The sequence below is a fragment of the Maribacter sp. PR1 genome (assembly GCF_028464145.1).
GTDB lineage: Bacteria > Bacteroidota > Bacteroidia > Flavobacteriales > Flavobacteriaceae > Maribacter.
In genome coordinates this window covers 173,014-230,684 of sequence record NZ_JAQPCG010000007.1, presented here as the reverse complement: position 1 = coordinate 230,684, position 57,671 = coordinate 173,014, and the positions used below count along the sequence as shown (strand labels likewise).

Below are 57,671 nucleotides of genomic sequence, written 5' to 3'. Positions count from 1 at the left end.
CTAAACACATCAATTTCATTTGTGACATCCATGTTTTTATCAATATCCAGTTCTTCAGTGGAACCATCCGGAAATTCCTTGTTTATTTTTTCATCCTTAACTTTTATAGAGGCTATAGGGTTACAGCAGATATAGGAAAAGCTATTGTCGTTTGCGTGATAATCACTACTCTCCAATAAAATACTATTGGGGTATTTGTCCCTGATTTTTAAATAGACACTGACAGGAGTAATGGTGTCTGCCAATATTTTTTTGGAGTATGTCTTAAGTGTATATGACATGATTGATGCTATAAATTAAAAAAGGCCTGTCGTGATGACAAGCCTCTATATTTTAAAAATGGAGAACCGGCTCACGAAGATTGTCGCAAGTTATTCCACCACCAGTTTTTTATGTTTGTTTTCATTGCCGTAAATATAAAAAGGAAATTTTAACCCGCAAATTTAATTTTTAAAAAAAATCCTCTTGAATAGATTTCAAGAGGACCTTAAACACACCAACCATTTTTGGTTGTTACTATTGCTTTTAGATAGCTAAATCTACTACCAAGTCAAATTCATCGTAGATAGTCTTGTCACCAAGATTGTCAAAGAAACTACCTGAACCATATCTTACATCATAGTTAGCCCGGTCAATTTTCAAAGTGGCAGTAGCCTTGTTTTCATAAATGGATACGACAAAAGTTATAGGGTTTGTTTTTCCCTTAATTGTCAAATCTCCTTTAACGGAATATGAATTTTTGTTCATGGACTCTGCTGATGTTATTTCCAATTTGGCAGTTGGATACGTATCTACACCAAAAAAATCATCTGATTTAAGGTGACCTTCCAACTTTTCTTTGCCTTCACCGGAGGCCATGTCCAAATTATTTATAGAGGTCATGTCAACAACAAATTCACCACCAGTCAATTTGTTACCGTCCATCATCAAATGTCCAGATTTTAGGGCAATGGTTCCTTCATGTGAGCCCGTTACTTTGTAACCTTTCCAAGTTACTTTACTTTCACTTACGTTTACTTCTTTTTTCTCATCATCAATAGGAGAATTAGCCGTTGCGGAAAATCCGAAAACTACTGCCAATGCAATACTTAAAACTGTCTTTTTCATGTTTTTAATTTAAATTTTTGAATAAATGTTAATGGTTTATAAATGGGTAAATAATTTTTCTTTTGAATGCCTTACTTTAGGTAAGTGCTGTGTTTCATCTGATCTTGAGCGGTAACCTACAGCCAAAACTACAGTTGTGCTGAGGTTTTGGTTTTCCAAACCAAGAATTTCATCATACTTTTCAGCTTCAAATCCTTCCATGGCACAAGTATCTATTTTTAAGGAAGCAGCCACGGTCATCAAATTACCAAGGGCGATATAGGTTTGCTTGGAAGTCCAATTACTTTTATCATCATCAGATAGGCCCATTAGCTTTGACTTCATGAATTCTGAATACCCTTTAATTGCATCTGAGGAAAGACCTCTGGTCTCCATCACATTTTCCAAATAATTGTCAACAAGTTCTTCTCCAAAAGAATTCCTATTCGAAAATATGATAAGGTGGGAGGCGTCCGTGATTTGTGATTGGTTCCAAGAATGTGGTTTCAACCTTTCACGTAATGAACTGTTTTCTACAACAAATATGTGATATGGTTGTAATCCGTAAGAGGAGGCACTAAGTCTTGTAGCCTCGAGGAGCGTGTCCAGGTCTTCTTGGCTTACCTTTTTAGTACTATCAAATTTTTTGGTAGCATAACGCCAATTTAAATCCTTGATTATTTCTTTCATGTTCTTTTTAAAATTTATCCAATAATTCGTTTAGCTTTATTAATTCTTGATTTGTAAAGTTTTGAATTATTTTCTTTTCCGTTTCAATTTTTATGCCATCAATATCCTCAAGAATCTTCAGGCCATTTTCGGTAATCTTAATTTCAACTTTTCTTCTGTTGTGAGGGCATATGTTTCGTTCTACATATCCTTTTGCCATCAATTTATCAACTAAACGTGTGGTGTTACTCATTTTAGTCACCATTCTATCGTTGATAGTAGATAGGTTAGCTGGTTTCTTACCTTGCCCTCTCAAAATACGCAATACATTAAACTGTTGAATTGATAAGCCAAAGGGTTTTAAAGTGCAAGTCATTATTTCAGACACTTTGTTATTAACCAAAGCCAAATGAATAATCGTCCTAGTTTCAATAGGAATATCCTTATTCGTCTTAATTATTTCCTCAACATTCATGTACAAACAATATTTGTATATACAAATGTAATTTTATTTTTACAGTTTTTGTTGTTTATAATCCGTAAAATTTTGTTAAAACTATTTTTTAGTGTTTTGAGTTAAATCTGTTATTTTTGAAAAAAAGTATTATGGCAGATTTAGCACAGGAGGAATGGTCCTCTCAATTAGAGAGCGATGAAAATGCATTTATTCTTGATGTTCGTACAGAGGACGAGGTCGATGAGGGGTATATTCCCAATTCCACGAACATTGATATTTATAAAGGTCAGGAATTTATTGACGAATTAGAGAAATTGGATAAAACTAAAAATTATTATGTGTATTGCAGGTCCGGTAATAGATCAGGACAGGCTTGTGCTATAATGAATAGTCTAGGATTTGAGAATGCCTACAATTTAGAAGGTGGATTTATGAATTGGGAAGGTGAAGTTGCAGAGTGAAATTAATTTAATTACTTAAATTGTAGACCCGCCTTGTGCGGGTCTTTTAATTCAAAGGCATGCGAGAAGATTTACTTCACTATATCTGGATGTATAAGAAATTCCCCAAGCTTGATCTCACGACCTCAAACGGGGAAAGCGTGTCAATTTTGCATTCAGGAAGTCACAATAAATTAAGCGGTCCAGATTTTTTTAATGCCCAGATTAGAATTGACGGTCAATTTTGGGCCGGTAATGTTGAAATCCATATTAATTCCTCAGATTGGTTTGCCCATAACCACCAAGAGGATAGAAACTATGACAATGTCATTCTTCATGTAGTATGGAATGATGATGTATCCGTCTATAGACCAGATGGAACCAACATACCTGCTTTAGAGCTAAAAAATTATGTAGACTCTAATTTGTTAGGTAACTATCGAAACTTAATGCTTACAAGGGATGTTGGATTTATTAATTGCAGCAAGGATATTGATGTAGTTTCAAATTTTGACTTTAACAACTGGCTAGAGCGATTATTTATAGAGCGACTAGAAGATAAGTCCAAAATAATCTTTAGTCTCTTAAAAGAATTTAATAATGATTGGGAAAAAGTACTCTTTGTATTATTGTTAAAGAATTTTGGTTCAAAAATCAATGGGGAAGCTTTCTTTCATATCGGTAAGAACTTCGACTTTTCAATCGTTCGCCATTTAATTGAAAAGCCCATGGAGCTGGAGAGTCTATTATTTGGTATGGGCGGTCTTTTACAATTCGATAATATTACAGATTCATATTACCAGGAACTTAAAAAGTCATTTGAATATTTGAGTCATAAGTATAATCTTGATAACACGATTGCATCCAGTATTTCTTTTTTTAAACTAAGACCTAATAACTTTCCTACAATTCGGTTGTCCCAGTTTGCCACTCTATATGCTGGTACTAATAACTTGTTTAATTCTGTTATGTATTGTAGTGACGATGAATTATACAATTTGTTCAAAATTAGGGCCAGTACATATTGGGATTCCCATTATACTTTCGGTAAGGTTTCAAAAGTGTCATCCAAATTGCTTTCTACAAAATTTGTAGAACTTTTGATAATTAATACAATAATTCCATTGAGGTTTTGTCATCAAAAACGTAAGGGCAATCCTATGAACGAGTCCCTTTTTTCTATGATTCATGGGATTAAGGAAGAAAGCAATAACATAATAGATAACTATAAAAACATTGGAATTTCAGTAAATTCTGCAAGGGATAGCCAGTCTTTGTTACAACTATATAATAACTATTGTACAAAGAATAAATGCTTACAGTGTGCAGTTGGAGCAGATTTATTGAATTTAAAGCCCTAATTTTAGCCTTAGGTAATGAGCCATAATCAATCTTTGTTACAATAGCGATATTTAATGGTAAGTTACACCTAAATTTAAGAAGGAATAAAAGTTGAACGGATGAAAGTTTTTTACAATTTGTTGCATTATCTTCAGAAAAGAGGGTTTGAGGTATGTAGACGAATTGCGGACCGGCTTGGGATTAGGGCAAGGGTCGTTAGAACCTCATTCATCTATCTTACTTTTGTCACATTGGGATTTGGATTTGCCTTATACCTGTTTTTGGCTTTTTGGTTAAAAATAAAGGATTTGGTCTATACCAAAAGAACTTCCGTTTTTGATTTGTAAGATATGATGAAATTATTTCGGTCTAAAATCTACTTGGCGTTGACCCTAATGCTAACGGTGTTGTTCTTTGGTGTTTTGGGATACCGTTTTATCTCCGATTATTCTTGGATAGATGCATTTTACATGACCATTATTACGGTGACCACCGTGGGATTTTCGGAGGTACGCCCCATGGGACCAGAGGGAAAAATTTTCACCGTTATACTAATAGTTACCAGCGTTTTTATCGTTGGTTTTGCCATATCCGTAATTACGGAATATATCCTAAGCAGAAATAGTCCACAATTATTAAAGTTGAAGAAAGTGAAAAATACCATTGAAAAATTATCAAATCACGTGGTCGTCTGTGGTTTTGGGCGAAACGGAATGCAGGCCGCGGAAAGGCTAAAGGCTTATAAAAAACCTTTTGTAGTTATAGAAAAGGACAAGGAACTATTGGAAAGGTATGAAGATGAAATCCTGTTTATGGAGGGTGATGCCAGTGAGGACGAAGTTTTGATGGCGGCTGGCCTAGACAGGGCCCAGTATTTAATCGTGACTCTTCCAGATGATGCTGCCAATTTGTTCGTGGTGCTGACGGCCAGGCAATTAAATTCGAAATTATTTATTATTAGTAGGGCATCACAGGTAACCTCCCAAAGAAAATTACAATTGGCAGGAGCGAATAAGGTTATTATGCCAGATAAGATTGGAGGAGACCATATGGCTTCATTGGTAGTAATGCCAGACCTTATAACCTTTATGGATAAACTATCGATAGAAGGGGAACATACCACGAATTTGGAGGAGGTGGCCATTGAGGATTTTTCGGACCAGCTAGATTGTAATTCCTTGAGGGATTTAGATCTAAGGAAAAAAACGGGTTGTACTATAATCGGTTACATAGCACCTGATGGTGAATATATTATCAACCCTGAAGCTGACCTTCAATTACAACCCAAAAGTAAAGTAATTGTATTGGGACGGCCGGAGCAAATTAAAAAATTGAACGAAATGTTTCATATCGAGTTGAGTTAATTCAACGTTATAATTTGATTGGGTTCATATTTTTTATGATATTGCTGAACTAACTAACTAAGAAATCTAAAATAAAAGTATGAAGTATAAACTTCTAAGTTTTTGTTCGCTCATGTTACCATTTTTATCAATGGCCCAAGAGGCCGGGGAAATGGGGATAGATGAAAAAATTGATAAAGTCTTCGGAGATCTAACAGGTTGGTTCGTAGACTTTATTTTTTATCAGATACCTTTTTCTGAGAATATTAAAATCTATTGGGTTTTATTCCCTTTAATTTTAGGAGCTGGATTCTTCACTATTTACTTCCGTTTTATCAACTTTACTGGGGTTTGGACCGCTATTAAGGTGGTAATGGGGAAGTATGAGGATATTGAAAAATATGGAGCCAAACAGTTATATGGTGAAGATGGTATTGCTGCGGGTGTGGATATGAACAAGGTAGAAAGCCTTGATAAACACCTAGCTGATAATAGGGATGAAATTGTAGTTGATGGTGATATTGTTGATACAATAAGGGACGAGAGTTCCAATGGTGAGGTATCTCACTTCCAGGCTTTAACTGCAGCCCTGTCGGCAACCGTGGGATTAGGAAATATAGCTGGTGTAGCCGTAGCGGTTTCTATTGGTGGTGCAGGCGCCACTTTTTGGATGATTGTTGCTGGCCTTTTGGGAATGGCGTCAAAATTTGTGGAGTGTACCCTAGGTGTTAAATATAGGGATGTTGGTAAAGATGGTACGATTTTCGGTGGACCTATGTATTACTTAAATAAGGGTCTGAAAAACAAAACTTTAGGTAAAGTTTTAGCTGGTGCCTTTGCAGTAATGTGTATTGGTGGTTCCTTTGGAGGTGGTAATATGTTTCAGGTTAACCAAGCGGTTCAGCTTTTTGAAAGTATGACGGGAGGTACCGAATCCTTTCTTTTTGGATATAGATGGGCGTTTGGTGTGGTAATGGCAATACTTGTTGGTATTGTAATTATTGGAGGAATAAAATCTATTGCAAAGGTAACGGACAAGATTGTTCCAATTATGGTAGTTATCTACGTGGGAGCCTCTTTATTTGTTTTGATTGCCAGGATTGATATGATTGGATGGGCATTCAATGAAATAATTCAAGGTGCTTTCGCTCCAATTGGTATTGTTGGTGGTGCCGTGGGAGTAATGATTCAGGGATTCAGAAGAGCAGCATTTTCTAATGAAGCCGGTGTAGGGTCCGCATCAATTGCGCATTCTGCCGTAAGAACAAAATATCCTGCCTCTGAGGGCCTTGTTGCTTTATTGGAGCCCTTTATTGATACGGTATTGGTTTGTACCATGACCGCATTGGTTTTAATTATAACTGGTAATGTTGATCCAGGTAATGCAGGTCTAAATGATGCAGATGCAATCCTGTTGACTTCTGGTGCTTTCGGTTCAGTGATAAGTTGGTTCCCTTATGTGCTTACTGTTGCTGTAGTCTTGTTCGCCTTTAGTACTCAAATCTCTTGGTCTTATTATGGATACCAGGCATGGGCCTATCTTTTTGGGAGAACTAAGAAAACGGAGTATACCTATAAAATTATTTTCTGTCTTTTCGTTATTGTTGGAGCCTCTGCAAGTATGAGTTCCGTAATAGGTTTTTCGGATGCCATGATTTTTGGTATGATGGTTCCCAATATGGTGGGAATTGTAATATTGGCACCTAAAGTAAAAGGTGAGTTAAAGAAATATATGGATGCAATTAAATTAAAAGTAAAAGCTGTAAATGATTAATTTTTAATCAAATGGTTTTTAAAAAATCCCACTTTCGGTTCACTAAACAAGAACGAAGTGGGATTTTCTTTTTGCTGCTGTTGATTGTTCTCGGGCAAACTTTTTTTTGGCTATATAAGTATACTTCAGTCTCACACGAAAACCCTTTGAATCTGGATGATGATTTACAGGCAAAAATAGACACTTTAAAATCGCAAAATCAATATAAGGATTCATTAAAGATATTTCCGTTCAACCCAAATTATATTTCTGATTTCAAAGGGTATTCCTTGGGACTATCAATCGATGAAATCGATAGGCTCCATGACTATAGGAGCAATGGCTTGTTCGTTAATTCGAAAGAGGAATTCCAAGAAGTTACAGAAGTTTCGGATTCTTTATTATACGTGATATCCCCTTATTTTAAGTTTCCTGATTGGACCAGGGCTAGTAGGGCGAATTCAAAAAAACATATATCGGGAATTAAAACAATAGACAATTTAGAAGCGAAAAATTTTAAAGACTTGAATCGTGTTACCGCCCAAGAGCTAAAGTCCATTAATGGCATAGGGGACAAGTTATCCGAAAGGATAATTAAATTTAGAGACCGTCTTGGTGGTTTTTTGATAGACGATCAATTGAACGATGTTTATGGTTTAAAACCAGAAGTTGTACAGCGTGTATTTCAAAAGTTTAAGGTGCTAAATGCTCCTGAAATAAAAAAGGTAAGTCTCAATACTTCCACGGCAAAGGAACTTGCCCAATTGGTTTATTTACAAAAGAAGGTTGCGGAGCGAATAGTGGAATATCGGGAATTAAATGGAGAAATACATTCCTTTGATGAATTGATGCAAATCGACGGTTTTCCTACAAATAGGATTGATAGAATTCCCCTATATTTGTCCCTAAAAAAATAAAGCTATGCACAATATTTACTTCACTGAGGAACATCTCTTATTTAGGCAAAGTCTAAAGGACTTTTTGCAGAAAGAGGTTGTTCCCCATGTAGAAGAATGGGAAAAAACAGGAACCATAGATAAGTTTATTTGGGAGAAGTTCGGGGAGATGGGCTATTTCGGTTTGGCCACTCCGGAAGAGTTTGGAGGTTTGGGATTGGATATTTTTTATACCGTAATACTTTTAGAGGAATTACAGAAAATTAACTCTGGAGGATTTGCAGCTGCCATCTGGGCGCATGCGTATTTAGCGATGACACACCTTAATAAAGAAGCAAACGATGATATTAAGGAAAGGTATTTAAAACCGAGTGTTGAGGGAACAAAAATAGGTTGTCTTTGTATTTCGGAACCTTTTGGCGGAAGTGATGTCGCTGGCATGAGAACAACAGCGAACAAGAAAGGGGATAAATATATTTTAAACGGATCTAAAACTTTTATAACCAATGGTGTCTATGCAGATTACATGATTGTTGCCGCCAAAACAAATGCTAAATTAGGTAACAAAGGGATAAGCATATTTGTTGTCGACCGAAATAGTAAAGGGGTTACGGCAAACAAATTGAACAAGCTGGGTTGGAGGGCATCTGATACTGCGGAGTTGGCTTTTGATAATGTTGAAGTACCTGCATTTAATTTAATGGGTGTGGAAAACCTAGGCTTTTCCTATATCATGGAACACTTTAGTTTAGAACGATTGATTATGGGGGTAAATGCGCATGCAAGAGCCGAATATGCCTTGGATTACGCATTGCAATATATGTCGGAAAGGGAGGCTTTTGGAAAAACAATTAATCAATTTCAAGCTTTGAGGCATCGTGTAGTAGATTTACATGCAGATATAGAAATGTGCAAACAATATAATTATCATGTTGCCAGTAGATTGGACAAGGGCGATTATGTGGTAAAGGAAGCAACTATTTCAAAATTGAAATCAACCAAAATGGCCGATGAGGTTGCCTATGAATGTCTACAATTCCTTGGAGGATATGGTTATATAGAAGATTATCCTATGGCTCGATTATTAAGAGATAGTCGTTTAGGTCCCATTGGAGGAGGTACTTCGGAAATACTTAGGGAAATTATAGCAAAGATTATTATCGATAAAAAAGAATATAGACCTGCGACGAATTAAAGGCCATATCATTTTTAATCTACGTTTTATAGTTGTGTATTTTAAATTAGTTTTTATATTTGCCTCCTTAATCACTAAAGAAAGGAGGTTGTAGCCCATGTTAATTATACCAGTAAAAGAAGGAGAAAACATAGACAGAGCTTTAAAACGTTTCAAGAGAAAGTTTGATAAGACAGGTACAATGAGACAGTTGAGAAAACGTCAACAGTTTACAAAGCCTTCTGTAGAGCGTAGAGCTCAAATACAAAAAGCACAGTATATTCAAGGTCTAAGAGATCAAGAGGAAATCTAGACTTTGATTATGTACAATTTAAAAATCCCGCAATTGCGGGATTTTTTGTTTTTAGTGTTTTCTGTAAATACATTGCCTAACTTTGAAATATGTTTTTGCATCAGTTTACAGATTATCTATCCTTAGAAAAGAAATACTCTAAACATACGGTCACTGCATATAATTCCGATATTTTGGAATTCCATGAATACTGCAAGTTAAGTTTTGATGTAACCGATATCAACTTGCTATCCTATAGTATTATTAGAAGTTGGATAGTTTCCATGTCTGACAATAAAATATCCAATCGAACTATAAATAGAAAGATTGCCTCGCTTAAGGCGTACTATAAGTTTCTGCAAAAGATTGGCGAAATAGAGGTAAACCCATTAACAAAACACAGAGCTTTAAAAACCCCTAAAAAATTGGAAACCCCATTTTCTGAAATTGAAATGGAAAATGTACTTCGGGAGATAACCTATCCCGATGATTTTGATGGTAAAAGAGATCGATTGATTATTCATGTACTTTATACCACGGGTATAAGAAGGGCTGAACTTATAAATCTAAAAATGAAAAATTTAGACCTTGAGGGGAAATCGCTTAAGGTCTTGGGCAAAAGAAACAAGGAGCGTATTATACCCCTACTGCAGGAAACGATAATTTTTTTTAAGGAATATTTTGTTGCGCGGGAATCACTTCCTTCGACCTCTAACTTTGATTTTGTATTCCTAACCAAAACGGGCAATAAAGTATATGAAACCCTTGTTTATAGAATTATAAATAAGTATTTTAGAAAGGTATCCGCTAAGGTTAAAAAGAGCCCGCATATATTGAGACATACCTTTGCTACACATCTGTTGAACAAAGGGGCCGATTTAAATTCCGTAAAGGAATTGTTAGGACATGCCAGCTTGGCGTCAACACAGGTGTATACGCATAATAGTATTGCGGAGCTAAAGAAAATACATGCCTCTTCCCACCCTAGAGGGAAGAAATAAATAGATTGTCTAATTCCATCCCTAAAATCATGGGGTATCTAAATTTTAGCTTATGAAAGTAAATGCACAATCCGTTAATTTTAACGCAGATGTTGAATTGATTAATTTCTTGCAGAACAGGTTAGATAAGTTGGAAACTTTTTATGATAAGGTAATAAGTTCCGATGTATACTTAAAAGTAGAGAACACTAGTTCTAAAGAGAACAAGATTGTGGAAATAAAGTTGAATGTTCCAAAGAATAAATTTATGGTCAAAAAACAGTGTAAATCTTTTGAAGAGGCTGTGGATACTGCCTGTAGTTCATTGGAAAGAAAATTGATAAAGAGGAAAGAAAAATTAAGACTTCATACTTGAAGAAAATTTTTGAAAATTTGTTTTGAAAAAACAAATAAATCTATACATTTGCAGTCCGTTAGAAATAGCGGACTTTTTTGTGCTTAAAAAAGCGTAAAAAGTGCCGATGTAGCTCAGCTGGCTAGAGCAGCTGATTTGTAATCAGCAGGTCGTGGGTTCGAGTCCCTCCATCGGCTCCTAAGTTCTTAGAATACTGATAAAGCGGGGAGATACTCAAGCGGCCAACGAGGGCAGACTGTAAATCTGCTGACTACGTCTTCGCAGGTTCGAATCCTGCTCTCCCCACTTAGCTTTTAGCATCAGTATTCAAATGAAATTATGAAAATTTATAAGCGGGAGTAGCTCAGTTGGTAGAGCGTCAGCCTTCCAAGCTGAATGTCGCCGGTTCGAACCCGGTCTCCCGCTCTATTTATTTTGACTTTATAGTCATTCCTGCGAAGGCAGGAATCTGTTTTGGCAGATTCAACACTTTACGCCGGTGTAGCTCAGGGGTAGAGCGTTTCCTTGGTAAGGAAGAGGTCACGAGTTCAAATCTCGTCATTGGCTCAATTAAGGTATAAATTTGTACACTAATATAAACTAAGATTAAAATTTAATAAACATGGCAAAGGAAACTTTTGATCGTTCCAAACCGCACTTAAATATTGGTACTATTGGACACGTGGATCACGGTAAAACTACATTGACTGCTGCTATAACGACTGTTTTGGCAAATGCAGGTTTGTCTGAGCTAAGAAGCTTCGACTCAATTGATAATGCTCCGGAAGAAAAAGAAAGAGGTATTACAATTAATACGTCACACGTTGAGTACCAAACTGCTAACCGTCACTACGCTCACGTTGACTGTCCTGGTCACGCGGATTACGTAAAGAACATGGTTACCGGTGCCGCTCAAATGGACGGTGCTATATTGGTTGTTGCCGCTACGGATGGTCCTATGCCACAAACTCGTGAGCACATTTTGTTAGGTCGTCAGGTAGGTATTCCAAGAATCGTCGTTTTCTTGAACAAAGTAGACATGGTCGATGATGAGGAGTTGTTGGAGCTTGTTGAAATGGAAGTAAGGGAATTACTTTCTTTCTATGAGTACGATGGTGATAACGGACCTGTTATTTCTGGTTCTGCTTTGGGTGCATTGAACGGTGAGCAAAAATGGGTGGATACGGTTATGGAGTTGATGGAAGCTGTTGATAACTGGATCGAGTTGCCGCAAAGAGATGTTGATAAGGATTTCTTAATGCCTGTTGAAGATGTGTTTACGATTACAGGTCGTGGTACTGTTGCAACTGGTAGAATCGAGACGGGTATCGCCAACACAGGTGATGCTGTTGATATCATCGGAATGGGTGCTGAGAAATTGAGCTCTACAATTACTGGTGTTGAAATGTTCCGTAAAATATTGGATAGAGGTGAAGCTGGTGATAATGTAGGTATCTTGTTAAGAGGTATTGAAAAATCTCAAATTAGCCGTGGAATGGTAATTTGTAAACCTGGTTCCGTTACTCCTCATGCTAAATTTGAGGCTGAGGTTTATATCTTGAAAAAAGAAGAAGGTGGTCGTCACACTCCATTCCATAACAATTACCGTCCTCAGTTCTATGTTAGAACAACTGATGTTACTGGTAACATAGCCCTTCCTTCTGGAGTAGAAATGGTAATGCCGGGAGATAACCTAACAATTACTGTGGAGTTGATTCAGCCAATTGCACTTAGTGTAGGTCTTCGTTTTGCTATCCGTGAAGGTGGTAGAACTGTAGGTGCTGGTCAGGTGACTAAGATTTTGGATTAATCCATTATTTAATGTAATACATATACTAAGGGTGTCCGTCTTTATTGACGGATACCTTTAAGTGTAAATATAAATGTGTGTTTCTATGGAATTGGAAATACACAAATACGGGTGTAGCTCAGTTGGTAGAGCACTGGTCTCCAAAACCAGGTGTCGGGAGTTCGAGTCTCTCCTCCCGTGCCAAAAGTTGGGTAATCGGGATTATTTAATCCTGTTTGTATAAATTAATACAGTAGAAATGCTAACATATATTAAGGAATCCGTTGAAGAATTAAGGAATAATGTTACCCTGCCTTCTCGAGCGGAATCGTCAAATTTGATGGTTGTGGTTGCGGTTTTTTCAATCCTATTTGCCTTGGCGACTTGGGGGGTGGATACGGTATTCAGTAAAGTGGTTCAGTTGTATTTCGATTACGTATTAAACTAATTTGAGCTCTATGTCAGAAGTATTGGAAAAGAAATGGTATGTGGTAAGGGCTGTTAGTGGTCAGGAAAATAAAATCAAAGGCTACATTGAAAGTGAAGTGGAGCGTCATGGTTTTGCTGATTATTTGGATGAGGTTCTTGTTCCGACCGAGAAAGTAATTCAAATTAGAAACGGAAAAAAAATTAATAAGGAAAGAGTTTATTTTCCTGGCTATATCATGGTTAAAGCTAATTTGGGTGGAGAAATGGTACATATCATTCGTTCTATTACCAATGTAATTGGCTTTTTGGGCGAAACCAAAGGAGGAGATCCTGTTCCTTTGAGAAAATCTGAGGTAAATAGGATGCTTGGTAAAGTTGATGAATTAGCTGTGAATACAGATAGCGTTGCTATACCATTTGTTTTTGGTGAAACGGTTAAGGTGATCGATGGTCCTTTTAATGGATTTAATGGTACTGTTGAGAAAATAAACGAAGAAAAGCGTAAGCTAGAAGTTATGGTGAAAATTTTCGGAAGAAAAACACCATTGGAACTCAGCTATATGCAGGTAGAAAAGATTTAAGATAATTGTTACATATATAAAAGTTGTGTTGCTTCCATTAACACGCTTTCAATTTAAATTTAAACAATGGCAAAAGAAGTAGGTAAAGTAGTTAAACTACAAGTTAGGGGAGGTGCAGCGAATCCATCGCCACCGGTTGGACCCGCCTTAGGTGCTGCCGGTGTTAACATCATGGAGTTCTGTAAGCAGTTCAATGCTCGTACACAGGACAAACCAGGTAAGGTTTTACCTGTTGTTATCACCGTTTATAAGGACAAGTCTTTCGACTTTGTCGTTAAAACACCACCAGCGGCAGTTCAGCTATTGGAAGCGGCTAAGATTAAAAAAGGATCTGGCGAACCTAACAGGGTAAAATTGGGTAGTGTAACCTGGGACCAAATCAAGGCTATAGCCGAAGATAAAATGGTCGACCTTAATGCATTTACGGTTGAATCGGCTATGAGTATGATTGCCGGTACAGCACGTTCTATGGGCATGAAGGTAGCAGGTAAGAGACCTTTTTAAAATCTTTAAAAGCAATTAAATGGCAAAGTTGACAAAAAAGCAAAAGGAAGCACATTCTAAAATAGAGAAGGATAAACTTTATTCCGTAGATGAGGCTTCTGCTTTAATAAAAGAAATAACGAATGCAAAATTTGACGCATCTGTTGATTTGGCTGTACGTTTGGGTGTAGATCCACGTAAAGCGAATCAAATGGTACGTGGGGTTGTAACACTTCCGCATGGAACAGGTAAGGATGTCAAAGTTTTGGCTTTGGTTACACCGGATAAAGAGGCCGAAGCTCAAGAAGCAGGTGCTGACTACGTTGGATTAGACGAGTATTTGGAAAAAATAAAAGGAGGTTGGACAGATGTGGATGTAATCATCACGATGCCAAGCGTTATGGGTAAACTAGGACCTTTAGGTCGTGTTTTAGGACCAAGAGGCTTAATGCCGAATCCTAAGACGGGTACTGTAACTATGGACATAGCAAAAGCCGTCTCTGAGGTTAAAGCGGGTAAAATAGATTTCAAAGTTGATAAAACAGGTATTGTGCATGCTGCTATTGGAAAAGTTTCCTTTTCCTCAGATAAAATAGCGGGCAATGCCAAAGAGCTGTTGGAGACTTTGAATAAAATGAAGCCGACTGCAGCAAAAGGTGTTTACATGAAAAGTGTTTTTATGTCCAGCACCATGAGTCCAAGTGTTCAATTAGACCCAAAGTCAGTTTAAGCACTGCTAGTTAAAAATATCAATTATGACAAGAGAAGAAAAAGCAACGGTTATACAGGATTTAACTACGCAGTTGGGCGAAAATTCCATTATTTATTTAGCAGATATTTCTGGAATGGACGCAGGGACAACATCTGATTTAAGAAGAGCTTGTTTTAAAGCTAATATTAAATTGGCTGTAGTTAAGAACACATTGCTTGCAAAGGCAATGGATGCCTCTGATAGGGAATTTGGTGAACTTCCGGAAGTGTTGAAAGGTAATACTTCCCTTATGTTTTCTGAGGTAGGTAATGCTCCGGCAAAGCTTATAAAGAACTTCAGGAAAAAATCCAATAAGCCTTTATTGAAAGGAGCCTTTGTTGAGGAGGCAGTATATATAGGTGATGAGAATTTGGATGCTCTAGTGAGCATTAAGTCCAAAGAAGAAATGATTGGTGAGATTATCGGATTGTTACAATCTCCAGCCAAAAATGTTATTTCTGGACTTAAATCTGGCGGTGGTAAACTTGCTGGAATCCTTAAAACATTATCTGAAAAATAAGTACGCACTAAAAACTAAGTATATTTTAAAATTTTATTAAACGATAGAAAATGGCAGATTTAAAAGATTTCGCAGAACAATTGGTTAACCTTACGGTTAAAGAAGTAAATGAGTTAGCTGATATATTAAAAGAAGAATACGGTATTGAGCCTGCTGCTGCTGCAGTAGCTGTTGCCGCTGGGGGTGGAGCCGCTGAAGGTGGTGAGGCCGCAGAAGAAAAATCAGAATTCGATGTAATTTTGAAAGCAGCCGGTGGTTCTAAATTAGCTGTAGTTAAATTGGTTAAGGAATTAACCGGTTTAGGCTTGAAAGATGCTAAGGATATTGTTGATAGCGCACCAAAAGCTGTTAAAGAAGGTATCGCTAAAGACGAAGCAGAAGGTATCAAAAAATCATTGGAAGAAGCAGGAGCAGAAGTTGAGCTTAAATAATAGCTGCAACCATATCACTTTTGGTTTAGGTCTTTTCGCTTTTTGCGGCTAGACCTAAGCCTTTTTATAGAATTAGGTATATTAAGAGGTATACTACCCAAATAGTACTCACGATCAAAACACTGTCCGTAGATGTTCACAAATCAGACTGAAAGAATAAATTTTGCATCCGCTAAGAATACTCCGGAGTATCCGGATTTCTTGGATATTCAGATTAAATCTTTTCAAGACTTTTTTCAACTTGAAACTAAATCTGATCAAAGAGGTGATGAGGGATTGTACAACACCTTCATGGAAAACTTTCCAATAACTGATACTAGAAATCAGTTCGTACTGGAATTTTTAGATTATTTTATCGATCCGCCGCGATATTCCATTCAGGAATGTATAGAGCGTGGTCTTACTTATAGTGTACCATTAAAAGCAAGGTTAAAATTATATTGTACCGACCCGGAACACGAAGATTTTGAAACTATTGTACAGGATGTGTATTTAGGGACTATACCGTACATGACTCCAAGTGGTACTTTTGTCATTAATGGAGCCGAAAGGGTTGTGGTTTCTCAATTACACCGTTCTCCAGGTGTTTTCTTTGGCCAATCTTTCCACGCTAACGGAACTAAGTTATATTCAGCTAGGGTTATTCCATTTAAGGGGTCTTGGATAGAATTTGCTACCGATATTAACGGTGTAATGTATGCCTACATTGATAGAAAGAAAAAATTACCCGTAACAACCTTATTCAGAGCGATAGGGTTCGAAAGGGATAAAGATATTTTGGAAATTTTTGACCTTTCAGAAGAGGTAAAGGTTTCCAATGCCGGACTTAAAAAGGTATTAGGTCGCAAACTTGCCGCTAGAGTATTGAATACTTGGCATGAAGATTTTGTAGATGAAGATACCGGTGAGGTTGTTTCCATTGAAAGAAACGAAATCGTACTAGATCGGGATACAGTTCTGGAAAAAGAGCATATAGCTGAAATTTTAGAGGCAGACGTTAAGACAATTCTTTTACATAAAGAGAATAATGCCCAATCCGATTATGCTATAATTCATAATACACTTCAAAAAGATCCAACAAACTCCGAAAAGGAAGCTGTTGAGCATATTTATAGGCAATTACGTAATGCCGAACCGCCCGATGAAGAAACGGCAAGAGGTATTATCGATAAATTATTCTTCTCGGATCAACGATACAACTTAGGTGAAGTTGGACGGTATAGAATGAACAAGAAATTACAGTTGGATATTGGAATGGATAAGCAAGTCTTAACCAAAGAAGATATTATAACTATTATTAAATACTTAATTGAGTTAATAAACTCAAAAGCGGAGATTGATGATATAGACCACTTGTCTAATCGTCGTGTTAGAACGGTAGGGGAACAATTATCTTCCCAGTTCGGTGTTGGTCTTGCCCGTATGGCAAGAACCATTCGGGAGCGTATGAACGTTCGGGATAACGAAGTGTTTACACCGATAGATTTGATTAATGCAAAGACATTGTCTTCCGTAATCAACTCTTTCTTTGGAACCAATCAATTATCTCAGTTTATGGACCAAACAAATCCATTGGCCGAGATTACGCACAAAAGGAGACTATCAGCACTTGGGCCTGGAGGTCTTTCAAGAGAGAGGGCAGGTTTTGAGGTACGGGATGTTCACTATACACATTACGGCCGTCTTTGTCCTATAGAAACACCTGAAGGACCTAATATTGGATTAATTTCTTCACTTTCTGTATTTGCCAAAGTGAATCCAATGGGCTTTTTGGAAACTCCTTATAGAAAAGTGGAGAACTCTAAAGTTGATTTGGAGAATTATACATATTTAAGTGCAGAGGAGGAGGAAGGAATGAAGATTGCCCAGGCAAATATTCCTTTGAAAGAAAATGGAAAAATTGATACCGACAAGGTTATTGCAAGGGAAGAAGGTGATTTCCCTGTAGTAGACCCTGCCGAGATTCATTATACCGACGTTGCACCTAACCAAATTGCATCTATTTCGGCATCTTTGATTCCGTTTTTGGAGCATGATGATGCAAACCGTGCTTTGATGGGGTCTAACATGATGCGTCAAGCAGTACCATTGTTAAAACCACAGTCACCTATTGTTGGTACTGGATTGGAAAGACAAGTAGCTTCAGATTCTAGAGTTTTGATAAACGCTGAGGGAGATGGAGTTATCGAATACGTAGATTCTCAAAAGATTATCATCAAATACGATAGAACCGATGAAGAAAGGTTAATAAGCTTTGATGAAGATGAAAAGACATACTATCTGGTTAAGTTTAGAAAAACGAACCAAGGTACCAGCATCAATTTGAAACCCATCGTCAAAAAGGGTGACAAGGTTAAAAAAGGTCAAGTTCTTTGTGAAGGCTATGCAACTGAAAAAGGAGAATTGGCATTGGGTAGAAACCTTACCGTGGCCTTTATGCCTTGGAAAGGATACAACTTTGAGGATGCTATCGTTATTTCTGAAAAAGTAGTTAGAGAAGATATTTTTACCTCCATTCACGTGGACGAGTATTCTCTTGAAGTTCGTGATACCAAATTGGGAGCGGAAGAACTTACACATGACATTCCGAACGTTTCCGAGGAGGCAACGAAGGATTTGGATGAAAATGGTATGATTCGCATCGGTGCTGAAGTTAAGCCTGGTGATATCCTTATCGGTAAGATTACTCCAAAAGGAGAATCGGACCCAACTCCGGAGGAGAAATTGTTACGTGCAATCTTTGGTGATAAGGCCGGCGATGTTAAGGATGCTTCATTGAAAGCTTCACCTTCTTTGAGAGGTGTTGTAATTGATAAGAAGTTATTTTCGAGGTCTGTTAAGGATAAGAGAAAACGTTCCGAAGATAAAGAGGAACTATCTAAATTGGAATTGGAGTATGAAGTAAAATTCCAAGAGTTAAAAGATGTTTTAGTTGAGAAGTTGTTTACGTTAGTAAACGGTAAGACCTCACAAGGTGTATTGAACGATTTAGGTGAAGAAGTATTACCTAAAGGGAAAAAGTACACGATGAAGATGTTGAACTCAGTGGATGACTTTGCTCACTTGGTGGGTGGAAGCTGGACAACGGATGCCGATACCAATAATTCTGTGGCGGACTTGCTTCACAACTATAAAATTAAATTGAACGACCTTCAAGGAAACTTGAGGCGAGATAAGTTTACCATTTCTGTTGGTGATGAATTACCGGCAGGAATCATGAAATTGGCTAAAGTATACATTGCCAAGAAACGTAAACTTAAAGTTGGTGATAAAATGGCGGGTCGTCACGGTAACAAAGGTATTGTTTCCAGAATTGTACGTCAGGAGGATATGCCTTTCTTAGAGGATGGTACTCCGGTAGATATCGTATTGAATCCATTAGGTGTACCATCTCGTATGAATATTGGTCAGATTTACGAAACTGTGCTAGGTTGGGCCGGACTCAAATTAGGTAGAAAATATGCCACTCCAATTTTTGATGGAGCTTCTTTGGACGAAATCAATGCATACACGGATGAAGCAGGTATTCCAAGATTTGGTCATACTTACCTTTATGATGGGGGAACAGGTCAGCGTTTTGATCAACCCGCAACTGTAGGAGTTATCTATATGCTGAAATTAGGCCACATGGTAGATGATAAAATGCATGCTAGATCAATAGGTCCATATTCATTGATTACACAACAACCATTAGGTGGTAAGGCACAGTTTGGTGGTCAACGTTTTGGAGAAATGGAAGTATGGGCATTAGAGGCTTATGGAGCATCCGCTACCTTACGAGAAATATTGACCGTTAAATCGGATGATGTTATCGGTAGAGCCAAGACGTATGAGTCTATCGTAAAAGGGGAGACTATGCCAGAACCTGGATTACCAGAATCTTTCAACGTATTGATGCACGAACTTAAGGGATTAGGTTTGGATATCAGATTGGAAGAATAAGTAATGGTCTTTAAAGGCTATTTTAAACACAAATAAAATCATTATCATTACGCTATTATGGCTAGAATAAAAGATAATAACCAAGTAAAAAGGTTTGATAAAATTTCCATCGGATTAGCTTCTCCAGAAGCAATTTTGGCAGAGTCAAGAGGTGAGGTTTTAAAGCCGGAAACAATAAATTATAGAACGCACAAACCAGAACGTGACGGATTGTTCTGTGAGCGTATTTTTGGACCTGTAAAGGATTATGAATGTGCATGTGGAAAGTATAAAAGAATCCGTTACCGCGGAATCGTTTGTGACCGTTGTGGTGTAGAGGTTACCGAGAAAAAGGTTCGTCGAGACAGAGTAGGTCATATTAACCTAGTGGTACCTGTAGCTCACATTTGGTATTTTCGTTCTTTACCGAATAAAATTGGATACCTGCTTGGGCTTCCTTCCAAGAAATTGGATATGATCATTTACTATGAGAGATATGTAGTGATTCAACCTGGTATAGCAAAAGGTCCTGAAGGTGAGGAAATTCAAAAAATGGATTTCTTGACGGAAGAAGAGTATTTGAACATTTTGGAATCGATTCCTCAGGAGAATCAGTATTTAGAGGATTCCGACCCAAATAAGTTCATCGCTAAAATGGGTGCAGAGTGCTTGATCGACCTTCTCGGAAGAATTAACTTAAAAGAACTTTCTTTTGAATTAAGGCACAAGGCAAATACAGAAACTTCTAAACAAAGAAAAACAGAGGCCTTAAAAAGACTTCAGGTGGTAGAAGCTTTAAGAGAGTCTCAGGATAACCGTGAAAATCTTCCTGAATGGATGATTATGAAGGTGATTCCAGTGATTCCGACTGAATTACGTCCATTGGTTCCTTTGGATGGTGGTCGTTTCGCTACTTCGGATTTGAACGACTTATACCGTAGGGTAATCATACGAAATAACCGTCTTAAACGATTAGTCGAGATTAAGGCACCTGAAGTAATTCTTAGAAATGAGAAACGTATGCTTCAGGAAGCGGTTGATTCCCTTTTCGATAATACGAGAAAGGCATCCGCAGTAAAAACGGAGTCGAACAGACCTTTAAAATCCCTTTCGGATTCCTTGAAAGGAAAACAAGGACGTTTCCGTCAGAATTTACTAGGTAAACGTGTCGATTATTCTGCGCGTTCGGTTATTGTCGTTGGACCTGAAATGAAATTGTTCGAATGTGGTTTGCCAAAAGACATGGCGGCTGAATTGTACAAACCTTTTGTAATTAGAAAACTAATTGAAAGAGGTATTGTAAAAACTGTGAAGTCCGCTAAAAAAATAATAGACAAGAAGGAACCCGTTGTTTGGGACATTCTTGAAAATGTACTAAAAGGACATCCAGTTTTACTTAACCGTGCTCCAACTTTGCACCGTTTGGGTATTCAGGCTTTCCAGCCAAAATTAATCGAGGGTAAGGCGATTCGTTTGCATCCTTTGGTATGTACTGCCTTTAACGCGGATTTCGATGGTGATCAAATGGCCGTTCATTTACCATTGGGACCTGAAGCAATTTTGGAAGCTCAATTATTGATGTTGGCTTCACATAATATCTTAAACCCCGCTAACGGTTCACCAATAACTGTACCTTCTCAGGATATGGTCTTGGGTCTGTATTATATGACCAAGGAAAGAAAGTCAACCCCTGAAGTTCCTATTAAGGGTGAAGGCTTGACATTTTACTCTGCAGAAGAGGTGGAAATAGCTTTCAATGAAGGTAAAGTAAATCTTAATGCCGGTATAAAGGTAAGAGCAAAAGATTTTAATGAAGAAGGAGAACTTGTATATCAAATAATACCAACTACCGTGGGTAGGGTATTATTCAATATGGAAGTGCCGGAAGCTGCTGGTTACATCAACAAAGTGTTAAACAAGAAATCCTTGAGGGATATTATTGGTGACATTTTAGCCGTGACGGACGTGCCAACAACTGCTGACTTTTTAGATGAAATAAAAACTATGGGGTACGACTTCGCCTTTAAAGGTGGATTATCCTTTAGTCTTGGTGATATTATTATTCCTAAGGAGAAGCATGAAATGATAGCCGATGCCAATGGTCAAGTAGATGGTATTATGGCCAATTATAATATGGGTCTTATTACGAATAACGAGCGTTATAATCAGGTAATCGATGTTTGGACTTCTACCAACGCAATGTTGACAGAATTGGCGATGAAGCGTATTAGGGAAGACCAACAAGGATTTAACTCGGTTTATATGATGCTTGACTCCGGTGCAAGGGGTTCAAAGGAACAGATTCGCCAGTTGACAGGTATGCGTGGATTAATGGCCAAGCCTAAGAAATCTACTGCTGGTGGTGGTGAAATTATTGAAAACCCTATCCTTTCTAACTTTAAGGAAGGTTTATCGATTCTTGAATACTTTATTTCAACACACGGAGCACGTAAGGGTCTAGCGGATACTGCCTTGAAAACGGCGGATGCGGGTTACTTAACACGTCGTTTGGTTGATGTTTCACAAGATGTTATTATCAATATAGAGGATTGTGAGACTTTAAGAGGTGTTGAAGTTCAGGCCCTGAAGAAAAACGAGGAAATTGTAGAGACATTAGGAGAGAGAATTTTAGGGCGAGTTTCCTTACATGATGTTTATGATCCAATAACCGAAGAGTTATTGTTGACCGCAGATCAGGAAATAATGGAGTCTGATGTCAAAAAAGTAGAAGCATCCGCAATCGAAACAATAGAAGTTCGTTCTGCGTTGACCTGTGAAGCTCAAAAGGGTATTTGTGCTAAATGTTACGGTAGAAACTTATCTACCAATAAAATGGTACAGAGAGGGGAAGCCGTTGGTGTTGTAGCTGCACAATCTATTGGGGAACCTGGTACGCAGTTGACACTTCGTACATTCCACGTGGGTGGTATTGCGGGTAACATTTCAGAGGATAACAAGCTGGAAGCTAAGTTCGCCGGTGTTGCTGAAATCGAAGATTTGAGAACTGTAAAAGGTGAAAATTCTGAAGGTAAAGCGGTTGAAATCGTTATCTCAAGAACATCTGAAATTAAAGTTGTAGATTCTAAAACAGGAATTACTTTAAGTACCAATAATATTCCTTACGGTTCTCAATTGTTTATTGAAAACGGAGCCAAAGTTAAAAAAGGAGATTTGATTTGTTCTTGGGATCCTTATAACGGAGTTATCGTTTCAGAATTTCCAGGCAAGATTGCTTACGAAAATATTGAGCAGGGTGTTACCTATCAAGTTGAAATAGACGAACAAACTGGATTCCAGGAAAAGGTTATTTCTGAATCTAGAAATAAAAAGTTAATTCCAACATTACTTATTCAAGACAGTAAAGGAGAAACTTTACGATCCTATAATTTACCAGTAGGTTCTCACATCATGGTGGATGACGGTGATAAGATTAAGGAAGGAAAGATTTTGGTTAAAATACCGCGTAAGTCTGCCAAAGCAGGTGATATTACAGGGGGTCTTCCAAGAGTTACCGAATTATTCGAAGCTCGAAATCCTTCTAATCCAGCTGTTGTTTCTGAGATTGATGGCGTTGTATCCTTTGGTAAGATCAAGAGAGGTAATCGTGAGATTATCATTGAGTCTAAACTTGGGGAGATAAAGAAATACTTAGTAAAACTTTCTAATCAAATTCTGGTACAGGAGAACGATTACGTGAGAGCGGGTATGCCACTTTCCGATGGTTCGATTACACCAGAAGACATTCTAGCAATTAAAGGCCCATCTGCCGTTCAACAATACCTGGTAAACGAAGTACAGGAAGTATATCGTTTACAGGGTGTTAAGATTAACGATAAGCATTTTGAAGTAGTCGTAAGGCAAATGATGCGTAAAGTAAGAATTGTTGATCCAGGCGATACCATATTCCTTGAAAACCAATTAATCCATAAAGATGATTTCATCGTTGAAAACGATGAGATATTTGGTAAGAAAGTCGTGATGGAAGCTGGTGACTCTGAAAACCTTAAAGCAGGACAAATTGTAAGTGTTCGAGAACTTCGCGATGAGAATTCTGTATTGAAGCGAAGTGATAAGGCATTGGTAGAGGCTAGAGATGCAATTGCTGCGACAGCTACTCCAATCTTACAAGGTATTACAAGAGCATCTTTACAGACGAAATCGTTTATTTCTGCGGCTTCCTTCCAGGAAACTACCAAAGTATTGAACGAGGCTGCTGTTAGTGGAAAAGTAGATACTTTAGAAGGACTTAAAGAAAATGTTATTGTAGGACACAAAATACCGGCAGGTACCGGTATGAGGGACTACGAGAATATAATAGTCGGTTCTAAGGAGGAATATGATGAAATAATGGCTAGAAAAGAGGCCTTAAGATTCTAATATTAAAAGCCCTCACGAAAATGGGGGCTTTTTTATGCTTAAATATTTATACTCAAATGAGCGATAATAAAAAACAGAATCAGAAACAGATTAATATCGAACTGGATGAGAAGACGGCTGAAGGAACGTATTCAAATTTGGCAATAATAAATCATTCCGTTTCAGAATTTGTAGTTGACTTTATAAGCATGATGCCCGGAGCACCGAAGGCAAAGGTAAAAAGTAGAATTGTTTTAACACCTCAACATGCCAAGAAGTTCTTAAAGGCGCTAAATGATAACGTTCAGCGTTTTGAAAAGGCCCACGGCCCCATTAAGGATTACGAACAACCCTCTATTCCTTTAAATTTTGGACCGACAGGAGAAGCATAAAAAAAGGCCCACTTTAAAGTGGGCCTTTTTTTAATCAAATTCTGAGGTATAATAAAGTTTGACTTTTGGATACTTTTGTTGAGTCATTTGTAAGGAGAACTGAGAGTCGGCCAAAAATACTAATTGGCCTCTTTTATCTTTAGCAAGAAACTTCTGTTTAACTCGAATAAACTCTTTGTACTCCTCACTTTTTATGTTTTCCATTCCCACCCAACAGGCTTTATAAACCGGAAAATTCTCATAACTACATTTTGCTCCGTATTCATGTTCCAACCTATACTGTATAACTTCAAACTGAAGGGCTCCAACAGTACCAATAACTTTTCGACCATTCATTTCTAGTGTAAATAGCTGGGCGACCCCTTCATCCATTAATTGATCTATACCCTTATATAGCTGTTTGGACTTCATGGGATCGGCATTGTTGATATACCTAAAATGCTCGGGCGAAAAACTAGGAATACCCTTGTAGTGAAGAATTTCACCTTCCGTTAAGGTATCGCCTATTTTAAAATTTCCAGTATCGTGAAGACCTACTATATCACCAGGATATGACACATCAACAATTTCTTTTTTCTCGGCAAAAAATGCATTGGGACTGGAAAATTTCAATTTTTTATCTAACCTAACATGGAGATATGGCTTATTACGTTCAAATGTACCCGAAACTACTTTTATGAAGGCTAAGCGGTCTCTATGTTTCGGATCCATATTGGCATGGATTTTAAATACAAATCCGGTTAAGTTTTTTTCATCTGCCTTTACTAATCTTTCTTCGGACATTTTGGCTTTTGGGGAAGGGGCAATCTCGATGAAACAATCTAAAAGTTCCCTTACCCCAAAATTGTTTAGTGCCGATCCGAAAAATACAGGTTGTTGTTCTCCTTTTAGGTAAAGTTCTTTATCAAAATCCGGATAGACTCCCCAAACCAATTCTAAATTCTCCCTGAGATTTTCAGCTGCTTTTGTGCCAATAATTTTCTCTAATTCTGGATTGTCAATATTATCAAAAGCTATGGTCTCCTCAATATTTTTTTTGCTATCTCCACTGAAGAGATTAATGTTTTTCTCATAGATATTATAGATTCCCTTAAAGTCGTAACCCATGCCTATAGGGAAACTAAGAGGCGTGACAGAAAGACCCAATTTTTGCTCGAGCTCGTCCAAAAGGTCAAAAGCATCTTGCCCCTCTCTATCCAATTTGTTTATAAAAACAAGCATAGGGATTTTACGCATTCGGCAAACCTCGACTAATTTTACCGTTTGTTCCTCAACACCTTTGGCTACATCGATGACAACAATTACACTATCCACTGCAGTTAGGGTTCTAAAGGTATCCTCTGCGAAGTCTTTATGCCCAGGGGTGTCCAGAATATTTATTTTCTTGTCCCTGTAAATAAAAGCCAAGACGGAAGTAGCAACGGAAATTCCACGTTGCCTTTCAATTTCCATAAAATCACTGGTGGCGCTTTTTTTAATCTTATTGTTCTTAACAGCACCTGCTTCCTGAATGGCTCCACCAAAAAGAAGAAGTTTTTCGGTTAATGTGGTCTTACCGGCATCTGGGTGAGAAATAATCCCAAAAGTTCTTCTTCTTTCTATTTCTTTTTTAAAACTCATAGAGTCAAATTTTCGGCAAAAATAAGCTAAATTCAGAGTTGAGGTTCATTAGATGCTATGATTTTCATTTCGTAATTTTCATTTCATTAACTTATAAGGGTTGGAAAAATGTTTTTGATTATAAGTTAAATGAACCGTAATGTTCACATTTCATGGAGATTTATCAACAAGTTATCCGAATTGCACTTTACCTGAAAAATTATGGACTATCTTGCAAATCATTTTCAAGTAGTCCCAATCCTTACTTAGAGAAAAACCCAAAGTTTACTATTTCTATGGTGATATTTTAAATAAACAATATCGCATATGAAAGGAAAATTACTTTCTACAACCAATGTTTTAAAGAGATTTGGTAGTTTGATATTATTTCTATGCCTACTGTTCTCAAATGAGCATTTTGCCATTAGCCATGATGGTACAACAGGGACGAAATTTCTGAATAAGAATTTTAATATAGTCGGACCAAGCCTTTTTACCAATAATAATTTTTTAGATACTGATGGTGATGGAATTTCCAATATGGATGACAAGGATGATGACGCAGATGGAATCTTGGACAGTGTCGAGGACAGTAACCAAGATGGTGATAGTGACCCATCAACCCATCCAACAGACACTGACGGAGATGGCATTCCCAATTATCTTGACATTGACTCTGATAACGATGGTTTGTTAGACAATCTTGAGGCTCAATTAATTAGTGAATATATAGCACCTGAGGATCATGATGGAAATCATAACGGTTTGGATGATGCCTATGAACCTAATTGCGGTTGTGAGGGAATTACCCCGATTGATTCAGATGAAGATGGTATACCAGATTATTTAGATATCGATTCGGACAATGATGGTATCTTGGATAATGTTGAGGCACAATCAACGAGTGGCTTCCAAGAGCCTTGTGGTATGGATGTTGATGGAAATGGTTTAGACGACCATTATGAAAACAGTCCTGGTTCTGCAGAAGGATTGATTCCATTGGATACAGATGAAGATGGAAAACCGGATTTTAGGGATTTAGATTCAGACAATGATGGTGTCTTGGATAATGTTGAGGCTCAATCTACGGATGGCTTCCAAGAACCCTGTGGAATGGATGTCGATGGAAATGGTTTAGACGATCATTATGAAAATACTCCCGGATCAGGTGAAGGAATTACTCCAATTAATTCAGATACTGACGAATTACCTAATTTTAGGGACATCGACAGTGACGATGATGGTATTCCCGATAATGTAGAGGCACAGACCACATCGGGTTATGTCGCACCCAACGAGGATGATGCAGCCACTTACGCCAGTAACGATGGGGTGAACAGTGCCTATCCTGATGGACTTACTCCAGTGAACACGGACGGTACGGATGAGGTGGACAATCTCGACGATGATAGCGACAACGATTTTGTACCCGACAATAACGAGGGCAACGATTTCAATTTTGATGGTATCCCCGATCAGGCCTATACGGGAACCGATACGGACGGCGATGGGCTTGACGACGGATATGAAGGAAGCGATGTGGACGACGGTTTCGACGTAAACGACGAGATAGACGACCCGGCCAACGACCTTCCAGATACGGATGGTACCGAGGACGTAAACTATCGTGATCTGGACGATGACGGAGATGGGATTGATACACCGGATGAGGATGCGGACGGTGACGGCGACCCAACCAATGACGATACGGACGGTGACGGTACTCCAGACTTCCTTGATCCGGAATTACCTCCGCCACCACCTCCGGGACCAGACACGGATGGTGACGGAGTTCCCGACAGTGTGGATTTGGACGATGACAACGATGGTATCTTGGATACGGTCGAAGACCCCAATATCGATGGTGATAACGACCCGTTGACGGACCCAATCGATACCGACGGTGACGGATATCCGAACCATTTGGACATCGACAGTGACGATGACGGCATTCCGGACAATGTAGAGGCACAGAGCACATCGGGTTATGTCGCCCCTAACGTGGATGATGCAGCCACTTACGCCAGTAACGATGGGGTGAACAGTGCCTATCCCGATGGACTTACCCCCGTAAATACAGATGGCACCGACGAGGTGGATTATCTGGACGATGATAGCGACAACGATTCGGTACCCGATAATAACGAGGGCAACGATTTCAATTTTGATGGTATCCCCGATCAGGCCTATACGGGAACCGATACGGACGGCGATGGGCTTGACGACGGATATGAAGGAAGCGATGTCGATGACGGTTTCGATGTTAACGACGAGATAGACGACCCGGCCAACGACCTTCCAGATACGGATGGTACGGAGGACGTAAACTATCGCGATCTGGACGATGACGGTGACGGCATCGATACACCGGACGAGGATGCGGACGGTGACGGTGACCCAACCAACGACGATACAGACGGTGACGGCACCCCAGATTATCTTGACCCTATTAATGATATTCTGGATACCATGGACGATGAGGTTTCTACTCCCGAGGATTCGGAATTGGAAATCGATGTTTTGGCCAACGATACGGGCATTCCTAGCGATGGTACGTTAACCACGACGGACCCATCCAACGGTACTATTGAAATAAACGACAATGGAACACCGGACGATATCAGCGATGATACCGTTACCTACACTCCGAACGATGGATTCAACGGAACGGACAGCTTTGAGTACACCGTTTGCGATGCGGAAGGGAACTGTGATACGGCTACAGTAACCATAACGGTGGGAACACCACCAGTTCTGGATGCCATGGACGATGAGGTTTCTACTCCCGAGGATTCGGAATTGGAAATCGATGTTTTGGCCAACGATACGGGCATTCCTAGCGATGGTACGTTAACCACGACGGACCCATCCAACGGTACTATTGAAATAAACGACAATGGAACACCGGACGATATCAGCGATGATACCGTTACCTACACTCCGAACGATGGATTCAACGGAACGGACAGCTTTGAGTATACCGTATGCGATGCGGAAGGGAACTGTGATACGGCGACCGTAACTGTAATTGTTGAAGAATCTATTTCCCAAAAAATTGAAGTAAATCAGTTACTTACTCCTAATGCCGACGGTAAAAATGATTTTCTATTCATTAGAGGTACCGAAAACATTAGACAAAGCACATTAAGAATTTTTAATAGATGGGGTGTTGCCGTATATGAAGGAGAAAACTACAACAACCAAAATAATGTTTTCGATGGTCGTTCTAGAGGTCGTTCTACCTTGAGCGTTGAAGATTATTTACCTTCTGGAGTTTACTTTTATATATTTGATTATACTACTTTGGACGGAGAGAATATTGTGGATAGTGAGTATATTTACATCAGCAGATAACAGCATAACTATATGAATATCAGATATCGCGTACTAATATTTTTAGCCATTACTTTTGTTTCATTTGGTGTGTCCTATGCCCAGCAGGATGCTCAGTATACGCAGTATATGTACAATACAATGAGTGTAAATCCTGCCTATGCAGGTTCAAGGGGGCAATTGAGTGCAGCAGGTTTGTATAGGTCTCAATGGGTTGGTTTGGAAGGTGCTCCAAGTACATTTACCTTAAATCTTCACTCCCCTATACGCAATAGTAAGTTGGGATATGGTATTTCCATTGTAAATGATGAGATAGGTAATGGTACGGTACAAGAAACCTATTTGGATGCTGTTCTCTCCTATACAATTGATGTTTCCCGAGAAGGTAAATTGTCCTTTGGACTAAAGGCAGGTGGTAACATACTGAATCTGGATTTCAACAAATTGCGAAATTTTGATGCCGAACCGGTAAGTACCGACAATATAGAAAATAGATTTTCACCGAACTTCGGATTGGGGATGTACTACCATTCGAATAATTTTTATGCTGGCTTATCTGCTCCAAACTTATTTCAGACGGAACATTTTGATAATTCACAGACAGATGCCAATTCGATTCAGTTTTTGTCTAAAGAAAGAATAAACTTTTATTTCATTACCGGTTATGTTTTTGATTTAAATGGAAACTTAAAATTTAAACCTGCTCTTTTGACTAAGGTTGTGGGAGGTGCACCTTTGCAGTTGGATGTATCAGCAAATTTTATGTTCAATGAAAAATTTACCTTTGGCGCAGCATATCGCTGGGACGCCGCTTTAAGTGGTATGGTTGGGTTTCAAATTTCGGAGCAGTTCATGTTAGGTCTTGCCTATGATAGAGAGACTACTGCACTGGGAGGAACACAATTCAATGACGGTTCTTTCGAGGTATTTTTAAGGTTTGAGCTGGTTAAATCTTTTCAACGTTTAGTATCACCCCGATTCTTTTAAAACATGTACATGGCTTTAAAAAAATATTTTCTACTTGTTTTACTAACCTTAATTTTTGGTTCGGTAGTTACTTTTGCCCAAGAAAGACTTTTAAACAAGGGTAATGAGAAGTACGAGGAATACTCTTTTAGTCCTGCTATAGATATTTATAAAAAGGTATTGGACAAGGGTTTTGTTTCTGCAGATCTTTTAAGAAAATTGGGTAACTCCTATTATTACAATTCAGAGTATAAAGAGGCAGGTGAAACTTTTGGCAGATTGGTAAAAGAATTTCAATCGGAGGTTACGGCAGAGGATTATTTTAAATATGCCCAAACCTTAAAATCGTTGGCCGAATATGAACGTGCAAACGAGATAATGTTCAAGTTTTCTGAGATTACATCCAATGATGTCAGGGCAAAACAGTTTAAGAGTGCATCAGATTACATAGCGGATATTAAAAAGAATTCTGGAAGATACCAATTGAAACCCTTCGAATATAATTCACCGTATTCGGATTTTGCTCCCTCCTTTTACAAAGAAGGCCTAATTTTTTCATCAGACCGGGATACGGGTAACTTCGCAAGATATCGCCACACATGGAATGCCAAGGATTTTTTGGATTTGTATAAGGTGAATGCGGATAGTACTTCCAAGAATAAGGTTTTAAAATTGGATGAATATGTAAACACCCGTTTGCATGAATCAACTTCAATTACCACCAAAGATGGCGAGACGATGTATTTCACAAGAAATAATCTCGTAGCAGGAAAATATAAAAAGGACGATAAAGGAATTATTCGCCTTAAAATATTTAGGGCAACTATGATGGATGATGGTTTATGGGGAGAAGTAGAAGAACTTCCCTTTAACAGTGATTCATATTCCGTGGCGCACCCAGCATTAAGCCCCGACGAAAAAACCCTGTATTTTGCATCGGATATGCCGGGAACTTTAGGGGCATCTGATATTTTCATGGTAGAAATAAATAAGGACCGTACATTCGGTACACCAGTAAATTTGGGTTCTAATATCAATACAGAGGCCAGGGAAACTTTTCCTTTTGTGACCGAAGAGGCAATATTGTACTTTTCTTCAGATGGGCATCCAGGTCTGGGTGGTCTAGATGTGTTTGCTACCAAAATTAAGCGAAAGGACTTCAACGGTAATATAATGAATGTTGGTGAACCTGTGAATAGTGTAAAGGATGACTTTACATTCATTTTTAAGGAGGAAACCAGAAAGGGATATATGGCCTCCAATCGAGAGGAAGGAATGGGCTATGATGATATTTATGCTTTCATAGAAAAGGAACCTTTGGTTTTTGATTGTATCCAACAGGTTACTGGAACGGTCCGCGACAAAATTTCAAATCAGGTTTTGGTAGGGGCCACGGTTAAGGTGCTCAATGAAGAAAATGAAGAAATTTTATCAACCATAACCGATTCTGAAGGGACATACAGTTTGGTTCTCGATTGCAACCAAGGTAATTTTGTAAGGGCCCTAATGGAGGGCTATACGCCACACGAGGAGTATATTGGTGTATCTGATGGCAAGCCAAAAATCATAGATTTTTATCTAGAAAGGGACAGGATAACTGCCGGTTATGGGGACGATTTAGCTAAACTATTACAGTTGAGTACTATCTATTTCGATTTTGATAAATACAATATTAGAAAAGATTCTGAAGTCGAGATCGAAAAAGTCATCGCCGCCATGGAAAAATATCCGAGCTTAAGATTAAAGGTCAACTCTCATACGGACAGTAGGGGACCGGCAGCGTATAATCTTTGGCTCTCGAAAAAAAGGGCAGAGTCTACCGTTAATTATATGATAAATAAAGGTATTTCTTCGGATAGATTGGCCAGTGAAGGTTATGGTGAATCCAGATTATTGAACGAATGCGAGGATGGAGTTTCATGTTCTTCGGTAAAACACGAATTGAACAGACGTTCGGAATTCATTATTCTGGAATAGTAGCATTTAAGGATAATTGCAATTCTTTATAGATTTTAAGATAATTCAAAAGCTTTCTTTTTCTTGTTTCACAATACTTTTAGGCCTATTGGCAACAATAATTGTGAACTTCCTAGTTCTATCCATAATATTGTCAAGTACTTTTTAGCATTTGGCGGAAATGAAAGTCTTTAAAATATTTCTTTTTTTATTTTTTTATGTAGGTATAGTATCTGCACAGCAGGTCTATATGGATGCTTTCTCCAATAATGCCTACAATAATAATGACGGGAACACCAATTTTTCCAATAATTGGGCAGAGTCTGATGCTAATGGAGGTGGTGCAACTGGAGGTAATATTTTTGTAAACTCTGGAACGCTTACTTTTGATGGACTGAATTCTTCCGACTATATCCTTAGAAATTTAGATTTAAGCGGTGTTACGAAAGACGTTGAATTGTCTTTTGATTATGATGCCACTGGTAGGGGTAATGAACGGCTGAGGGTGTATTTATATAATTCTGCCAGTGGAAACTGGCAAAATATTACCACATTACAGGTTTCTACTACGGGTACAGTAACATATACCCTTAGTTCTAATCAAAAATCCAATTCATCTGGTATTGCTTTTCAAAGCAGTTCTGGAGGATGGTCGTCGGGTGAATCCGTTTCAATTAACAATGTTACCTTTAGAATTGAAGATCAACCTCCTGTTGTTACTGCAACGGGAAATCAGAATTATTGTCCGGGCGATTCAACTCCGGTAGTTGAAACAATAAGTATAACAGATCCTGATGATGTCAATATTCAGGAAGTTTCAATACAAGTTTCCAATGGTTATATAAATGGAGAGGATTTATTGACTTTAATGGGAACACATCCAAATATTACTGCTAATTGGATTGCAGCTGAGGGGCGTCTAGTACTCTCCGGACCGGCAATCTCAAACGAATTTGAAGCTGCTGTAGCAGCAGTTGAATTTTCTAGTAGTTCCGCTACACCATCAGGTTCTAGGGATTTTTCAATTATAGTAGGTGATGCTTATTTCCTCCCAGATAGTGGTCATTACTATCAATTTTTTTCCGATTTGGGTATAACCTGGACCAGTGCTAGGGATAAAGCCGCTCTATCCACATATTACGGACTGCAGGGATATTTAGCAACTTTAACTTCTTTGGAAGAATCAAATTTTGCAGGATCACAAATATCCGGTGCGGGTTGGATTGGTGGTAGTGATGCAGCTGTTGAGGGAGAATGGAGATGGGTTACCGGACCAGAATCAGGTACCGTTTTTTGGAATGGGCTTGCAAATGGTTCAACTCCTAATTATGCTTTCTGGAATACCGGTGAGCCTAATCAATCAGGGAATGAGGATTATGCCCATATTACGGAAAACGGAACGGGTGTAGATGGCTCATGGAACGACCTAAGTAATACTGGAGCGAATTCTGGTGCTTATCAACCCAAAGGTTATGTTGTTGAATATGGAGGTATGCCAGGTGATCCAGTAATCGATGTATCTGCCAGTACCACAATTACTACTGTTACAGCTCCAATAATAACTTCACAACCAACTGATCAAATAGTAATTGAAGGGAACAACGCGGTATTTTCGGTTGCTGCTACGGGAGGAACACTTTCGTATCAATGGCAAGTAAGTACGGATGATGGAGGGAGTTACAATGATATTATCGGAGCGACAAATTCTACGGTAACTATTAATAACGTTAGTTTTTCTGATGAAGGAAACCGTTATCGTGTTTTGGTTACTGAGAGTGGTTCCAGTTGTGCTGAGGTTATATCCGATTTTGGTTTACTCACGGTTATAAATGATTCGGACGGCGATGGTTATGCTGATTCTGTGGATTTGGATGATGATAACGATGGTATTCTAGATAGTGTAGAGAATCCGGAGTGTTCAATTTCAGGTTCTTTATACTATGAGTTTTACGATTTGACCCCGTCGGGAAATACAGTCGACAATATTCCGGTTACCGGAGCACTTTCTACGGGTTACGTGTCCGATTTTGATGTGGCAGCATTGCAAAATAACGTTGATCCTGGTGATACGGATTCATTTTCCATTAGATATAAGGGCCAAATAGAAATAGTAACGGCAGGGAATTACACGTTTTTTACGAGTTCGGACGATGGGTCCAAATTATTTATCAATGGTACCGAGGTTGTAGACAACGATGGTAATCATGGTGTTGTAGAGGCATCAAGCAGTCCAATTAGTCTTACTACCGGGGTGCACGACATAGAGGTGGCTTATTATGAGAATGGGGGAGGCCAGTCATTACAGGTATCCTATCAGGGTCCAAGCATAGCCAAACAACAGATTCCTTTTTCAATTTTGTCAACAAATTCCATCTCAAATTTGGTTTATAATGGTGATTTTTCATCTTTTTATTATGATGGTTGGACACGTACAGGTAACCAATGGCAAGAACCTACAAACGACCGGGCAGTTTTTGAGGATTATACCGCGGCATCCAGTACATTTTCCCAAAACTTGACTACGGAAATTGGTAAGTCTTACAATGTAATCTTTGATTTAGGAGTGAATACAGGATTTGCCAATGGCTCGAATTTTCGGGTTTTGGCTGCTGGCAACCAAATATTTTCAGATTCATCTACCAATATTGAAGTATCCAACGGCGGGAGTAATGTATTGGTAGAAAGAACTTTAAGTTTTACCGCAACCACTACAACTACAACACTTCTGTTTGAAGGTTCATCTTCTTTTGGTTCGCATCATGAGATATACATTGATAATATTGCTGTAACGGAACAATGTACTGCGGTGAATAATGATATTGATAATGACGGTATTGTGAATTCCTTGGATTTGGATAGTGACGGAGATGGTTGTCCCGATGCAGATGAAGCCTACGGGTTATCTGGAACCGATTCGGACGGAAATGGTATGTATGGGTCAGGCAGTCCAGCGGTTGATGCAAATGGGCTGGTTATAGCTGCAAGTTACGCCCAACCTGTAGATGGAAACAATAATGGAACTTTTGATTTTATGGAGGCCACGTCCGTGGCTGTAATAACCTCTAATCCGTCTAATTCAACAGTTTGCCCAAGTTGCACGGCTAGTTTTACGGTATCGGCTAACAATGTTGATACGTATCAATGGCAATTTTTTAATGGTTCTATTTGGGTAGAGTTGAACGATACAGGCATCTATAGTGGTTCGCAAACAGATACCTTACTGATTACAGATCCTAGTCCCAGTGATAATGGTAATCAATACAGAGTGGTTGTTTCCCATACGGCCAATGTTTGCTCTGAAGAAACTTCTACTGCAGGCACATTGATTATTCAGGTAACCACGGTAATAACAAATCGTAGGATTACCCATAGGGTTTCAAAGTCAAATTAAACACAATTTTAAATCTACAATAGGTAAAGTTTTAATGATAAATTAAACTGAAGCCTTACCTGCCATCGTTTAATTATTATAGAATTTAAACTTTCCGATTGGAGCCCAGAATCATCGTCATATTAGGCGCTCCTCGATAAAAGGCAATCAGGAAATCATCACTTTTCATAATACCTAAACCTCACTTTTAAGGACGTATACTGTACAAAATACTATATACACAACATTTATTTTAAGGAGCTCAACTTATAATCAATCTTTGTTAGATAGGATAAGACTGGATTTTATAAAGTGGAACCCAAATTATCAAAAGACCAAATGATCAGCTGAATTAGGAGCTAATGAACCTTATGAAATTTCTGAAAATGGGATTGAAATTAAAAAGTATGAAAAATCAAACTATTACAACTAAAAGTAGTGCTTTTAAAATAGTGTTGTCATTGGCATGTCTGCTATTGACAAGTATTGCATTTGCTCAAACAACGGTAACCTTGGAAGATCAGTGTAACTGTGAAGTTTTACAGGGTACTGTTGTTTCCGCACCTGGTAGTATTGCCCCATCAGGAGCAGATTTAGGGGATTTATATGTAAACACAACAACAGGAACCATTTTCTTTTGGGATGGAGATTCTTGGGAATTAACATCTACATCTGATAGTAATACCACCAATACAAGTTTAACCGAAGACGGCACGAACCTTATCCTTACTGACAGTGATGGTGCCACGGTAACCATTCCATTGGCTGACATCAATTCGGGAGTAAATACCGACGACCAGGCCTTGAGTTTGAGCGGCAACACTTTGACCCTTGAGGACGGCGGCACGGTCGATCTTTCCGGATACCTTGACAACACGGACGACCAACAGATTACGGACTTTAGCCTGACGGGCAACACGTTGACGCTGACCCTTGAGGACGGTGGCACACAGACCGTTGACCTTTCCGGATATATAAGTACGGACGACCAAACGGCCGCGGAGGTAACCTATGATAACACAACAAGTGGACTTACCGCAACAGAAGTTCAATCAGCCTTGGACGAAGTAGCGGCAGGTAGCACCGACGACCAGGCCTTGAGCTTGAGCGGGAACACTTTGACCCTTGAGGACGGCGGCACGGTCGACCTTTCCGGATACCTTGACAATACGGACGACCAGAACTTGACCCTGACCGGCAATACCCTGGAAATCGAGGACGGCAATACGGTCGACCTGTCCGGGTATCTTGACAACACGGACGACCAAACGGCCACTGAGGTGAACATCACCGATGCAGCCGGCAACTTTACGGCCACGGAGGTAGAGGGGGCCTTGGCGGAACTTGCAGTCGGGAGTACGGACGACCAGGCCTTGAGTCTGAGCGGCAACACGCTTACCCTTGAGGACGGCGGCACGGTCGATCTTTCCGGATACCTTGACAACACGGACGACCAACAGATTACGGACTTTAGCCTGACGGGCAACACATTGACGCTGACCCTTGAGGACGGCGGTACCCAAACTGTCGACCTGAGCGGTTACGTGAGTACGGACGACCAGAACTTAACCGGAGCGACACTTGATGGTAGCAATCAGTTACAGATAGATATAGAAGGAGGCAGCTCCGCTACCGTAGATCTTTCCAGTTTAGTTGGAACGGACGACCAAATAGCAAACGAAGTAAATATAACCGATGCGGGTGGCAACTTTACGGCCACGGAGGTAGAGGGGGCCTTGGCAGAACTTGCCGCAGGAAGTACGGACGACCAGGATATCAGCACCAATGGAACGGCCGGTAACATCAGCATAGAGGACGGCAGCACAATCACTTTGAACGTGGACGATGCTGACAGTAGCGTAACGAACGAGGTGAACACGGCCTTTGCGGTAAACGGGACGAACCTTGAGATCACGGACAGCAACAGTACGTTGCAGGTACCCTTGGCGGACATCAACGCGGGAGTAAACACTGATGACCAGATAATTTCTACCAATGGTAATGCGGGAAATATTCAAATTGAGAATGGCAATACTTTGAACTTAAATGTAAACGACGCCGACAGTGACCCGAACAACGAGAACCAGACGGTAAGCGCCGGAACGGGCATAAGCGTAAACCAAGTAGGACAGGACTTTGCGGTTACCAATACGGCCCCTGACCAAACGGTTAGCATATCGGATGGCGGGAACGGTAACGTGACCGTTGGCGGGACCTATCCCAACTTTACGATAGATGTACCCGATGCCACGGTTGACACTGACGACCAGATATTGCAGAACTTCCAAGTGAATGGAGCAAACCTGGATATAAGCATACAGGATGGAAATACGGTAAGTGTTCCTTTGGCGGACATCAACGCTGGAGTTGACACCGATGACCAGGACATCAGTACCAACGGAACGGCAGGGAACATAAGCATAGACGATGGCAGTACGATCACTTTGAACGTGGATGATGCGGACAGCAGCGTAACGAACGAGGTGAACACGGCCTTTGCGGTGAACGGGACGAACCTTGAGATCACGGACAGCAATAGTACGTTGCAGGTACCTTTGGCGGACATCAACGCTGGGGTTGACACCGATGACCAGACCTTGAGTCTTTCAGGTACGGATTTGACCATTTCCGATGGGAACACTATCGACATCGGTTCAATCGACACGGATACCGACGACCAGACCTTGAGCTTGACAGGGAACACCTTGGCGATAGCCGATGGTAATTCGGTCGACTTGAGTGCCTATGTAGACACGGACGACCAGGATATCAGTACCAACGGAACTGCGGGGAACATCAGCATAGAGGACGGCAGTACGATCACTCTGAACGTGGACGATGCGGACAGCAGCGTAACAAACGAGGTGAACACGGCCTTCGCGGTGAACGGGACGAACCTTGAAATCACGGACAGCAACAGTACGTTGCAGGTGCCCTTGGCGGACATCAACGCTGGGGTTGACACCGATGACCAGGACATCAGCACCAACGGAACTGCGGGTAATATCAGCATAGACGACGGCAGTACGATCACGTTGAACGTGGACGATGCGGACAGCAGCGTAACGAACGAGGTGAACACAGCCTTTGCGGTGAACGGGACGAACCTTGAGATCACGGACAGCAACAGTACGTTGCAGGTACCCTTGGCGGACATCAACGCGGGAGTAAACACTGATGACCAGATAATTTCTACCAATGGTAATGCGGGAAATATTCAAATTGAGAATGGCAATACTTTGAACTTAAATGTAAACGACGCCGACAGTGACCCGAACAACGAGAACCAGACGGTAAGCGCCGGAACGGGCATAAGCGTAAACCAAGTAGGACAGGACTTTGCGGTTACCAATACGGCCCCTGACCAAACGGTTAGCATATCGGATGGCGGGAACGGTAACGTGACCGTTGGCGGGACCTATCCCAATTTTACGATAGATGTGCCCGATGCCACGGTTGACACGGACGACCAGAATATCAGCACCAACGGAACTGCGGGTAATATCAGCATAGACGACGGCAGTACGATCACGTTGAACGTGGACGATGCGGACAGTGATTCCAATAATGAAATTCAGGATTTGAGCCTATCTACCAATACCTTGAGCTTAAGTGGGGATGCAACAACAGTAGATTTAAGTGGTTATTTGGATAATACGGATGAGCAAACTGCCTCACAAGTAGATTCTGACTCTCCTATAGATGTAAACGGCGATGGTAGTACAGAGGCAACAGTAGAAGATGTTATTCAGGCAATTGCTCCAATAACCTCCAAGGCGGCTAGAATTTTCTATCCACCATCAATTGCAGTTGACGCTTCAACAACAGGTATAAAAAATATCGATTTATATCAGGAATATTTAGACCAATTTGGTACTCCTACAGTAGGAAGTGTAGGAGCTCCTGCTGCGGTACCTACCTATGGTAGAACAGAGTTATATTACTATGTAACCTATGCCGACCCTACAGTTTTTGAAACGGATTCAGGTGATCCAAATTTCATGACTATAGACGCCAATGGTAATCTGACTATTGAGGTTGAGAATATACCCACGGATTACAATACATTGATTAATGTCGTTTTTGTTGTAAAGTAATTTAATAAAGACCCAAATCGGTTTGAAAAAAATTAATCTAAATAAATCTGTATTCCTTAGCATTGCCTTTATAATGCTTGGAATGCTGGTATCTAATGCTCAGTTTTTGTTACAGGCACCAAATTCCAGTGATGAGAACAACTATCGTTGGTATGAGGCTTCGGATACCAATACCGTATTGGGAACCGATTTTTTCTATGAAGTTACTACTCCTGGTATTTATTTTGCTACCTATGATGGAACGCTTTGTGGGTCAAATGCAACAGGGTATTTTATTGTAACGGATTGTAGAAATCCAGATAACCAAGTTACGCTGGATATTACAAATAATATTACAAGTGGTGCTACTGTAAGTTGGAACCCTACCGTAAGTGGTGATCAGACCAGACCAACAGTTACGGCTACAGAATCCGTAATAAAATATACGGCCACAGTAACCAAGGCGGGTAATGATTTTGCGCTGCCAAATTTCACGGTCGTTTGCTTAACCCAAGCCGCAACGCTTGTAGATGATTTAGTATCCTTGGATGAGGATACATCCATAGTCGTAGATATTTATGCTAATGATACGGATTTACCTAATTCGGGTACCTTAACATCTACCATGCCTACCAATGGTACGGTTTCCATCGACGACAATGGTACACCAAACAATCCCTTGGATGATGTATTGACCTATACACCCAATCCTGATTATAACGGTTCGGATAGTTTTGATTATTCAGTTTGTAACAGTTTAGGAGATTGTAGCACAGCAACAGTTACAGTAGAAGTGTTGCCAATTTTAGATACAAATGACGACGTTGTAGCCATTAATGAAAATCAAATCATAACTATTGACAATTGGCATTTAAACGATAATGATCTTCCTGTTGTTGGTACGTTTAGTATAACCCAACCAATAAATGGCTCGGCGATTGTAGATGATAACGGAACTCCAAATAATCCAACGGACGATGTCCCTACTTATTTTCCAAATAGCGGATATATAGGCAACGATTCTTTTGAATATACTGTTTGTGATGGAATAGGGAATTGCAGCAAATCATTGGTGAGTATAATTATAAGTCCTGCCGGTGCAGATTTAGATAGCGACGATGATGGTATCGTGGATAGTTTTGAGGATTTAAATTTAGATGCAGATAATAATCCAGCAACTAACCCTACAGATTCAGATGGTGATGGCTTCCCAGATTATTTAGACATAGATAGCGATAACGATGGTATTCCTGATAATGTTGAAGCACAAACTACAGCTAATTATATTCGACCTAGTGGTGTGGATGCAAACGGAAATGGCATTGATGATGCCTATGAGGATAATGGAAATATCGGACTATTCCCAATAGATACGGATGGTGATAGCCTACCCGATTATTTAGACGAGGATAGTGATAATGATAATGTACCGGATAACATTGAGGCCCATGATCATGACCATGATGGTGTTGCAGATGTATCTTTTATAGGATCTGATAAGGACGACGACGGTCTAGATGATGGCTATGAAGGTGCAATAGCTGTGGACGTTGATGTGAACGATGAGATGGATAGTCCCTATGATGTATTACCAAATACAGATAGTGACGGCGAGTCCGATTACCGGGACACTGATGATGATGATGATGGTATTGAAACCATTGATGAGGACCTGGATATGGACGGTGATTATGCCAATGACGATTCGGATAATGATGGTATTCCTAACTATTTGGATTCAGATTTAGGAGAAACTGCCGAACAAATAGAAGTGTTTAATGTAATAACACCAAATGGTGACGGTGTTCACGATATACTAAGAATTGATGGTTTGGAAAATTATCCGAACAATACAATTAGAATCTATAACAGATGGGGAGTATCCGTATTTACAACAAGAGCTTATGATACAGAAGGTAACTTTTTTGATGGTACCTCACAAGGGAGGGTTACTGTGGATCAAAATAATAAATTACCTGTAGGAACATACTTCTATATTTTGGATTATGAGGAGCCCACTGGTGAAATGAAACAACTTTCAGGTTATATATATATAAATAGATAAAAGGATGTTAGCAAACAGAGTATTTAAACAAAAGGACTATTCTCCTTTAAAAGGGTTGCTTTTCCTTTTCATGATATGCGTGGGCACCTCACTTTTTGCACAGCAGGACGCTCAATATACCCAATATATGTATAATACGGTAAGTGTAAATCCGGGTTACGCAGGTTCTCGAGGACATGTTAGTATTGCGGCATTGCACCGGTCTCAATGGTTGGGTCTGGAAGGTGCTCCGACTACCCAGACCTTCAATATTCATTCGCCTATAGGATATAGGGGAGTTGGTATGGGACTTTCAATTGTCAATGATAAAATTGGACCAACTTCCGAAACAAATTTTGATATTGATTTTTCCTATACGGTTTGGACTTCTACCGAAGGAAGATTGAGTTTCGGTTTAAAGGCTAGTGCTAATTTATTGGATGTTCGTTTTTCTGAATTAAATCAATATACAACGGACCAAACCTTGCAACAGGATATAGATAACAGATTCTCCCCAAATATAGGTGCAGGAGTCTATTATCATACTAACAACTATTATGCTGGGCTTTCCGTTCCTAGGATATTGGAAACTTCGCATTTTCAAGAGTCATCTTTATCTACGGCCAAAGAACAAATGAACTTTTATTTTATAACTGGATATGTTTGGGATTTGAATCCCCTATTAAAATTTAAACCAACATTGCTCACCAAAGTAGTGCGGGGAGCACCGCTGCAAGTAGACCTATCTGCCAACTTCATGTTCAGTGAAAAATTCATAATTGGTGGGGCTTACAGATGGGATGCCGCTTTTAGTGGCATGGTAGGATTTAATATCAATAGTAATTTCTTGATAGGTCTCGCCTATGATCGTGAGACTACTGAATTAGGAAGTGCTGCATTTAATGACGGTTCTTTTGAAGTAATACTTAGATACGATTTCATATCTACAAAGAACAATCTAAAATCGCCTAGATTCTTTTAAAGGTTTACCTTTTTTATCTTTTCTTTCTTATTTTTTTCCTAAAGGCTTCAATTAGAATTGTTCAAAGGCCTTATTTTTACATATATGAAGGAAGAAGAAGTAATTCTAGTAAATAATAATGACGAGCCGATAGGTACAATGCCAAAAATGGAAGCACATGAAAAGGCAGAACTCCATAGAGCATTCTCGGTTTTCGTTTTAAACAATAGGAACGAAATCATGTTGCAGCAAAGGGCATCCCATAAATACCACTCGCCCCAGTTATGGACCAATACCTGTTGTAGTCATCAACGAGTGGGCGAATCCAATATTGAGGCAGGGAGGAGAAGGTTACAAGAAGAAATGGGCTTTGAAACAGATTTAAAAGAACTGTTCTCTTTTATATACAAGGCTCCGTTCGATAATGGACTTACAGAGCATGAATTTGACCATGTAATGATTGGTTATTACAGCGACCAGCCAAAAATCAACAGGGACGAGGTTGCTGATTGGAAATGGATGGCTCCGAGTAAGGTTAAGGCAGACATGGTTGAAAACCCCGAAATCTATACCGCCTGGTTTAAGATTATTTTTGAGAAGTTTTATCAGTATTTAATGGATAACCTAGTTGAAAATGAAAGTTAAGGTTAGTAGGAAAGCGCATTTCAATGCCGCACATAGACTCTATAGGCCCGATTGGGAAGATGCCAAGAACAACACTGTTTTTGGAAAGTGCAACAATCCAAATTTTCATGGGCACAATTATGAATTGGTGGTAAGCGTATTTGGTGAAATTGACCCTGAGACTGGATTCGTAATCGATATGAAGGTCCTTAAGGATTTAATTAAGGATGAAGTAGAAGATGCCTTTGATCATAAAAACTTGAATCTAGAAGTTCCAGAATTTAAAGAATTGAATCCTACGGCGGAAAATATTGTTGTCGTTATTTGGAATAAATTAAGGCCACATATTGATGAGGATAATGATTTAGAAGTAGTGTTATACGAAACTCCTAGAAATTTTGTCACATATTCAGGATAGTCTTGTTTAGCAGCTTTAAACCATTAAAAGGTCTAAAAAGGACACCCAACGACACTAAATGGCTGGTTATACTTTAAATAAATCATAGTTTAAAGTATTATTTTAGTTTTACTCTAAAAAGACAATCCGAATGAATATATATCCCTTAAAATTTAAGCCCATTTTAAAAGAACGACTATGGGGTGGAAAGAAACTAAAGGAGGTTTTTGGCAAAGCAAGTATAAGCGAAACTACGGGTGAAAGTTGGGAGCTATCAACTGTACAGGGTGATATTTCAGTGATAGCAAACGGAGATTTGGCCGATAATTCCTTACAAGAACTAATTGAGAAGTATCCTAACGAATTGTTGGGAAAAAGTGTAGTGGACCGGTTTGGGAAGGAATTTCCAATTCTTATAAAGTTTATAGATGCCAAGCAGGACCTTTCCATTCAGTTGCATCCTAACGATCAGTTGGCAAAAGAGCGACATAATTCTTTTGGTAAAACGGAAATGTGGTACATTATGGATGCCGACCCTGGGGCGGAATTGATTGTTGGCTTCAACAAAGATGTCACAAAATCCGAATATGCTAAGAGTCTTGAAAGTGATTCTCTGTTGGATTTATTGAATTACGAAAAAGTAAAGGAAGGTGATACATTTTTTATCAATACGGGAAAAATTCACGCCATTGGAGCGGGAGTACTTTTGGCAGAGATTCAACAAACTTCAGACGTTACCTATCGGGTTTTCGATTTTAATAGAAGGGATAAAGATGGTAATTTAAGGGAGCTGCACACCGACCTTGCCCTTGATGCTATCGATTATAAAAAAAAGGATGACTTTAAAGTAGATTATTCCAAAGAAAGTAATGCCATCAATAGTATGGTTCAGTGTCCTTATTTTAAGACTAATTTTCTGAATTTGACCCAAAGTATGGTACAGGATACTCTCAAAAGGGACTCATTTACCATTTTTATGTGCGTTGATGGGGAGGCTAAGATAGAAAATGATTTTGGACAGGTTATCGTAAATAAAGGGGAAACTACTTTACTTCCAGCAAGTAGCAAGAAAATTAAAATTAATACTACGGGAGTAAAATTATTGGAGGTTACAATATAATGTAGTACCTCATATCAAAAGCTAAAGTTGTATTTTTGTTGAAAATATTAGAAAAATGGCGAGTATAAAAAATTTAAAAAAAGATATAAATAATGTTCTTGGCGGCATTATTGAAGGAGTTTATATTGTAGAGGAAACCAATGGTGGTGGACCTTCCAAAGAAGGTACGGCGATTATTGATGGTGCTATTGCAACCTTTGACGAGCTTATTGCCAAGGTAAATGAGAACAATATTGAAAATAAAAAGGCCCATTTTAATGGTGTTAGGTCCGAGTTGGAAACTAAAGCCAATAAATTGGTCGATCAACTGAATAAGATGGCTTAGCCAAACACCTTTATAAAACTTTGAAAGCATCCTTTTAGGATGCTTTTCTATTTTTCCTCTCCTAACAATTCTTTCAATTCTTTTCCATATTTGGAGTTGGCCACCTCTGGGGTAAGTACACTATAAATGGAATCCAAATACTTGATGTTTGCGTCCGGTATTTCTTTCGATGCGATATAGGGAGCTATATAGGAATCCTTATTGTTCAATGCGAAATTGATAGAATATGCGTAACCCCTTTGTGTATTCCTGTTACTGATACGTTCCAAAGAATCGATACTGGCTTGATCCAGGGGTTTTTCAGATTGTGAAGCTTCTAGCATTATCTCCATATTTCTCAAATTGATGTTAGAAAGCGCTTTTCTATACTCTTCTAGCTTTTGATGAGAAGGTGATCCTGAAATTTTCGCTGTGGTGTCGAAAGTATTCCAATCTGTATTTATTGTTATAGTCCCTGGTTCTGCGAAGAAAGTTATCCGATCATTAATGTCATTATTGTCCTTTTTGTTCAGATATAGATAGTAAATTTCGGGGCTTTCCAAATCTGCAGTAAGGTTAAAGGTGCCATCACCGTCTATTTCTAGTGAATCTACCGAAACAAGTAAAGTATCTACCAAATGTTGCAGATAAAGTGTTCCTTTTTTTAATCCTTTTACCTTTCCGGTAACTACTAAATTTTTTTCCTTATCGGTACCACAGGAAATGACTAAGAGCAAAGTCACCAATATAAAAGCTAGTTTTTTCATCAATTTAAATTAGGGGGCAAATATCAATAAATTTTCACAGAAAATATAGTGGGTAACTGTAAATACTATAAAGTAGATGCAACCTCCATAAGGTAAGCACATAACAATGCCCCTGCTGTACCCACGACATAACCCAAAACAGCCAATAAAACTCCAACTGAGGTTAATGAGGGGTGAAATTCTGCTGCAACTACCGGAGCGGAAGCTGCTCCTCCGACATTGGCTTGGCTACCCACTGCCAAAAAGAAATAGGGAGCTTTAATTAGCTTGGCCACAATTATAAGCAGTAGCGCGTGAATTGAAATCCAAATAAACCCAATGGCTATGAGTCCAGGGTTCTCAAGTACTTTTCCAAGATCCATTTTCATACCTATGGTGGCAACAAGGATGTAAATGAACATTCCTCCAATTTTGCTGGCACCTGCACCTTCATAATTTTTAGCTTTCGTAAAGGACATGATAATGCCGGCACAGGTAGATAAAACCACCATCCAAAAGAAACTTGAGCCTAAAAAGGAGAGAAAACTTTTTTTATCACTTACTGCTTCAAAACTAGTCGTTAAGTAGTTGCTTATATAATCTCCAAAAAAATGTGAAATACCAACTGCTGAGAAGGCGAGGCAAAGCATAATCATGTAGTCCTTTAGCGTAGGGACACGTGTAATTTTTTTAGTAAACTCGGTTACTTTAATCTTAAGTGTTTCAATGGCTGATGTATCGGCCTTTAACCATTTATCAATCTTATTTGTTTTACCGACACCAAGTAAAATAATGGCCATCCAAATATTGGCTACAACGATATCTATAAGTACCATACCACCATACTTTTCGGGGTTATACTTAAAAATTTCAAGCATAGCAGCTTGGTTTGCACCACCTCCGATCCAACTTCCTGCAATAGTTGCAAGTCCTCTCCAAACAGCATCAAAATCACTTCCCCCAACGGTCTCCGGAGAAAAAATGGAAACTAATAGAATCGCTATTGGACCTCCGATAATAATTCCAAAACTTCCCGTTAAAAACATAATCAAAGCTTTGGAACCAAGATTACTAATGGCTTTTAGGTCAATACTAAGGGTCATTAAGACCAAAGCTGCAGGCAATAAATACCTACTTGCCATGAAATACAGGTTTGATATTTCATCGGAAATCAGTCCGGAACTGGCCATTAACGCAGGTAATAGATAACACATTAGCACGGCAGGCACAAAGGAATAGAATTTTTGCCAAAAGCCGCTTTTTAAACTGGACGTATAAAATATAAAACCAAGAGCAAGAGCCAACAGACCAAATACAACAGTATCATTAACAATTAAGGGTTGGTCCATTGCGTTTTCCATAATTATTGCTTGAGGTGGTTGTCCAAATATACTTAAATATGTATATGATGTTCAATGAACTGGGCAACTCCATTCTCTGTATTTTTAGCAGTTACAAAATTTGCGATTTTCTTAACCTCTTCCCTTCCATTGGATACGGCCACTCCATATCCTACATTTTCCAACATATCCATATCATTATAATTATCACCAAATGCAATTACATCTTCTAGTCGCTGGTCAGATAAAAGTAATTTTTGAATAGCCGTTAATTTGGATACAGTTTTGGGAGCTATTTCTATCAGGGTATCATTGGATCGATATAGGTTTAAATCCTCTGTAAACCTATTTTGTAGCAAGGGCATTATTTCATCCGCCGTCTCCTTGGTTCCCATGAGCATAATTTTATGTACCCCTGGCATCTTATTATTTTCCCAAGCTCTAATGGTATCTAGGGTCGGTTTATAAACAGGGTTGGTTTTTGTATACTTTATTTCTTTTTCAACTCTTGCAGAAGTTTTGGGAACATGCCATTTATTAAAGGCATACAAGCCCAAATCCGTATGACGTGGTTTACAGATTTTATAAATGTCATTTGCAATATTTAATGGAATGGTTACCGAGTGTAATTCGTTTTCTCCATGTAAAACCAATGCTCCATTGTAGCAAATAATAGGTTGGTCCATTACACCTAAGTCCTGTTGCACATAGTACATGGCACTGGGCATCCTAGCGGAAACCAAAACCACTCGGACATGTTGTTTTATTCTTTTAATTTGTGAAATCGTATACTCGGAAACATCACTTTTGGTAGCGAGTAGTGTTCCGTCCAAATCCGAACATAGCATTTTGTACTTCATATTAAATGTTTAACCAGTAGCTCAATTTTAGGTTGATGGAACGGAACTTGGGTTCAATAATACTCACCGAATAATTGTCATTATAAACAAGAAAAAGGTCGGACAAAGGAGCAAATCGCCATTGTAATCTGGAATTGATACCCAGGTTATCCCTTTGGTTACTGTATTGTACTAAGGTAGACCAGAAAAGGGACTTACTAAAAGTAATATCGATTTTAGGGCTTATCAACCAAATAGCAGCACTGGGAAATGGCTCTGGTAAATCTATTTGATCATAATTGAATGTCATGGATAATAGTGCTTTAGGTTGAAAACGCATTACCATACGGCCTTCTAGCGAGAATCGATTTCCATTGAAAAACCTCCCTACTGTTGACCGAATATTATAAGAAAAGAGTTTTCGTTGATCGGACTGATATCCGAGTTCAGCGTTATTATAGTGGTATTCTAGTTCTCCTGGCAAAGGAATAGCTCCTTCCGTACCAGTGGGGTCAAAATCGTCGAATAAATAAGTATAGGTATTGGTAAACTCAATTCTGGCTTGAGATTGGTTGTTAAACTGTATCTCATATCGGCCTCGAAAATCATAATCAGTATTTTGGAAATTCCTGCTTGGACTCCATCTGATATTGGGAAAAAATTGAATTGAGTGGTTTTGGACAATTCCTTTTCTTGGCCAAAATACACGTTCAATACTTAATATTTGCTTAAAGATGTCGGTTCTACGAACAAAACCTAAATCGGAACGAAAATCTTCGTCTATAAATATACTTTTGGAAAATACGCTAAATTTTCTAGTATTGTAACGTATAGAGACCCCAGAAGCAAAATTACCGGCATTGTCTCCTGGCTGGAACGATTTATGGGTGAAAATTTTTCCGTTCCATGTATTGTTTTTGGAGGCAAGATTATAGTCAATACCCAAAACTCGATTATACGCATCACTAGGTTCGGAAAAATTATAATCTTTAAAAGATTGCTTATTAATAAAGAATGCTCCAATGTTAGAACGAGAAAATACACGTTGCTGGAAAGCGAGCATGGTGTTGTTGTTAGAAGGTATTTCGTTCTCTAGGTCTTCTGCAGTCTGAATGTTCAGTACACCAATCCTAAGGTCATTTGTAACTTTACCACTTAGACGCACCCCTCCAATAAGGTTGTTTTCAATAGTATTTCCCACTGTATCTTGAGCTATTCCGATGCGTCTAGAGAAAAATGGGCTCACATCAAAACCATCTCCAAAACTTGCAAATAGATCATTATTATCTATAAAAAATTGACGTCGCTCTGGCAGCGCAACTTCGAAACGGGTCAGGTTGGTTATAAAATTATCTACCTCTACCGTAGAGAAATCAGGGTTTAGTGTCAAGTCAAGATTTAAGCTATTACCTATTGATATTTTGGCATCAGCCCCTACCTTAATGTTATCTAGGTTCTCTCCGCTATCAAAGTCTCTTGCCGTGATACCATTTACATAGGGTATTAATGCCAATGGTGTTCTTGATTTACCCAAGGGTTTTTCAAAGACCATATCTCCCATAAAGGCAAGATTGTATATCTGCTGATTTTGTGGAATTCTTGTCCAAGAACTTCGTTCGTTAGATTGCGTTTCAATACGATAACTATTAAACCGCCATTTGGTGGCACCTTCCTCAAATTTTAAAGAGGTGAGCGGAATAATCATTTCGGCGGTAAAATAATCGTCATATATTTTAGCATCTCCTTTCCACTTTACGTCCCAAGAGAGATTAAAGTCATCTTGGCCGGTGCCACCGTTTGCAACGAGTGCTTCACGACGAACACCATAAGGGTTTATCCCAAATAAAAAAGCGTTGGTACCATCATTAAAGGTGTCGAAAACTAGAGAAAAACTATCACTTCCGCTACCTCTAAAATCGCGCTGTAGTGATTGGGTAGCATAATTCTTTCCGCTTGAATAGGCTTTGATGCCTATATATAAATTTTTGTCATCATAAAGAATTTTTATTTGAGATTGTTTTCTTGCTTGTATGGAATCTGTCGGAAAATATTCCCAAAACTCACTGGCGATATCTGCCATTTCCCAAATAGGCTCATCTAAATTACCATCAGCGATAATGCTTTCCGAAATCTTTTTCACCAAAAAAGTCTTGCGCTCTTTTTGTGAAAATGCAACAGTGGCAAAAATTAGAACAGCGGAAAGAAATAGGGTTTTTGGCATTATAGTTAGATCATTTTTAGCTATATATTGAGCCAGTAGGTCAATTTTAGATTAATGGAACGGTATTTAGGTTCAAAAATATTAACGGAATAATTATCGTTATATACGATGAACAAATCTGAAAGTGGTGCAAAACGCCATTGTAACCTTGAGTTTATTCCAAGGTTATTCCTCTGGTTACTGTATTGGAACAACGTGGACCAAAAGACCGATTTACTAAATGTAAATCCAAATTTGGGACTTACCAACCAAAGATCCGCACTTGGGTAGGGGTCTGGTAGGGTTATCTTATCATAATTCACATTAAGACTTATTCTGACCTTGGGTTGTAAACGCAACGTGGCCTCTCCTCCTATGGAGAACCGTTCCCCGTTAAAGAAATTTCCGATTGACGTTTCTCCTTCAAATGCAAATACCTTTGCTACATTTGATTTATATCCTAGGGTAGCGGTTCCAAACCTATATTCCTCGTTTCCTGGTAATTCAATCGCACCTTCGGTTCCAGTAGGGTCAAAAGGTTCAAATAAGTAGACGTAACTGGAGGAATATTCTGCCCCAAATTCCGTAAAATCCTTTAATACAAAATTATAACGCCCTCGAACATCATAGTCGGCCAATTGGTAATCTAATGTGGGCCTCCAGTTCACAATTCCGAATACCTCTAACCCATGGTTGTTAATATTTCCTTTTTTCGGCCAAAAGAGTCGTTCAACTGCCGATACGGCTTTAACAATATCGGTTCTAGGAATAAACCCTAAATCGGATTGAAAGTCCTCGTTGATATACGCCAGGTCTATAAAAGTATTTAGGTATCTGGTATTTCTACTCAATAAGGCACCTGCAGAAATATTACCTTGGGTATCTCCGGGCTGAAAGGATTTATGTGTGTAAAATTTTCCAGACCATACGTTATCGGAACTTGCCAAATAGTAGTCAATACCCATTACCCTATTGTACTCCTCCTTGGCGGTCGTATAGGTTTCATTACCGAATGCCTGTCTATTTATAAGGAACATACCTATATTGGAGCGAGAGAATACCTTATGTTGCAGTGCAAACATCATATTATTGTTTGATGCAATTTCCTGTTCTTCGTTCTTTGACGTTTGAATGTTCAAAAAGCCCAATCGAAGATTTTTGTTTAGTTTTCCGCTTAAGCGTAACCCACCCAAAATATCATTCTGTACCGAGTTTCCTAAACGATCTGTTGCTATACCAATCCTTCTAGAAAAGAAAGGATTTGAATGTCTGATACTTCCAAAACTTCCAAATAAGTCATTATTGTCAATAAAAAATTGACGTCTCTCTGGGAGCGAAACTTCAAAACGGGTCAGGTTGGTAATAATGTCGTCTACCTCTACATTTGAAAAATCAGGATTAATAGTAACATCAAGGTTCATGGCATTTCCTATGGCAATCTTTGCGTCTCCACCTACCTTCAATTTGTTGTTTCCTTCATCAGTTGTAAAATCTTTATCGGATATAGCGTTAATATATGGGATAAGAGCTATGGGCGTTCTCGACTTTCCCAGAGGCTTCTCAAAATACATATCACCCATAAACGCCAGGTTGATAACACTCTGGTTCTGCGGAATGACATACCAATTGCTGCGTTCGTTGGATTGCATATCAAAACGATAGCTTTGGAACCGCCATTTGGTCTCGCCTTCGGAAAACTTTAAAGAGGTCAGGGGAATGGCAATTTCAGCCGTATAATAATCCTCATAAATTTTTGTTTCTGCTTTCCATTTCACATCCCAAGAAGTAGTGAAACCGGATTCTACATCCTGTCCGCCTCCTGAAATAAGCACTTCTCTTCTTACACCATAAGGATTAACACCAAATAAGAAGGCATTGGTTCCATCATTAAAAGTGTCAAAGACTAAACTAATATTATCATTTCCACCGGCCCTGAAATCCCTTTCCAAAGAAGGAATAACATAGTTGGTGCCTGGAGTGTAAACCGTTAGTCCCACGTACAGCGTTGTATCATCGGTAAGCATGCGAATATCAGTTTGATATTTGGCGGGTACATTGTCTGCCGGGAAATATTGTTGGAATTCGCCAGCACTTTCCGCGAAGGTCCATGCAGCGTCATCTAAAATACCATCTAATTGTATATTTTTAGTGGTATGTTTAACGGTAAAGGATTTTGTGGCAGTTTGTGCAAAAACAGCACATCCTATGAAGAATAGTACAGTAGTACTTATTAATTTGGTCATTTTGGTTTGGTAACTTAGGGCAACAAATTTAAGGGTTTGTTTCGTTAAAAAAACCCTAAAACGTTACTCACCTTTCTTTTTGGGATCTCTCTTGGCCTCCTTAAGGCTTTTCATCAACATCCACTCTATTTGACCATTGGTGCTGCGAAATTCGTCCGCAGCCCACTTTTCAATAGCCATGAGCATATCCTCATTTACCCGTAATGCAAAAGCTTTTTTCTTACTCATCCAATTCTAACGACCTGTATAAATTAATGGTTAAGGGTTCCCGCATTTACAATGGGGGAGGCATCCTTATCCGAGCAAAGGACTACCATCAGGTTACTTACCATGGCCGCTTTTCGTTCCTCATCTAATGTGACCAATTCTTTTTTGCTCAATTCTGCCAGCGCCATTTCTACCATACTTACGGCTCCTTCCACAATTTTATGCCGAGCTGCTACAATAGCCGTAGCCTGTTGTCTTTTTAGCATGGCATTGGCAATTTCCTGTGCGTATGCCAGATACCCTATTCTAGCTTCCAATACTTCTATTCCCGCCATAGCGAGCCTCTCTTGAACTTCGGTCTCCAAGGCTTCGCTTACCTCATTAACGCTCGACCTTAAGGTAATATCTTCATCCAGCCCTTCATCTGCAAAGTTATCATAGGGATACATACTGGCCAATTTTCTAACGGCGGCATCCGTCTGTACCCTGACAAAATTTTGGTAGTCATCTACCTCAAAAGCCGCTTTATAGGTATTGGTGACCCTCCAAACCAAAATGGTACTGATCATAACTGGATTACCGAGTTTATCGTTCACCTTTAATCTTTCACTGTCAAAGTTACTTGCACGTAACGAAATCTTTCTCTTGGAAAAGAATGGGTTGACCCAAAAAAATCCATTCTTTTTTATGGTACCTACATATTTCCCAAAAAGTAGTAAAACCCTTGAACTATTCGGGTTAACCAAAACAAAACCGGCTAAAAAAAGTATTCCAAGAACTATTAGGAAGATGCCCAAATAAATTCTTAATAGGGCAACACCGCCTACCAACAAGAGTAATACGGCTAAAATCATGAGATAGCCGTTAATAGGGCTATAGTTTTTTTCGTTTGACATGGTATATGATATTAAAATGATATCATAAATATATTAATTTAATTTTAATAATTACCGATTTGTTGATTTAAGTTTGATTTTTAAATTTCTTAGTCTTTTTCTTATTGGGATTTTTGAACAATCTTTTAAAGAAACCATCACGTTTTACGGGGTCACAATCCAACATTTCCTGGACTTGACTACTTGGTGAAGGGAATCTGGCCTTGGTAATATAGTCGAACTCTTTTTTATTGTTCATTTTTTGCAAGAGTAGGGCATACATTGGAAGCGCGGCATTTGCACCTTGCCCCAAGTTAGTACTTCTAAAGCCTATTTCGTGATTGTCCAATCCTACCCAGGTCAAATGAATCATTTTTGGGGAAAGTGCTACAAACCAAGCATCCTTATTGTTTTGTGTAGTACCCGTTTTTCCCGCAATATCATTGGATAATTTGAATGTAGAGCGGATGCGTGAAGCGGTTCCCGAATTAATAGTAGATTTCATCATTTCGAGCATAATTTGTCCATTTTCTTTTGAAAATGCCGGATTTTTGCTCTTTTTTGGTTCAAATTGAGCTAAAACTGAATCTTTTTGTGTAGAAATCGCTTTAATCATGAAAGGTTCCACAGCAATACCTTCATTTAGGAAACTTGTATAGGCTTTTGCCAATTCTATCATTTTAATTTCCCCGGTTCCCAAAGCAAGTGAAGGCTCCCTTGGTAGTTTTTCATTTATTCCCATCCTTTTGGCTTGGCGCAATACATTATCGATACCTGTTTTTTCCAATACTTTTACGGCTACCGTATTTACCGAGTTACTTAAACCCTGCTCCATGGAATAGTTGAGGTATGCCTCATCCTTGTCACCAGAATTACTTGGAGACCAACCTTCGAAATTTTCATACTCTACTTCTTGAGCGGAGAAATACGTACAAGGTGCTATACCCTCTTCTAAGGCTGCCGTATAGACTATAGGCTTAAATGTAGAGCCGACCTGCCGCTTACTTTGTGAAATATGGTCATACTTAAACTGTTTAAAATTTACTCCGCCAATCCACGTAAGAACCTCTCCCGTTTTTGGATTTAGGGATATTGAACCTGTATTTAAGAACTTCATATAATGTTGAATACTGTCCATAATACTTACTTCCTTTTCTTTATCCTCCCCCCATGTTTTTAGGGTCATTTTCCTTTTAGTATTCTTTAGACTATCCAAGATCACTTCATCGCCAAGACCACTTTCTTTTAAACTTTGATAGGCAGAACTCCGTCTTACTATCTTATTTATCAATGCATCATTTGAAATCCAAGGGGCATTTTTTCCATAGCTCTTTTCAAAATCTTGCTGCAGTTTCCCCATATGTTCCACCATACTTTCTTCGGCTAACTTCTGCATTTTGTAATTCAAGGTGGTGTAGATTTTTAATCCGGAAGTATAAATATTGTAATCGAAACCTTTATCATTTTTCTCTTTGGTCCATTGCAATACTTGTTTACGAACTTCTTCCCTAAAATATGGGGCTAGACCGGAACTATAATCATAGTCCCTATAATCCAAATCTAAATCCGATACCTTTAGGGAGTCATAGGCTACTTCTGAAAGAAAACCGTTGTTCTCCATGGTAAAAAGCACCAAATTTCTCCTTTCCGAACTCTTCTCCGGGAATATTCTTGGATTATAGCTATAAGTAGCCTTTAGCATACCAACTAGCGTTGCGGCTTGCTGTACGGACAAATTGTTGGTTCGTGTATTAAAAAATTTTAAAGCCGCACTTTCTATTCCGAATGTATTATCGCCAAAGGATACGGTGTTTAGGTAATGTGTTAGAATTTCATCTTTACTATAAATGGATTCCAGCTTCTTAGCGATAAACATTTCCTTTATTTTATTCACTACAATGTTGGTCTTATTCCGATTTCTTCTTGGATATAGGTTTTTAGCCAATTGTTGACTTATGGTACTTCCTCCTCCAGCAGATTTATCTCCCATAAGTACGGTTTTTAGACCCACTCTTAAAAGACTGGGGTAATCCACTCCCGAATGTTCATAGAATCGTTCATCTTCAATGGATACCAAAGCCTGCACGAGATGTTTAGGAAATTGATCAAAAGTGATGGGTTGCCGGTCATTAAGGTAATACTTACCGATTAAAATACTGTCTGAAGAATATACTTCAGAGGCAACTTGATATTGAAAATTTGAAAGTTCTTTCTTATAAGGAATCTTACCCCAAAACCCAACATAAATACTGCCAACAAAAAAAGTGAAAATCAATAACAAACCGATTGAACCCACCAATATGTACCTTAGAATGGGCGGCTTTATTTTGTTTAAAATGTATTTTACTTTGTTCATGAACGCAAGTTCTTATTAATATTTTAGCTGACCTGAGTTTTAACAATACCTTAAAACTTGATGTTCTATTTTTGTGAAAACAATTTCAATGAAAAGACTTACGCTGATATTCCTTGTTATTTTTCAATTTTCATTTGCCAATGACGATATATGGTCTAAAACAGGGCATCGGGTAATTGGTGATGTAGCCCAAGACTATTTGAGCAGAAAAGCTAAAAAGGCCATTGATAAACTTTTGGACGGGCAAAGTTTGGCGGCCGTATCCAACTTTGGAGACGAAATCAAGGCAGATCGTAAATACAGGGAATTCAGCGCTTGGCACTATGTGAATTTTCCTTCGGACAAAGACTATAAAGATGTAGAGCCCAGCGAATATGGCGATTTGGTCATTGGAATTAACAACTGTATCGAGGTTATTACCAATGCGGAAAGTAGTAAGGAGGATAAAGCTTTTTATCTTAAATTCTTGGTTCATCTAGTCGGTGACTTGCATCAACCGATGCATATTGGACGTCTGGAAGATAAGGGAGGTAATGATATTCAATTACAATGGTTTGGTAGAGGGAGTAACCTGCACAGAGTCTGGGATGCGAATATGATAGATGATTATGGTATGAGCTTCACGGAACTTTCGAGTTCCTTGCCTAAACTTGATAAAAATGAAGTAAAGGCCATCCAAAAAGGCGATATATACGACTGGATCGAGGAAACGCAAGAGGTTACCAATCAGGTTTATGAATCGGTCGAAGTTGGTGAAAAGCTGGCCTATCAATACAGTTATAAATGGTGGGGTACCGTTGAAAATCAGCTTTTAAAAGGAGGAATACGGTTAGCCACTGTTTTGAACGAGATTTTAGGCTAGCTAAGTTCTTGCATTATCGCTTTGATATTTTGTTCCCTGAAATATTCCGTTGACGGGAACATTTAAACCTTCCAGAAATATTTTGCCTTAACTTTCTATGTTTGGTGGCCCTGCCCTGTACCCTTTTTCTCCACATGCGAAAACTACTTGGTTTCATCTCCTTTCGCATAATTTCAATGGTTTCTTGTTCACTGATTCCAAATTGAAAGGCGATGGCATCAAATGGGGTTCTATCCTCCCAGGCCATTTCTATAATTCGGTCTAATTCTCTTTCATTAAAGCTTTTATCCATAGTTCTACAAATATACAAACCCTAATATAAAGAGAGAGTTTGGCATGACATTTGAATTTTACAGGTCAAGTAAGTTCTTGACAAGCAGATTAGTATTGGTGTGCCCTAGTGCTAAAGATGGTCGGGACCCTATTAGGCACAGAAAAAATCGGTTCCCACAGCCGATTTTTTTATTATATGATTCTAAAAGTTAGGTTGATTCGTTCTCCAACTTGTTTTGCCGTTTTAGGTATTTGATGTTTCCACATATGCTGGGTTTCTCCTTGCATCAACAGTAAACTGCCATGCTCCAAAGCCATTTTGTGTTTTAGATGGGGTTTTATATTGTGTTTTAAGTGAAACATTCGTTCTGCCCCTAGACTTAAAGATGCAATAATAGGATGTCTTCCTAACTCCTTTTCATCATCGGCATGCCAACCATTACTATCTTTACCATCTCTATATAAGTTCAGTAAGCAGGTTGTAAAATTGTAGGAATGATAATATTCTATTTTGGATTTTAGTTCCAATAAAGACTTCGTA

Annotated in this window: 47 protein-coding genes and 5 tRNA genes (2 of these 52 only partly in view); 37 read left to right on the top strand and 15 right to left on the bottom strand. The window is 38.9% G+C overall.

Features of this window, described 5'->3' with window-relative positions; genetic code table 11:
* From PP182_RS15545 to PP182_RS15530, 4 genes are all read right to left on the bottom strand, one after another.
* Positions 1-281, bottom strand: the 5' end (the start) of a protein-coding gene (locus tag PP182_RS15545) for an anthranilate synthase component I family protein (RefSeq protein ID WP_272652182.1). The gene continues 1,117 nt to the left of window position 1, outside the view; only the first 281 of its 1,398 coding nucleotides appear in the window; the start codon lies at positions 279-281; its stop codon lies beyond the left edge, outside the window.
* A gap of 244 nt (positions 282-525) precedes the next feature.
* A complete protein-coding gene (locus tag PP182_RS15540; RefSeq protein ID WP_272652181.1) occupies positions 526-1,107 on the bottom strand; it encodes a YceI family protein in 582 nt (193 codons plus the stop codon).
* Positions 1,108-1,143: 36 nt separating this feature from the next.
* Entirely contained in the window at positions 1,144-1,776 is a 633-nt protein-coding gene (locus PP182_RS15535; protein WP_272652180.1) for an NAD(P)H-dependent oxidoreductase, read from the bottom strand.
* 7 nt (positions 1,777-1,783) lie between these two features.
* Positions 1,784-2,230: a MarR family winged helix-turn-helix transcriptional regulator gene (locus PP182_RS15530; protein ID WP_272652179.1), complete on the bottom strand. Its 447-nt coding sequence runs from the start codon at positions 2,228-2,230 to the stop codon at positions 1,784-1,786.
* Between the two features lie 131 nt (positions 2,231-2,361).
* Here PP182_RS15530 and PP182_RS15525 point away from each other — a divergent pair, with 131 nt between their 5' ends.
* The 25 genes from PP182_RS15525 to PP182_RS15405 all read left to right on the top strand — a co-directional run bounded on the left by PP182_RS15525 (position 2,362) and on the right by PP182_RS15405 (position 24,439).
* On the top strand, positions 2,362-2,673 hold the full coding sequence (locus PP182_RS15525) for a rhodanese-like domain-containing protein (protein ID WP_272652178.1): 312 nt from the start codon (positions 2,362-2,364) through the stop codon (positions 2,671-2,673).
* A 59-nt stretch (positions 2,674-2,732) separates the two neighbouring features.
* Complete coding sequence (locus PP182_RS15520) at positions 2,733-4,013, top strand: DUF2851 family protein (protein WP_272652177.1); 1,281 nt, start codon at positions 2,733-2,735, stop codon at positions 4,011-4,013.
* Between the two features lie 99 nt (positions 4,014-4,112).
* A complete protein-coding gene (locus PP182_RS15515) occupies positions 4,113-4,340 on the top strand; it encodes a PspC domain-containing protein (protein WP_272652176.1) in 228 nt (75 codons plus the stop codon).
* A 3-nt stretch (positions 4,341-4,343) separates the two neighbouring features.
* Positions 4,344-5,357: a potassium channel family protein gene (locus PP182_RS15510; protein ID WP_272652175.1), complete on the top strand. Its 1,014-nt coding sequence runs from the start codon at positions 4,344-4,346 to the stop codon at positions 5,355-5,357.
* Positions 5,358-5,436: 79 nt separating this feature from the next.
* Positions 5,437-7,110 (top strand): alanine/glycine:cation symporter family protein, encoded by a 1,674-nt coding sequence (locus PP182_RS15505; RefSeq protein ID WP_272652174.1) that lies wholly within the window; start codon positions 5,437-5,439, stop codon positions 7,108-7,110.
* 11 nt (positions 7,111-7,121) lie between these two features.
* A complete protein-coding gene (locus PP182_RS15500) occupies positions 7,122-8,006 on the top strand; it encodes a ComEA family DNA-binding protein (protein ID WP_272652173.1) in 885 nt (294 codons plus the stop codon).
* Between the two features lie 4 nt (positions 8,007-8,010).
* Positions 8,011-9,180 (top strand): acyl-CoA dehydrogenase family protein, encoded by a 1,170-nt coding sequence (locus PP182_RS15495; protein ID WP_272652172.1) that lies wholly within the window; start codon positions 8,011-8,013, stop codon positions 9,178-9,180.
* A gap of 97 nt (positions 9,181-9,277) precedes the next feature.
* Positions 9,278-9,472, top strand: a complete 195-nt coding sequence (rpsU, locus tag PP182_RS15490; protein WP_047244701.1) for a 30S ribosomal protein S21 — start codon at positions 9,278-9,280, stop codon at positions 9,470-9,472.
* A gap of 89 nt (positions 9,473-9,561) precedes the next feature.
* On the top strand, positions 9,562-10,452 hold the full coding sequence (locus PP182_RS15485) for a tyrosine-type recombinase/integrase (RefSeq protein WP_272652171.1): 891 nt from the start codon (positions 9,562-9,564) through the stop codon (positions 10,450-10,452).
* A gap of 52 nt (positions 10,453-10,504) precedes the next feature.
* The gene (hpf, locus tag PP182_RS15480) at positions 10,505-10,807 is read left to right on the top strand and encodes a ribosome hibernation-promoting factor, HPF/YfiA family (RefSeq protein ID WP_272652170.1); all 303 of its coding nucleotides are present in this window, start codon (positions 10,505-10,507) and stop codon (positions 10,805-10,807) included.
* Between the two features lie 102 nt (positions 10,808-10,909).
* Positions 10,910-10,983 (top strand) — tRNA-Thr (locus PP182_RS15475).
* A gap of 27 nt (positions 10,984-11,010) precedes the next feature.
* A tRNA-Tyr gene (locus PP182_RS15470) sits at positions 11,011-11,092 on the top strand.
* Between the two features lie 47 nt (positions 11,093-11,139).
* Positions 11,140-11,212 (top strand) — tRNA-Gly (locus PP182_RS15465).
* Between the two features lie 69 nt (positions 11,213-11,281).
* Positions 11,282-11,353, top strand: a tRNA-Thr gene (locus PP182_RS15460).
* A 55-nt stretch (positions 11,354-11,408) separates the two neighbouring features.
* Positions 11,409-12,596 carry an elongation factor Tu gene (gene tuf, locus PP182_RS15455; protein ID WP_272652169.1) on the top strand — a complete coding sequence of 396 codons (1,188 nt, stop codon included), beginning with the start codon at positions 11,409-11,411 and terminating at the stop codon, positions 12,594-12,596.
* 107 nt (positions 12,597-12,703) lie between these two features.
* Positions 12,704-12,779: transfer RNA gene (locus tag PP182_RS15450), tRNA-Trp, on the top strand.
* A gap of 55 nt (positions 12,780-12,834) precedes the next feature.
* Entirely contained in the window at positions 12,835-13,023 is a 189-nt protein-coding gene (gene secE, locus PP182_RS15445) for a preprotein translocase subunit SecE (RefSeq protein ID WP_272652168.1), read from the top strand.
* A gap of 10 nt (positions 13,024-13,033) precedes the next feature.
* Positions 13,034-13,585 carry a transcription termination/antitermination protein NusG gene (gene nusG / locus PP182_RS15440; RefSeq protein WP_272652167.1) on the top strand — a complete coding sequence of 184 codons (552 nt, stop codon included), beginning with the start codon at positions 13,034-13,036 and terminating at the stop codon, positions 13,583-13,585.
* Positions 13,586-13,651: 66 nt separating this feature from the next.
* Positions 13,652-14,089, top strand: coding sequence for a 50S ribosomal protein L11 (gene rplK, locus PP182_RS15435; RefSeq protein WP_099574512.1), 438 nt, complete (start codon positions 13,652-13,654; stop codon positions 14,087-14,089).
* 19 nt (positions 14,090-14,108) lie between these two features.
* Positions 14,109-14,798: a 50S ribosomal protein L1 gene (rplA, locus tag PP182_RS15430; RefSeq protein WP_272652166.1), complete on the top strand. Its 690-nt coding sequence runs from the start codon at positions 14,109-14,111 to the stop codon at positions 14,796-14,798.
* Positions 14,799-14,823: 25 nt separating this feature from the next.
* The gene (gene rplJ / locus PP182_RS15425) at positions 14,824-15,339 is read left to right on the top strand and encodes a 50S ribosomal protein L10 (RefSeq protein ID WP_272652165.1); all 516 of its coding nucleotides are present in this window, start codon (positions 14,824-14,826) and stop codon (positions 15,337-15,339) included.
* Positions 15,340-15,389: 50 nt separating this feature from the next.
* Positions 15,390-15,770, top strand: a complete 381-nt coding sequence (gene rplL / locus PP182_RS15420) for a 50S ribosomal protein L7/L12 (protein ID WP_272652164.1) — start codon at positions 15,390-15,392, stop codon at positions 15,768-15,770.
* Between the two features lie 132 nt (positions 15,771-15,902).
* A complete protein-coding gene (rpoB, locus tag PP182_RS15415; protein ID WP_272652163.1) occupies positions 15,903-19,712 on the top strand; it encodes a DNA-directed RNA polymerase subunit beta in 3,810 nt (1,269 codons plus the stop codon).
* 57 nt (positions 19,713-19,769) lie between these two features.
* Entirely contained in the window at positions 19,770-24,068 is a 4,299-nt protein-coding gene (gene rpoC, locus PP182_RS15410; protein ID WP_272652162.1) for a DNA-directed RNA polymerase subunit beta', read from the top strand.
* Between the two features lie 56 nt (positions 24,069-24,124).
* The gene (locus PP182_RS15405) at positions 24,125-24,439 is read left to right on the top strand and encodes a DUF3467 domain-containing protein (RefSeq protein WP_272652161.1); all 315 of its coding nucleotides are present in this window, start codon (positions 24,125-24,127) and stop codon (positions 24,437-24,439) included.
* Positions 24,440-24,469: 30 nt separating this feature from the next.
* On the opposite strand, the gene PP182_RS15400 is transcribed toward PP182_RS15405, so the two are convergent.
* Positions 24,470-26,059, bottom strand: a complete 1,590-nt coding sequence (locus PP182_RS15400; protein WP_272652160.1) for a peptide chain release factor 3 — start codon at positions 26,057-26,059, stop codon at positions 24,470-24,472.
* Between the two features lie 306 nt (positions 26,060-26,365).
* On the opposite strand from PP182_RS15400, the gene PP182_RS15395 reads away from it, so the two are divergent.
* From PP182_RS15395 to PP182_RS15345, 11 genes are all read left to right on the top strand, one after another.
* A complete protein-coding gene (locus PP182_RS15395) occupies positions 26,366-29,392 on the top strand; it encodes an Ig-like domain-containing protein (RefSeq protein ID WP_272652159.1) in 3,027 nt (1,008 codons plus the stop codon).
* Between the two features lie 12 nt (positions 29,393-29,404).
* Positions 29,405-30,358 carry a PorP/SprF family type IX secretion system membrane protein gene (locus PP182_RS15390; protein WP_272652158.1) on the top strand — a complete coding sequence of 318 codons (954 nt, stop codon included), beginning with the start codon at positions 29,405-29,407 and terminating at the stop codon, positions 30,356-30,358.
* A 9-nt stretch (positions 30,359-30,367) separates the two neighbouring features.
* Complete coding sequence (locus PP182_RS15385) at positions 30,368-32,314, top strand: OmpA family protein (RefSeq protein ID WP_272652157.1); 1,947 nt, start codon at positions 30,368-30,370, stop codon at positions 32,312-32,314.
* 160 nt (positions 32,315-32,474) lie between these two features.
* On the top strand, positions 32,475-35,684 hold the full coding sequence (locus PP182_RS15380; protein WP_272652156.1) for a PA14 domain-containing protein: 3,210 nt from the start codon (positions 32,475-32,477) through the stop codon (positions 35,682-35,684).
* Between the two features lie 386 nt (positions 35,685-36,070).
* Positions 36,071-39,760, top strand: coding sequence for a beta strand repeat-containing protein (locus PP182_RS15375; RefSeq protein WP_272652155.1), 3,690 nt, complete (start codon positions 36,071-36,073; stop codon positions 39,758-39,760).
* Positions 39,761-39,833: 73 nt separating this feature from the next.
* Entirely contained in the window at positions 39,834-41,804 is a 1,971-nt protein-coding gene (locus PP182_RS15370) for a gliding motility-associated C-terminal domain-containing protein (protein WP_272652323.1), read from the top strand.
* 4 nt (positions 41,805-41,808) lie between these two features.
* Positions 41,809-42,765, top strand: a complete 957-nt coding sequence (locus PP182_RS15365) for a PorP/SprF family type IX secretion system membrane protein (protein WP_272652154.1) — start codon at positions 41,809-41,811, stop codon at positions 42,763-42,765.
* Positions 42,766-42,849: 84 nt separating this feature from the next.
* Positions 42,850-43,389 carry an isopentenyl-diphosphate Delta-isomerase gene (gene idi, locus PP182_RS15360; RefSeq protein ID WP_272652153.1) on the top strand — a complete coding sequence of 180 codons (540 nt, stop codon included), beginning with the start codon at positions 42,850-42,852 and terminating at the stop codon, positions 43,387-43,389.
* On the top strand, positions 43,379-43,786 hold the full coding sequence (locus tag PP182_RS15355) for a 6-pyruvoyl trahydropterin synthase family protein (protein WP_272652152.1): 408 nt from the start codon (positions 43,379-43,381) through the stop codon (positions 43,784-43,786). Before idi ends, PP182_RS15355 begins: the two co-directional genes overlap by 11 nt.
* A 136-nt stretch (positions 43,787-43,922) precedes the next feature.
* Positions 43,923-44,885, top strand: a complete 963-nt coding sequence (locus PP182_RS15350) for a type I phosphomannose isomerase catalytic subunit (protein WP_272652322.1) — start codon at positions 43,923-43,925, stop codon at positions 44,883-44,885.
* 55 nt (positions 44,886-44,940) lie between these two features.
* The gene (locus tag PP182_RS15345) at positions 44,941-45,210 is read left to right on the top strand and encodes a hypothetical protein (RefSeq protein WP_272652151.1); all 270 of its coding nucleotides are present in this window, start codon (positions 44,941-44,943) and stop codon (positions 45,208-45,210) included.
* A 47-nt stretch (positions 45,211-45,257) separates the two neighbouring features.
* Here PP182_RS15345 and PP182_RS15340 read toward each other — a convergent pair whose 3' ends face one another.
* The 8 genes from PP182_RS15340 to PP182_RS15305 all read right to left on the bottom strand — a co-directional run bounded on the left by PP182_RS15340 (position 45,258) and on the right by PP182_RS15305 (position 55,995).
* Positions 45,258-45,956 carry a DUF4369 domain-containing protein gene (locus PP182_RS15340; RefSeq protein WP_272652150.1) on the bottom strand — a complete coding sequence of 233 codons (699 nt, stop codon included), beginning with the start codon at positions 45,954-45,956 and terminating at the stop codon, positions 45,258-45,260.
* 65 nt (positions 45,957-46,021) lie between these two features.
* A complete protein-coding gene (locus PP182_RS15335) occupies positions 46,022-47,296 on the bottom strand; it encodes a DUF819 family protein (protein ID WP_419197735.1) in 1,275 nt (424 codons plus the stop codon).
* Positions 47,297-47,328: 32 nt separating this feature from the next.
* Entirely contained in the window at positions 47,329-48,135 is an 807-nt protein-coding gene (locus tag PP182_RS15330) for a Cof-type HAD-IIB family hydrolase (RefSeq protein ID WP_272652149.1), read from the bottom strand.
* Position 48,136: 1 nt separating this feature from the next.
* Entirely contained in the window at positions 48,137-50,335 is a 2,199-nt protein-coding gene (locus tag PP182_RS15325) for a DUF5916 domain-containing protein (protein WP_272652148.1), read from the bottom strand.
* A gap of 20 nt (positions 50,336-50,355) precedes the next feature.
* The gene (locus PP182_RS15320) at positions 50,356-52,557 is read right to left on the bottom strand and encodes a DUF5916 domain-containing protein (RefSeq protein ID WP_272652147.1); all 2,202 of its coding nucleotides are present in this window, start codon (positions 52,555-52,557) and stop codon (positions 50,356-50,358) included.
* A 63-nt stretch (positions 52,558-52,620) separates the two neighbouring features.
* A complete protein-coding gene (locus PP182_RS15315) occupies positions 52,621-52,785 on the bottom strand; it encodes an Arc family DNA binding domain-containing protein (protein ID WP_272652146.1) in 165 nt (54 codons plus the stop codon).
* 23 nt (positions 52,786-52,808) lie between these two features.
* Positions 52,809-53,660: an SPFH domain-containing protein gene (locus PP182_RS15310; protein ID WP_272652145.1), complete on the bottom strand. Its 852-nt coding sequence runs from the start codon at positions 53,658-53,660 to the stop codon at positions 52,809-52,811.
* Between the two features lie 67 nt (positions 53,661-53,727).
* A complete protein-coding gene (locus tag PP182_RS15305) occupies positions 53,728-55,995 on the bottom strand; it encodes a transglycosylase domain-containing protein (RefSeq protein WP_272652144.1) in 2,268 nt (755 codons plus the stop codon).
* 88 nt (positions 55,996-56,083) lie between these two features.
* Here PP182_RS15305 and PP182_RS15300 point away from each other — a divergent pair, with 88 nt between their 5' ends.
* Complete coding sequence (locus tag PP182_RS15300) at positions 56,084-56,857, top strand: S1/P1 nuclease (RefSeq protein WP_272652143.1); 774 nt, start codon at positions 56,084-56,086, stop codon at positions 56,855-56,857.
* Between the two features lie 13 nt (positions 56,858-56,870).
* Here PP182_RS15300 and PP182_RS15295 read toward each other — a convergent pair whose 3' ends face one another.
* Both PP182_RS15295 and PP182_RS15290 read right to left on the bottom strand, forming a co-directional pair.
* A complete protein-coding gene (locus PP182_RS15295) occupies positions 56,871-57,149 on the bottom strand; it encodes a TIGR03643 family protein (protein WP_272652142.1) in 279 nt (92 codons plus the stop codon).
* A gap of 173 nt (positions 57,150-57,322) precedes the next feature.
* On the bottom strand, positions 57,323-57,671 hold the 3' portion of the coding sequence (locus tag PP182_RS15290; protein ID WP_272652141.1) for an alpha-ketoglutarate-dependent dioxygenase AlkB family protein. It continues 248 nt past the right edge of the window; 349 of the gene's 597 nt are visible here — the last part of the coding sequence; its start codon lies beyond the right edge, outside the window; the stop codon is at positions 57,323-57,325.

What these genes read in the sequence shown, in the direction of transcription:
- PP182_RS15540 (WP_272652181.1), bottom strand. Translation starts at nt 1,107, where the DNA reads ATGAAAAAGACAGTTTTAAGTATTGCATTGGCAGTAGTTTTCGGATTT.
- PP182_RS15535 (WP_272652180.1), bottom strand. Translation starts at nt 1,776, where the DNA reads ATGAAAGAAATAATCAAGGATTTAAATTGGCGTTATGCTACCAAAAAA.
- PP182_RS15530 (WP_272652179.1), bottom strand. Translation starts at nt 2,230, where the DNA reads ATGAATGTTGAGGAAATAATTAAGACGAATAAGGATATTCCTATTGAA.
- PP182_RS15525 (WP_272652178.1), top strand. Translation starts at nt 2,362, where the DNA reads ATGGCAGATTTAGCACAGGAGGAATGGTCCTCTCAATTAGAGAGCGAT.
- PP182_RS15520 (WP_272652177.1), top strand. Translation starts at nt 2,733, where the DNA reads ATGCGAGAAGATTTACTTCACTATATCTGGATGTATAAGAAATTCCCC.
- PP182_RS15515 (WP_272652176.1), top strand. Translation starts at nt 4,113, where the DNA reads ATGAAAGTTTTTTACAATTTGTTGCATTATCTTCAGAAAAGAGGGTTT.
- PP182_RS15510 (WP_272652175.1), top strand. Translation starts at nt 4,344, where the DNA reads ATGATGAAATTATTTCGGTCTAAAATCTACTTGGCGTTGACCCTAATG.
- PP182_RS15505 (WP_272652174.1), top strand. Translation starts at nt 5,437, where the DNA reads ATGAAGTATAAACTTCTAAGTTTTTGTTCGCTCATGTTACCATTTTTA.
- PP182_RS15500 (WP_272652173.1), top strand. Translation starts at nt 7,122, where the DNA reads ATGGTTTTTAAAAAATCCCACTTTCGGTTCACTAAACAAGAACGAAGT.
- PP182_RS15495 (WP_272652172.1), top strand. Translation starts at nt 8,011, where the DNA reads ATGCACAATATTTACTTCACTGAGGAACATCTCTTATTTAGGCAAAGT.
- rpsU (WP_047244701.1), top strand. Translation starts at nt 9,278, where the DNA reads ATGTTAATTATACCAGTAAAAGAAGGAGAAAACATAGACAGAGCTTTA.
- PP182_RS15485 (WP_272652171.1), top strand. Translation starts at nt 9,562, where the DNA reads ATGTTTTTGCATCAGTTTACAGATTATCTATCCTTAGAAAAGAAATAC.
- hpf (WP_272652170.1), top strand. Translation starts at nt 10,505, where the DNA reads ATGAAAGTAAATGCACAATCCGTTAATTTTAACGCAGATGTTGAATTG.
- tuf (WP_272652169.1), top strand. Translation starts at nt 11,409, where the DNA reads ATGGCAAAGGAAACTTTTGATCGTTCCAAACCGCACTTAAATATTGGT.
- secE (WP_272652168.1), top strand. Translation starts at nt 12,835, where the DNA reads ATGCTAACATATATTAAGGAATCCGTTGAAGAATTAAGGAATAATGTT.
- nusG (WP_272652167.1), top strand. Translation starts at nt 13,034, where the DNA reads ATGTCAGAAGTATTGGAAAAGAAATGGTATGTGGTAAGGGCTGTTAGT.
- rplK (WP_099574512.1), top strand. Translation starts at nt 13,652, where the DNA reads ATGGCAAAAGAAGTAGGTAAAGTAGTTAAACTACAAGTTAGGGGAGGT.
- rplA (WP_272652166.1), top strand. Translation starts at nt 14,109, where the DNA reads ATGGCAAAGTTGACAAAAAAGCAAAAGGAAGCACATTCTAAAATAGAG.
- rplJ (WP_272652165.1), top strand. Translation starts at nt 14,824, where the DNA reads ATGACAAGAGAAGAAAAAGCAACGGTTATACAGGATTTAACTACGCAG.
- rplL (WP_272652164.1), top strand. Translation starts at nt 15,390, where the DNA reads ATGGCAGATTTAAAAGATTTCGCAGAACAATTGGTTAACCTTACGGTT.
- rpoB (WP_272652163.1), top strand. Translation starts at nt 15,903, where the DNA reads ATGTTCACAAATCAGACTGAAAGAATAAATTTTGCATCCGCTAAGAAT.
- rpoC (WP_272652162.1), top strand. Translation starts at nt 19,770, where the DNA reads ATGGCTAGAATAAAAGATAATAACCAAGTAAAAAGGTTTGATAAAATT.
- PP182_RS15405 (WP_272652161.1), top strand. Translation starts at nt 24,125, where the DNA reads ATGAGCGATAATAAAAAACAGAATCAGAAACAGATTAATATCGAACTG.
- PP182_RS15400 (WP_272652160.1), bottom strand. Translation starts at nt 26,059, where the DNA reads ATGAGTTTTAAAAAAGAAATAGAAAGAAGAAGAACTTTTGGGATTATT.
- PP182_RS15395 (WP_272652159.1), top strand. Translation starts at nt 26,366, where the DNA reads ATGAAAGGAAAATTACTTTCTACAACCAATGTTTTAAAGAGATTTGGT.
- PP182_RS15390 (WP_272652158.1), top strand. Translation starts at nt 29,405, where the DNA reads ATGAATATCAGATATCGCGTACTAATATTTTTAGCCATTACTTTTGTT.
- PP182_RS15385 (WP_272652157.1), top strand. Translation starts at nt 30,368, where the DNA reads ATGGCTTTAAAAAAATATTTTCTACTTGTTTTACTAACCTTAATTTTT.
- PP182_RS15380 (WP_272652156.1), top strand. Translation starts at nt 32,475, where the DNA reads ATGAAAGTCTTTAAAATATTTCTTTTTTTATTTTTTTATGTAGGTATA.
- PP182_RS15375 (WP_272652155.1), top strand. Translation starts at nt 36,071, where the DNA reads ATGAAAAATCAAACTATTACAACTAAAAGTAGTGCTTTTAAAATAGTG.
- PP182_RS15370 (WP_272652323.1), top strand. Translation starts at nt 39,834, where the DNA reads ATGCTTGGAATGCTGGTATCTAATGCTCAGTTTTTGTTACAGGCACCA.
- PP182_RS15365 (WP_272652154.1), top strand. Translation starts at nt 41,809, where the DNA reads ATGTTAGCAAACAGAGTATTTAAACAAAAGGACTATTCTCCTTTAAAA.
- idi (WP_272652153.1), top strand. Translation starts at nt 42,850, where the DNA reads ATGAAGGAAGAAGAAGTAATTCTAGTAAATAATAATGACGAGCCGATA.
- PP182_RS15355 (WP_272652152.1), top strand. Translation starts at nt 43,379, where the DNA reads ATGAAAGTTAAGGTTAGTAGGAAAGCGCATTTCAATGCCGCACATAGA.
- PP182_RS15345 (WP_272652151.1), top strand. Translation starts at nt 44,941, where the DNA reads ATGGCGAGTATAAAAAATTTAAAAAAAGATATAAATAATGTTCTTGGC.
- PP182_RS15340 (WP_272652150.1), bottom strand. Translation starts at nt 45,956, where the DNA reads ATGAAAAAACTAGCTTTTATATTGGTGACTTTGCTCTTAGTCATTTCC.
- PP182_RS15335 (WP_419197735.1), bottom strand. Translation starts at nt 47,296, where the DNA reads ATGGAAAACGCAATGGACCAACCCTTAATTGTTAATGATACTGTTGTA.
- PP182_RS15330 (WP_272652149.1), bottom strand. Translation starts at nt 48,135, where the DNA reads ATGAAGTACAAAATGCTATGTTCGGATTTGGACGGAACACTACTCGCT.
- PP182_RS15325 (WP_272652148.1), bottom strand. Translation starts at nt 50,335, where the DNA reads ATGCCAAAAACCCTATTTCTTTCCGCTGTTCTAATTTTTGCCACTGTT.
- PP182_RS15320 (WP_272652147.1), bottom strand. Translation starts at nt 52,557, where the DNA reads ATGACCAAATTAATAAGTACTACTGTACTATTCTTCATAGGATGTGCT.
- PP182_RS15315 (WP_272652146.1), bottom strand. Translation starts at nt 52,785, where the DNA reads ATGAGTAAGAAAAAAGCTTTTGCATTACGGGTAAATGAGGATATGCTC.
- PP182_RS15310 (WP_272652145.1), bottom strand. Translation starts at nt 53,660, where the DNA reads ATGTCAAACGAAAAAAACTATAGCCCTATTAACGGCTATCTCATGATT.
- PP182_RS15305 (WP_272652144.1), bottom strand. Translation starts at nt 55,995, where the DNA reads ATGAACAAAGTAAAATACATTTTAAACAAAATAAAGCCGCCCATTCTA.
- PP182_RS15300 (WP_272652143.1), top strand. Translation starts at nt 56,084, where the DNA reads ATGAAAAGACTTACGCTGATATTCCTTGTTATTTTTCAATTTTCATTT.
- PP182_RS15295 (WP_272652142.1), bottom strand. Translation starts at nt 57,149, where the DNA reads ATGGATAAAAGCTTTAATGAAAGAGAATTAGACCGAATTATAGAAATG.